Genomic DNA, 57,671 nt, shown 5'->3' with positions numbered 1-57,671 from the left:
TCCTCCGGAGGGCGGCCTCGGCGCGGCGCAGCTCGGCCACGTCGGTGGTGCCGCCGATCCACCGGAAGATGTTCCCCGCGGCGTCGCGCTGCGGCAGCGCGCTGACCACGTGCTCCCGGTACGTCTGATCGCTCGCCCGCTTCAGGCGGAACTCCGTGTCGTACGGCTCGCCGGTCACGAGGCTCCGGGTCCACGTCGCCACCGTCTTCGGGACGTCGTCCGGGTGCAGCACCGCAAGCCAGCCCTCGCCGATCATCTGCTCCTCCGTGCGGTCGAAATACTCGAGCACGGCCCGGTTCACGAAGTTCAGCTGGCCGTCCGGGCGCGCGGTCCACACCTGGAGGGGCATCGCGTTCCCGAAGAACCGGAGCTGCGCGTCCAGGTCGCTGAGCGGCGCGTCCAGCAGCCCAGCCCCGCTCGCCGGGCCGCCGGCGCCGCGCACCCGGCTCGGCGGCGGCGCGTCCCGCCCGTCCGGCTCCTCCGCCTCCTCCGGCGCCGCCCAGGAGGCGTCCCCGAGCGCGCGGATGAGCGGCTCCTCCAGGTCGAGCGTGCGGTCCGCGCGGCCCTCCGCGATCCGCGCGCGCACGAGGCGGAGGAGCTCCCTCCGCACCTCCTCCTCGACCCGGCCGCGCAGGTAGTCCTTCGCGCCGACCCGCGACTCGGCGAACCTCACCGACTCCGCCGACAGCTCCGCGACGTCCAGGAAGATCCCGAGCGGCGCGCAGGGCCTCGGCGTGATGCGCAGCGCGAGGGTCGCGTCGAGCCGGTGCTCCTCCGCGGCTCCAGCCGCGTCGACCCGCACCGTCACGGCGTGCGGGATCGCGACATCGAACGCGCCGCTCATGCTCCGCGTCGCCGCCGGGTCGCCGACCTCGAAGTCCATCGTGAGCCGCGACGGCCTCCCGAGGACGTCGAGCTCCCGCTCCTCGCGGCGCCCGACCGGGAGGAGGGCGAGCGCCTGGCGGCGTATCACGTCCTCGGTCATCGCGAGATCGACGATGCTCCGACCCAACTCCTCGAGCGTCAGCCCTCCGTCCTTCACCGCGTCTCCTTCCCGATTTCCCGATCCCGCACTCCCCCCCCGGTGTCCGTTAGCCCTCCTCGCGCCCGGAGGGCAATCCTGTCACGCTAACGCACCGCGCCGCTCGCCGGAAGCCCTCGCGGCGTTCAGCTCGACGCCGACGTATACCGGCCTATCGCCCGCTTCCACACGCCGCGCGCGACGGCGCCGAAGGCGAGCGCGCCGACCGCCGCGGCGGCGGCCGTGCGCGGGGCGATGGTGCCGAGCATCGCCTCCGCCGGGTACGTGGTCATCAGCCCGAGCGGCACGATCACGGTGAAGACGACGCGCCAGAAGCCGTTGAAGAGCGTGACCGGCCAGCGCGCGAAATCGAAGATGGAGTTGAAGAGGTAGGCCAGGTTGTCGAGGCGCACGACCCAGAACGCCGCGGAGATGACCAGGATGCAGATGGAGTAGAGCACCAGCGTCGCCGTCACGAGCAGGCAGAGCGCGAGCGCGACGTGGGCAGGCGCGGGGGCGCGCCCCATCTGGGCGAAGGCGTACGCGAAGATCGCCACCGCGGCGGCGGCGTCCACGACCTTGCGGATCTCGAACCGGGCCGTGGAGACGAGGAACTGCGCGTCGGCCGGCTTGAGCAGCGTGAAGTCGAGCGTGCCCTTCCGGATCTGGTCGACCACGCTGATGAGCGACGGGTTCACGGCCCCCTCGAGGATGCCCTTGAGCAGCGTGAACCACCCGACGACGACCAGCGCCCGCTCGTACGTCCAGCCCTGCACCGGCGGCCGGTCCACGAGCGCGATGTGCAGCGGGACCAGCCCGACCACCGTCCACACGACGGTCATCACCGCGCCGAGGAGGAAATCCCACCGGTACTGCATCCCGAGCGCGATCGACACGCGCAGCTGCGTCGCGAGCAACCGGAGGTAACGCACGCCGCTCACCCGCCGAACGCCGAGAACCGCCGGATCCCCGCGCGCCACGCGACGAGCGCGGCGGCGGCGGACGCGGCGGCGAAGGCCCACTGCAACGCGAGCTCGGTGAGCGCGCGGCCCGGGGCGAGCAGGCCGGTGATGAGCTCGACAGGGAACGCGAGGCTGTAACGGAACGGCAGGACCTGCGCGAGATCGGCGAGCCACGAGGGGAACAGCTCGATCGGGACGAGGTAGCCGGCGAAGACCATGAAGGCCGCGAGGTACACGTCGAACACAGCGGTCGAGCTGTCGATGACGAACGCCAGCGAGCCGATCAGCGCCATGGTGAAGAAGTTGATCGCCCAGGCGCCGACGAGGGAGACGACCCAGAGCCCGAGCTCGAGCGCCGTCGGCTGGAACCGCTCGCCCGACGTCGCGACGAGCGCGACGACCGCGATGGGCAGGCAGAGCGCCGCCCGGAGCGGCAGCGCGGCGAGGTTCTCGGCGGCGTAGGAGAAGAGCGGGTGGATCGGCCGGAGCAGGCGCTGCGAGAGGGCGCCGCTCTTGATGTCCATGTTCATCTCCCAGACGAGCCACGAGCCGGTCAGCTGCCGGACGATGAGGATGGCCAGGAAGTACGCAGAGAAGTCGCGCGCCCCGAAGCGGCCGACCGGCGCGCTCGCGGCCACCGCCGACCAGAGCGCGAGGCTCACGAGCGGCATCGTCGTCGTGAGCATCCAGATCAGCATCTCGGCCCGGTACGCGAGCGCGGCCGCGATCCCGACGCGGAGCAGCGTCGGGAACGCCCGGGCGGCCCGAGCGAACCCGCTCATGACGCCGCCCCGTCCGTCGAGCCCGCCGCCTCGCCTTCCGGCCCCACCGAGGGCTCCACGCCCGAAAAGAGCTCGCGCATCACCTCCTCCAGGGGAGGATCCTCGACCGTGAGATCCGAGATGTCGGTGTGGCCGAGCAGCCAGGACATGGCGTCGCGCAGCTCCGCCTGCGGGACCTGCAGCACCGCGTGGCCAGGATCGAGCGAGAGGACGGCGCCCACCCGCTCGAGGAGCGCCCGGTCGACCGGGGTCTTGAAGTGCAGCGCGATCCGCTTGTGGGGCCGCATGCTGTGGACGAGCGCCGCGAGGTCGCCGTCGTAGCGCAGCCTGCCCTTGTCGATGACGATGACCCGCGGACAGAGCGCAGCCACGTCGTCCATGTAATGGGACGTGAGCACGATCGTCGCCCGCCGCCGCTCGTTGTAGCGGCGGATGAACTCGCGGACGCCGAGCTGCATCGCCACGTCGAGCCCGATCGTCGGCTCGTCGAGGAACAGGATCTCCGGCCGGTGCAGCAGGGCCGCCGCCAGCTCGCATTTCATGCGCTCGCCGAGCGAGAGCTGCCGCGTCGGCTTCGTCGCGATCTCGGCGATGCCGAGAAGGTCTTCCAGCTCACCGAGGGTCTCCTTGAAATCCGCGTCACCGATCCCATAGATCGCTCGGTTCACCGCGAAGGTCTCGGCGGGCGGGAGGTCCCAGAGCAGCTGCTGCTTTTGCCCCATCACGAGGGTGATCCGCTTGAGGAAATCGGCCTCACGGTGCCGCGGGACGAAGCCAGCGACCTCGACCTTGCCGCCCGACGGATGGAGGAGCCCGGAGAGCACCTTCAGCGTCGTCGTTTTCCCGGCGCCGTTCGGGCCGAGGAAGCCGACGCGCTCGCCGGGCGCGATCGAGAACGAGAGGTCCTCGACGGCGTGGACGACCTTGGTGCGGCGCCGGAAGAGCGAGCGCACGGTGGCCGAGAAGCCGGCGGCGCGCTCGTGGACCTGGTACGTCTTGGAGAGCGACTCCACCACGATGGAGCTCGACGCCTCTGCCATGGGCGGCGGAGACTAGCACCTCCGTGCTGGAGCTCCCGCGACGGTCGGCGCTCGACCGGCCGATCCCGTGGGCTAATCTCGTGACGCGGGGGGCAACGGCCGCCGGAATTCCCCTATGCCGCAGAGCTTCAAGGACGACACGATCCACGACCTTCCGCTCGCGGCGAGCGGCGCGCGGCAAGCGGCCGACCCCGCGGACGCCGTCGCGACCGGCCCGCGGCAGGTCCTCGCAGGCCGGTACGAGCTCCTCGGGCTGGTCGGCATCGGCGGGATGGGCAGCGTGTACCGCGCCCGCGACCTGGAGCTCGAGGAGCTCGTCGCGGTCAAGGTGCTGCGCCGGGAGCTCAGCGTCGCGCCGGAGGTGACCGATCGGTTCCGGCGCGAGGTGCGGCTCTCGCGCAAGGTGACGCACCCGAACGTGGCGCGGGTCTTCGACATCGGCGAGCACGAGGGAGACCGGTTCCTGACGATGGAGTTCGTCGACGGCGAGCCGCTCGCCGCGCTCCTCGCGCGCGAGCGGCGGCTCGGCATGAGCCGCGCGCTGGACGTCGTGGAGGGCGTCTGCGCGGGCCTCCACGCCGCGCACCGGGCCGGCGTCATCCACCGTGACCTCAAGCCGGACAACGTGCTGCTCGGGCGCGACGGGCGCGTCGTCCTGACCGACTTCGGGATCGCGCGCGCGGTCGCGAGCGGCGAGGCGGGCAAGACGCTGGGCGCGGTCATGGGGACGCCGGCGTACATGGCGCCCGAGCAGGTGCAGGGCGCCGATGACGTCGACGCGCGCGCCGACCTCTACGCCCTCGGGGCGATGCTCTACGAGATGCTCACGGGAGAGCGCGCGTGGCAGGGCGACGCGCCGCTCGCCGTCGCCGCGGCGCGGCTCTTCGCCGACCCGCCGGATCCGCGGCTCCGGCGCGCCGACCTGCCCGACGCGCTCGCGCGCGTGGTGCTCCGCTGTATGGCGCGCGAGCGCGGCGACCGGTATGCGTCCGTCGAGAGCGTCGTGCACGACCTCGCCTCGCTCACCCGCCCGGCCACGGTGACGCCGCCGGCGTTCACGCCGCCGCAGGGGCGGACGGCGGTCTCCGGGGTGACCCCGGGGGCGAGCTCCGGGGTGGCCGAGCACGGCGGCAAGAGCGTCGTGGTCCTGCCGTTCGCGAACCAGGGACCTGCGTCGGACGCGTACCTGGCCGAGGAGCTGACGGACGATCTCGTCGACACGCTCTCCATGACGCCGGGCCTCCGGGTGAGGCCGCGCGGGGCGCTCGGGCGGCGCTCGTCCCCCGAGCTCGATCCGCGCGAGATCGGGCGGGAGCTCGGGGTGCAGGTGGTCGTCGGGGGCTCGGTGCGGCGGCGCGACGGGACGGTGCGGATCAGCGCGCGGCTCATCAGCGTCGCCGACGGGTTCCAGCTGTGGGCGAAGCGCTTCGATCGCCCCGAGGCGGAGGTCCTTCAGATCAACGACGAGGTGGCCGAGGCGGTCGCGGAGGCGCTGACGCTCGACGGGTGCGCGCCGAACCGCACGGCGCCGAGCGATCCCGTCGCGCTCGACCTGTTCCTGCGCGGGCGCCACGAGTACCGCAGGTTCTGGCCGGAGCACCAGGAGCGGGCGATCGTGCTGTTCGAGCAGGCGCTCTCGCGCGCGCCCGAGGATCCGATGATCCTGTCGGCCTACGCGCTCGCGCGCTGCCGGTTCTGGTTCTTCACGGATCGCGGCGGGGACCTGGCCATGGAGGCGGCGTCGCGCGCCGTCGCTGCGGCGCCCGGGCTGCCGGACGCGCGGCTCGCGATGGCGTCGGCGCGGTTCCAGCGCCTCGACGTGGTCGGCGCGATGCGTGAGCTCAAGGCGGCGCTCGCGTGCCGCTCGGGGAACGCCGAGGCGGAGGGCCTCATCGGCCACATCCTGCTCGAGTGCGGCGCCTTCGAGGAGGGCGCGCGGCGCGCGCGGTCCGCGCTGGCGCGCGATCCCGAGGTGGTGCTGGCGGCGCAGGCGCTGGCGCGCGCGTACACGCTGCTGGGCAAGTGGTCGGAGGCCGACGACGTGATCCGGGCGCATCCGACGGTGGGGAGCGGATCGGGCTACACCGTCCTGCGGATGCGCCGCGTGCTCTGGCAGCGCGACCCGGAGGTCGTCGAGAAGCTCTCTCAGAAGCGCGTGAGCGAGGCCTTCCCGGACCTCCCCGCGCCGTTCGCGCAGGTGATCGATGACCTCATCGAGGGGCGGCTCTCGGACGTCCGGCCCGTTCAGGTCGAGGGGGAGCGCCCGATCGTCACGGCGCTGCGGCGCACGTCGTTCATCCGGCAGCTCCAGGCGGAGTTCGCGGCCTTCCTCGGCCAGCGAGAGCTCGCGCTGACCGCGCTCGAGCTCTCGCTGGCCGACGGCCTGTTCGACCTGATCTGGCTCGAGCGCTGTCCGGTCCTCGCGCCCCTGCGCGACGAGCCGCGGTATGCGGCGGTCCACGCGGCGGTGCAGCGGCGGGCCTCCGCGGTGGTCGCGGTCTACCGCGAGCGCTGAGGCGCGGCGCTCAGCTCGGCGCGCGGAAAAGCGCTCAGCTTGGCGCGCGGAAAAGCGCTCAGCTCGGCGCGCGGAAGAGCGCGAGCACGCCGGTGTAGAGGGCGAGCCTGGCCTGGCCCCGGGCCCAGGGGGCGATCTCGAAGCTCGAGTGCATGCCGGCGATCGGGAGGTCGGCGAAGCGCTGGCGCAGGATGCGCGCCTCGACGTCGGGCGTCCCGTACAGGCCCTGGCCGCGCCCGGCGCAGGTCAGGTAGAGCGCGAAGCGGGGGGCCGACCCGAGCGCGCTCCGGGACACCTGCCGGGCGATCCCCTCGAGCCCGGCGCGGCCGACGGCGGCGTCGCGCACCGCGAAGGCGAGGCGCGCGCCGGGCCTCGCCTCGTCGCCGAGCAGGAGCCCCCGCCGCGACGGATCGATGCCGCGGACAGGCCGCAGCACGTAATGTACGGAATCCAGCGCCTCCGCCTCCGCCTCGGCGGCGCCGCCGCGCGGCTCGCCGCGGTCGGCGCCCGGCGGATCGGGCAGCGGGTCGGCCAGCGCGGCGAGGATGAGCTGCTGCGCGCTGGGCGGCTCGCCGAGCGTGGCGGTCGCGGCGGAGAGCAGGTCGAGCGCCGGCCGCCCGCCGGCGCGCAGCACGACGCCTCCGCTCGCTTCGTCGATGCGGTGGAAGCCGGAGAGCAGCCTGGCGGCGGGCGAGGCGTCGACGAGCGGCGGGGCGAACCCGGTGATGGCGAGGCCCGTCGCCGGGCCCTCGATGAGCTCGCCCTGCGACGTCACGCCGATGGCGGAGCCGGAGGCCGTCCCGGCGCCGAAGAGGCACGCGTTCGGCGCGGACAAGGCGAGCGCCTCGTGCCGCTCGGGCGCGAACGCCCCGGGCCGGGCGAAGAGGATGGCCGTCGCGGAGCGCTGGTCGACGGTCCGGGCGAGCGCCTCGCGCAGCAGGCGGCCCGGCTCCTCGGCGCGCTCGGGCAGCGCGAAGGGGGTGACCTGCCCGCCGGACCACAGCACGCCGCTCGCGCCGGTGTCCCCCTCGATCTCGCCGCGCTCGCTGAGCACGCCCGCGGCCGGCACGACGCAGGCGGGGACATCGCGCCAGGCGCTACGGACGAGCTCGGCGACGCCCGAGGCGCGCTGGGCGAGCTGTCCGGAGACGAAGACGACCCCGCCCGACGGCGACGGGACTGCGCTGCGCAGGTCGGCCAGGTGCTGGAGAAGGCCATCCGGCCCACAGGTCGCGGAGAAGCTTCGTGCCATGGCTGGCTCGCCCATCCTAACCGAGCCGCCGACCACTCGACAGGCCCCGCTGAAGAAGTTTATCGTGCGACAGTCGCGCCGGCGCCTCGGGGATTTCCTCACGGGACGGCGAGCGAAGGACCGGGCAACCTCGATGAGGATCCAATCATTTGGCCGCACCGATGTCGGGCGCCACCGGCGCGCCAATGAGGATGCGTTCTTCCGGGACGATGAGCTCCGTCTCTACATCGTCGCGGACGGCATGGGCGGGCACGCGGCCGGCGAGGTCGCGAGCGCCGAGGCGGTCGAGACGATCTACGGCATGGTGAAGCGGGGCCTGCCCGCCATCGGCGATCCGAACGAGCCGCTGACGCAGCCCAAGGCGCGCGCCGTGCTGCGCATCCTCGAGGGCGCGATCCAGGCGGCGACGTACATGGTCTTCGCGATCGCCGAGCTCGATCGCGACAAGAGCGGCATGGGCACGACGATCAGCGCGGCGCTCATCGTCGGCGGCGCGCTCGTGACCGGCCAGGTGGGCGACAGCCGCATCTACCAGGTCCGCAACGGGACCGCGGTGCAGATGACCGAGGATCACACGCTGATCGCGTGGCAGATCAAGAACGGCCTCATCTCCGTGGACGAGGCCAAGAGCTCGCCCCACCGCAACGTGATCACGCGCGCGGTCGGCAACCGGGATTACGTCGAGGTCGACACCTCGATCGTCGCTGTGGAGGAGGGCGATCGATACCTGCTCTGCTCCGACGGGCTGCACGGGTATCTCCACGCCGAGGAGGAGGTCGCGAGCATCGCCTCGAAGGGCGGCGACGTGGCGGTCGACCTCTTCATCGACCTCGCGAATCGGCGCGGGGGGCGCGACAACATCACGGCGGTGCTGGTCGAGGTGGGCTGACGCGCTCGCGCGAAAGTCGGCTACGCTGGCCGCATGGCGCTGAAGGACAGACTGGTCACCGAGGGCATGAAGCTCGCCGCGAACCCGAACGTGGCGAAGCTGATGCAGGACGAGCGGTTCATGCGGCTGTTCATGACCGCGATGAGCGTGCCCGGCCGGGTCTCCTCGTTCACCTCGGAGCAGAAGGAGACGTTCGCCAAGGCGATGGGACTGGCGACCGTCGAGGAGGTCCGCGACCTCAAGCGCACGGTGGCCTCGCTGGAGCGCGAGCTCGCGAGGCTCCGGCGCGAAGGCTGAGCCTCGCGAGCGGTTCGTAGGCGTTAGCCAAGCCCCCCGCCGCGTTCTCCTACATCCCAACGTAAACGTGGACGTTTACGTGGACGTGGACGTTTACGTAGTCGTGGTCGTTTACGTGGTCGTGGTCGTGGTCGTTCACGGCCAACCGTTGACGACCACGACCACGACCACGACCACGTCCACGTAAACGTCCACGTTTACGTTGATGACTGATGGGGGCGGCGCGGCGCGCGAGGCGCCGCGCCCAGCAGGTCACTTCGTGTCGCCGCGCGCGTAGATGCTGGCGACGTAGTCGAGCACGTCGCGCGCCGAGACCTCGTTGTACCCGAAGTACTTGATCATCCGGGTCTTGATGATGTCGATCTTCTCCTGCGTCTCCTTGTCGATGACGCTCGACACGAGGGTCTGGAGCTTGATCGCGTCCTTCTGATCCTCGAACAGCTTGAGCTCGAGGGCGCGGCGCAGCCGGTCGTTCGTGTGCCACTCGAACTTCTTGCCGTCGACCGCGAGCGCGCCGATGTAGTTCATGATCTCGCGGCGGAAGTCGTCCTTGCGGTTCTCGGGGATGTCGATCTTCTCCTCGATCGAGCGCATCAGCCGCTCGTCGGGCTCGACGTCCTCGCGGGTGAAGCGGTCCTTCACCTTCTCCTTCAAGGTGTAGGCCTTGATCGAGTCGATGTAGTTCGCGGCGAGCTTCTGGATCGCGTCCTCGTCGGCGCTGATCGCCCGCTGCACCTCGTTCTTGACGATCTCCTCGTACTCGCGCTTCACCATGCCGATGCACTCGGTGAAGCGCTTGCGCTGCTCGTCGTTCGTGATGAGCGAGTGGTGCCGGAGGCCCTTCTCGAGCTCGCTCATGACCATGAAGGGGTTGATCGTCCCCTCGCCGAGGTCGTTGACGAGCGCGTTCGAGATCTTGTCCTGCACGTAGCGGGGGCTGATGCCCTCCATGCCCTCGCGCGACGCCTCCTTGCGGAGCTCCTTCACGGTGTCCTGCGTGTAGCCGGGCAGGACCTTGCCGTCGTAGAGCTTCATCTTCTGGACGAGCGACAGGTTGTGCTTCTTCGGGTCCTCGAGCCGGGTGAGCGCGGCCCACATCGCGGCGACCTCGAGCGTGTGCGGGGCGATGTGCTTGCCGCGGATCTTCTCCTTGTTGAAGTCCTTCTCGTAGATCCGGATCTCCTCCGACACCTTCGTGATGTACGGGATATCGATCTTGATCGTGCGGTCGCGGAGGGCCTCCATGAACTCGTTGCTCAGGAGCTTCTTGTACTCGGCCTCGTTGGTGTGGCCGATGATGACCTCGTCGACGTCCGTCTGGGCGAACTTCTTCGGCTTGATCTTGTGCTCCTGCGACGCGCCGAGCAGGTCGTAGAGGAACGCGACGTCGAGCTTCAGCACCTCGATGAACTCGACGATGCCGCGGTTCGCGATGTTGAACTCGCCGTCGAAGTTGAAGGCGCGCGGGTCCGAGTCCGAGCCGTACTCCGCGATCTTGCGGTAGTTGATGTCGCCCGTGAGCTCGGTCGAGTCCTGGTTCTTCTCGTCCTTCGGCTGGAAGGTGCCGATGCCGACGCGGTCCTTCTCGCTGAGCACGAGGCGGCGCACGCGCACGTGCTGCATCACCTTCGACCAGTCGCCGCCGTACTTGTCCATCAGGCGGTTGAAGATGAAGCGGCACGCGGGGTCGAGGTCGCCCTCGGTGCGGACGTGGTGCTGCGCGCTCGAGAGGCCGAGCTCGCGGAACGCGCGGTCGCGCCACGCCGGCGGGACGAGGCGCAGCGGCTCCTCGTGCATCGGGCACTTGAAGCGGGCGCTCTCCGTCCCGGCCATGCCGACGTCGTCGAGGTTCACCCAGTCGAACGTGTAGAGCGCGCCGTCGGGGGTCGTCGAGTAGTGCTCGATGCCCTTCTTGAGGAGCCGGGCGATCGTCGACTTCGACGAGCCGACCGGGCCGTGCAGCAGGACGACGCGCTTCTCCGGGCCGTACCCCTCCGAGGCGGCACGGAGCACATGGACGAGCCGCATCAGCGGGATGTCGAGCCCGTACACGGCGTCGGCGCCGCCGTGCATCTCGTCCTTGAAGAAGTTGTACCGGATCAGCTTCTTCTTGTTGTCCGTGTACTCCTCGATGCCGTAGCGGATGATCATGTCGTACGCCCGCTGGAACGCGTTGCGCGTCACCTGCGGGTTCTGGCGCACGATCTGGAGGTACTCTTCGAACGTGCCCTCCCACGCGAGATCGCGGTAGAGCGCGAAGTCCTGCATCGCCGCGATCTTCTCAACCATCCCTGTCCGCAACTCGCCCATTTCGCACCCTTTTTCTCCAGGGCGACCGCGGGACGGCCATGGCCGCCGGAGGTGCGGGGGACAGATCTCGGCTCGCCGAGCTCCGCCCCCGTCTCGCGTCGCGCGCCCAGGGGGAAGAAGCCAAGCTTAACACCGATCGCGGGGAGGCAAGTCACCGCGCCCCGAGGCGCGCTCCATCATCATCCGGAACGGGAGCGGGCAGCGGAGCAGCCGGTCGCGCGGGTGGAGGCACGAGGTGCGAGGTGCGAGGTGCGAGGGTGACCGCGGGGAGGCGACGTCAGCGAGGCGTGGCCCCGCCAGAGCGCGCTCCCTGCGCGCCTCCCCAGGAGAGCCCGCCGCTCTCGACGACGCCGGGCCAGGAGTCGACGTATTCCGACGGCTCGCCGGGGGCGGAGATGTCGATCCAGAAGACGCGCCCGGCGCCGGGGCGGCGTACGTCGACATGGACGAACTTGCTGTTCGGGTAGAACCCGCAGCCCACGTCGTCGAGCGTGCGGCAGAACTGAAACAGCGCGGTGTTCGGGACGCCCATCACGAGGATGTCCATGGCGCGCCCCTCGGCGTGCTGGCTGTGGTGCGTGCCGGAGGTCGGCCTGCGCGCGGCCGGCGCGTCGCGCGTCGTCGTCGCGCGCGGCCTGTATCCGCTGAAGATGTGGATCCCGCGGCGCGGGAAGGCGTCGGCGATCTGCTGGAGCAGCCAGAGCAGGCGCGGATGGACGAGGCGGACCTGGGGCACCCACTCGAGCGCCCGCTGCCAGGTGTCGGCGTCGGGCTCGTCGGGGAGCTGATCGCCCGGGTCGGGCGCGTCGGGCGGACGGGCCATGATCGACAGGCGATCCAGCGCGCCGGGCGCGACGGAGCCGTCGCAGCGCACCAGCTCGAAGGCGTCGTGCTGGCCGCCGTACCGGGCGAACTGGACCGGACCCCTGCGGCAACGCCAGTCAAGCGGCTGCTTCTTCGGCGGATCCCAGAGCAGATCGAAGCCGTTCGAGGAGAGGCTCGGCCCCGTGGTCGCGAGCACCGGCGGGCTGAGGATCGGATCGAGCTGGCGGAACCACGCCGGAGCGGCCGGATCGAGGCGGAGGGTGCCGGGCAGCTCGAAGGGCGTGAAGGGGGACCAGGCGCTCGCGAACGCCGTGGAGCCGAGGGCAGGGGAGGCGAGCGCGTGCTCGCCGAGCGCGTCCGCGGCGTCCGGCCGCGCTCCGCCCCAGGCGAGCTGCCACCACGGCTGCTGCCGCCATTTCCCGTAGGCGCTGCTCAGGTAGAGCCGGAACGGTCCGGGGCGCTCGACGGCGGCGTTGTGGAAGGCGCGGAGGAGCGGCAGCTCCGGCGCGACCGTCTCGTTCAGGTTGAAGCTCGCGCGCTTCGGCGGCTCGTCGAGCAGGCTGGCGTCAGCGCGCTGGGGGGCGGCGACGAGCAGCGCAGCGAGGCCGAGGGTGGTCGCGAGGTTGTGGACGGCGGCGCGGGACGTTGCCGGCATGGGATCGACGAGGGGCGCGAGTCGAGCGGGGAAGGTAGCTCACCCAGCGGGCGGGCGACCCTGATTTGCCACAAACCGGCAGTTCGGGGGATGAAAACGCACCCTCGGCAGCGACCCCCAGGCGTCAACCAAGCTTCGCGCCGCGTTCTCCCACATCCGAACGTTTACGTGGACGTTTACGTGGTCGTGGTCGTGGTCGTGGTCGTTCACGGCCTATCGTTGACGACCACGACCACGACCACGACCACGACCACGTAAACGTCCACGACCACGTAAACGTCCACGTAAACGTTGGTGATCGATGGGCGTGCGGCGCTTGCTCAGGGGGCCGCGGAGGCGCGCGTCAGCCTGTCCCGCACGGCGTCCCACGCGGGATCCTCGGGGACGGCGGCGATGACGATCACGTCGCAGCCGGCGTCCTCGAGCCGGTGCAGCGCGGCGTAGAGCGCCGCGGCGTAGCCGGTGGGATCGCCGGGGAGGAGCTCGGCGTGCGGCCCGGTCGCGGTGCGGCTGCCGTGCTCGATGGCGCCGGCGCGCGACCCGGCCTGCACGGCGCGATCGAGCTCGCCGCGGACGGCCTGCGCGGGGACCAGCGCGACCTGCGCGCGAGGGGCGTAGTGGCGCGCGTGGGTCCCCGGGGACGGGGCGCGCTCGGCCGGGGCGGTGATCAGCCCGGCGGCCGCCTGGAGTGGCACGAGCGCGGCGATCGCCTCGGCCGTGACGTGCCCCGGGCGGAGCACCCGGGCCGGCGAGCGCGTGACGTCGACGATGGTGGACTCGATGCCGACGGCGGTCGGCCCGCCGTCGAGGATCGCGTCGATGCGCCCGCCGAGGCTCTTCTCGACGTGCTCGGCCGTGGTCGGCGAGATCTCGGTGGAGCGGTTGGCGCTCGGCGCGGCGATCGGCAGCCCGACCGCGTCGAGCAGGGCGCGCGCGACCGGGTGGATGGGGATGCGGATCGCGACCGTCGGCCCGCCGGCGGCGACCACGTCGGCGACGCGGTCGGGCCGGCGCGCGACGATCAGGGTGAGGGGCCCTGGCCACATGGCCTGCGCGAGCCGCTCCGCGTCCGCCGGCCAGCCGTCCGCGAGGGCGCGTGCCGACGCGATATCGGGGACGTGGACGATCAGGGGGTTGCCTGGCGGTCTCCCCTTCGCCTCGAAGATGCCGCGCGCCGCGCACGCGTCGTCGGCGCGCGCGCCGAGGCCGTATACGGTCTCCGTGGGGAAGGCGACGAGCCCGCCGCGGCGGAGGATCTCGGCGGCCCGTGCGATGGATGCCGCGTCAGCGGCGAGCCGCTCGGTTCGCATGCGCCGCGGTCCATGTTGCCCGGGCGCGCGGGAGGCAAACGAAAAGCGATCCCCTCCGGCCGCTCGTTTGGGTGCCCTCCGCGAGGTCGCGACCTGGCGCAGAGGCTCCCCGTGAGCCGACGGCAAGGTCGCGATCTGGCGCGGAGGTTCCTCGTGACCCGATGGCGAGGTCGCGATCTGGCGCGGAGGCTGCTCGTGAGCCGACGGCGAGGTCGCGATCTGGGGCGGAGGCTGCTCGTGAGCCGACGGCGAGGTCGCGACCTGGCGCGGAGGCTGCTCGTGAGCCGATGGCCTGGTCGCGACCTGGCCACTTGTATGAAAAGATCCATTTCTTGAGATCGGGACCTGCCTCCGGGGCCGAAAAGATCCTCCGCGATAGGTCGTGACCTGTCCGCGGCCTCGCAAACGAGCGCCAGCGCTGGTCGTGACCTTTGGTGCAGGTCGTTTCTCGACGAGCACGCACCAAGGGCGCCGTATCAATCGTACAGATCCATTGGCGCCGTCGGTGCGCTCGCGTCGTCCTGGAGCTCCAGCCAGGAGTCCGGCGATGGATCCGGAGAGAGATTTCAACGCAAAGACGCAAAGTCGCAAAGCCGCAAAAAAGAACAAACTTCATACATCCTTGCGCCTTTGCGCCTTTGCGCCTTTGCGCTCTTGGCGTCTTTGCGTTGAAATCCTCTTTGCTCGCTTCTTTCGCGCGCCAAGCGCGCACCAAGGACGATTCGAAAGCAAAGCTGAACAGCTACACGTAATGCGGCACAGCCGGGCCAGGCGCCGGACAGCTTGCGGCGACGCGTGCTGCCCTCTTCATGCGGGGCTGCGCTGCCGTGCCTGGCGCGCCACGGAGCTCGCCGCGCTCACGGCGCTGCGGCGCGGCCGAGGGAGCGGCCGTCGCCGTCGGCGTCGATCCAGAGCGGCGCCGTCATCGCGAACGGCAGGATCTCGCCCGGATCTCCCGCGAGCACCGGCTCGAGCGGCCGGCGGCCCTGGACGATCGCGACGATGAAGGTGTCCTCGGCGACGGAAATCGCGCCGTGCGCGCTCTGCCCAGGCCTGCGGTCGCCGGGTGCTGCGCCGGCGCGGGCGCCGGGCCGTGGCGGTCGCCGCCCGCCGCCGGCTCCGAGGACGACAGGGATCGCAATCTCGTCGAGGAGCGCGCCTGCCGGCGTGGTGCGCGCGCCTTCCAGCGGGATCGGCGCGCCGATCGCGACGCCACCGACGAGCACGTGGAGCTCGCGCGCGTCGACCCACGGGGCGCGCTCGACGCGGATCGAGAGCGACAGCGGCCCGCCCCGGGACCCGCGACGCGCCTCGGCGACGCCGCCCTGGCGGGTGTCGCCGAGGCGCATCGTCACGAACGGCCCGTTCGTGATCACCACGTCGCGACGGCGTCGCAGGCCCGCGACGAGATCGGCCACGTCGAGCCGGCCCGGATCATCGGCGGCCACGGCGATGTACGTGCGCGGGTAACCCGCCTCCGCGCCGTGCAGCCCGTGGCTGTCGCTGGTCGCCGTCGGCGTCACCGGGTGGGACGCGCGGAGCAGCGCCCAGAGCTCCTCGAGCGCACGGTCCCGCGCGGCCGCGTCGCGCCCGGTCCAGACCTCGACGGCATCGGCGCCGGCGCCGTCCCCGACGAGCTGCGCGAGCAGGCTCGGGCCCTGATCCGGCGCGACCTGCGGCGCCCCGGATCCGTGCAGCGGTGAGCCGCCGCCGTGCTGCCGGCTCACCTGGATGACGCGCTCGCCGGGCAGGGCGCGCACCTCGCGCAGGATCTCGCTCGCGGTCTCATCGACCCACCGCAGCGCGCCCTCGCGGGGCGCGGCCGCCTCGCTGCCGAGCGGAAACACGCTGAGGCTCCCGATCCCGGCGCCGCTCCGGCCGCTCGTGAGCTCCACGCCCGGGAGCATGCGAAGCCGCGAATCGAGCCGCAGGGCGGCGACGTCCCGCTGGAGATCCGAGGCGAGGTTGTGCTCGCTCGCCACCGCGCACTCCACGCCTTCCGCTGCGCTCCACTGGAGCCGCACCGCCGAGGAGACGCCCGCGTCGGCGCTCTGCGCCGTGTGCTGCCGGAGGTCGCAGGCGATGTAGCCCGACGTGTCGACCACCCGCTCCAGCGTGAGATCGAGCCGCGACGTCCCGCCGTCCGCGATGTCGACCGTCGCCTCGGCGAGCGCGTACTCCGGTCCGCGCGAGGCGACGACCCGGACGCGCCCAGGAGGCAGGGAGACATCGAGCTCGCCCAGGAGCGCGAGCCGGGGCGGCGATAGAGCCTTGCCGGTCGCGGCGTCGAAGAGGCTGACCTTCGCCGGCGCGAGCGGGCCGAGGGGATCGGCGGTCGCGGCGGGCGCCGAGGCGCCGCCCTCGTGCACCCCGAGGTAGAGCCGGCCGGCGCCGGAGAGCGTGAGCCGCGCGGGGGCGATCTCGCCGGCGCGGATCCGGATCCGAGCGCTCCCCAGCGCGCGGCGGCCGCTCCCTTCGAAGCCGACGAGGTAGAGGCCGGGCGGCGCCTCGGCGGCGAGCGGCGCGCTATCGCCGGTTCGCAACCACAGATCGAGCGCGGCGGCGGGCGGCGCGGCGCCGTCCTCGGCGATCGGCGTCAGCGTCGCCTTGCCGGCGAGGGGCGGGAGCGGCGCGCCGCGCCCGTCCACGAGCTCGAGCGAGACGCCGCCGGGCGCGCCGCCGCCGAGAAAGAAGAGCTCCGTCTCGACGGCGAGCGAGTCGCCGCGCGGCGCGACCGCGAGGATCCGCTGGTACGCGGCGCGCCCGCCGGGCGGCAGCGCGGCCTGCCGCGCGAACGTCACGTCGCTGAAGCCTTCGCCGCTCCGCGCGCGGACCGCCGCGCCGTCCACCGGGGCGAGCGCATACGCGACGCCGGCCCCGACGCCGGCCAGGTACGGCGCCTCGTGCTCGCCGCGGAGCCCCGGCTCCATGCCGGGCGCGACGTGCTCCGCCGCGCCCCAGTGGACGATGTCGCCGAGGTTGAGCGCCTCGACCGGGCGGTCGCCGTCGTTCTGGAGCGACGTCGCGATCAAGACCGCCCGATCGCGCGGCCGAAGCGTGTAGCGGGTGGTGACGGAGAGCGCGCCGCCGGCGAGATCGCGCCCGCGCACCTCGCCGCGCGCCTCGATCCAGGCGGCGCCGTCCTCGCCGCCGCCCGTCGTGATGTCGCGGTAGATCACCTGCCGCGGCGGCGCGCCGAGCCGCGTGACGAGCTGCCCGAGCTCGTCGCGGCGCGCCCGCGCGTCGGCCGCGTCGATGAGGTTGCCGCCGCTCTCGGCGAGGCCAGTGCCGGGGCCGAGCTGATCGACGACCACGGCGATCTCGTCGTTCTCGAGCACGTAGTCGCCGGGCCGCCCCGCCGCGAGCGGACCGGAGAGCGCGTCTGCGGGCCCCGTGATCCGCCGGACGCGCGCCGGCTGCGCGGCGCCGCCATCCCTCGGGCAGAGATCGCCCTGCTCCGCGCCGCCGCGCCCCCACCGGCAGAGCATGCCGAGGCGCTCGATAGCGCCGGAGGACACGACGACGCTGCCGCCCTGCACGGGAGGCGCGCAGGTCGCTGAGGCGAACGCGAGCGCGAAGAGGCGCGCCGAGCGGAGGGCGTGGCGCGCGGCGCGCCCCGCGCGCGCGGGGCTCCTGGGGGGGCGGGGGCACTCGGGCGAGCGGGTCATCGGTCCTCTTCCGACTCCGATGCGCGGCCGCGGCGCGCCTTGGGTCAGGAGCGCTCGGTGGCGAGGACGAGGAGGGCGGCGAGCCCCAGCCCGACGCCGAGCGCGCGGCGCGCGGTGAACTCCTCACCGAAGAGCAGCGGCGCGAAGAGCGCGGCGATCGCGATGCCGCCGGCGAACACGATCGGCCCTGTCGCAGTCACCGGACCGCCGATGCGGAGCGCCATGAAGGTGAGCGTCGCGACGCCGCTGATGCACAGGCCGGCGGCGCAGGCCCAGAGCACCCCCTGGGCCGACGGAGGCGTCTCCGTGCCAGGGCGGATGAGGAGGAAGACGAGGATCCCGACGGCCGCCGTGCCCTCGACGCACAGCGCGCCAAGGGCGTCTCCGAGCCGGCCTGCCGCCGCGCGCAGCATCAGGTAGTGACCGGCCATGCAGAGCGCGGCGAGGAGGGCAGGGACGTACCAGGCGGACATGTCGTGCGCCGCAGCCTACTCGTCGTCGGCCATCTCCGGGTAGTCGCCGGGCGCGAGGTTGTCGAACCGGGTGCACGAGGAGGTGAACCGCGTGAGCACCTTGCCCGTCGGCCCGTTGCGCTGCTTGGCGACGATGAGCTCGGCGATGCCTTTGTGGTTGGTCGTCTCCGGGTTGTAGTACTCGTCGCGGTAAATGAAGATGATGTTGTCGGCGTCCTGCTCGATCGCGCCCGACTCGCGGAGGTCCGACAGCTGAGGGCGCTTGTCCTTGGTGGTCCGGGTCTCGACAGCGCGGTTCAGCTGGGAGAGCGCGATGACCGCCACCTTGAGCTCCTTCGCGAGCTGCTTGAGCCCACGGGAGATCTCGCTGATCTCCTGCTCGCGGCTGCTCACGCCGTCCCGCCCCTTCATGAGCTGCAGGTAGTCGATGACGATGAGCCCGATGCGCCGCCCCGAGCTGCCGTCGCTGGGCGGCCGGTCGTACTCGGCCTGGATGCGCCGCACCTTGGCGCGCAGCTCGAGGAGGGAGATGGCCGGCGTGTCGTCGATCCAGATGGGCAGGGTGGACAGGAACGAGGCGGCCTCCGTCAGGCGGCGCCAGTCGTCGGGCTGCAGGAAGCCCTGGCGGAGCTTGCCGACATCGACGCGGCCCTCGCTGCAGACCATACGTGTCGCGAGCTGCTCGCGGGGCATCTCGAGCGAGAAGACGGCGGCGCCGAAGCCGGGATCGTGCCGCTCGACGCCGTGCCCGAACTGGTCGGGCCCCGGGGAGCTCACGGTGCGCGGCGACGCCACGTTCACGGCGAGGTTGAGGACGAAGGACGTCTTGCCCATGCCGGGGCGGGCGGCGATGATCGAGAGGTCGCCGTCGTGCAGGCCTGCCGTCTTGGCGTCGAGCTTCTCGTACCCGGTCGAGATGCCGGTGATCCGGTCGCCGCGCTCGGCGGCGGCGGTGATCTGCTCGAACGCGGCCTTGAGCACCTGGGCGATCGGCTGGGTCGCCGTCCCCTGGGGCGTGCGCGCGAGCTGGTAGACCGCCTGCTCGGCGCCGTCGATGTACTCCTGCACCACCCCGACGTCGCCGTACCCCTCGGCCGCGACGCGCTGGCACGTGGCGATGAGCTGCCGCACCCGCCATTTCTCGTAGACGACCCGCGCGTGCGCTGCGACGTGCGCGACCGCGGGCGTCGCGTCCGCGAGCTGGGCGAGGTACGCCGCGCCGCCCACCTGGGCAAGACGCTCCCGGTCGCGCAGCCACGACGCGACCGAGACGATGTCGATGGGCGTGCCGGCGGCCGCGAGCTCCTGCGCGGCCTCGTAGACGCGGCTGTTCGCCTCGCTGTAGAAGTGGTCCGCTTTCAGGATCTCGAGCACCCGATCGAGCGCGTCGCGGTGCAGCAGGATGGCGGAGAGCACCGCCGCTTCGGCGTCGAGGTCGTGCGGCGGCACGCGTCCGGCGACGATGGGAGGCTCGATCCTCTGAGGCCGTTGGCCGCGGCGCTCCATCATTCTCATCATCCGTGCTTCTCCTCCCCACCGATTCCCCCCATCCCGCCCCGAGCTTTTCCACAGGTGCCGAAATGGGCGACGCCCCGGAGAGGAAACGTTCCTCCGGGGCGTCGGGTGCAGGGTTGATTTCCGTCTACCAGAACATGGGCAGCCCTGAGAAGGGTTTCTGTTTGCATTGCAGTGAGCGTTCGTGCGGTGGGCATCCCAATGCAGGTTCCACGTTGAGGGGGCGCTCTTCCATGATCGGAGGCATGGTCGGAGGCAGGCTCAGAAGCTTGCTCGGACGCTTTCGCGGAGGCCTCCTTGGCGACCGCTGCCGAGGGGCCTCGCGGCGAGGCGCCACCGCCGGCGGCGAGGTATGGAAATTGAGCAACCCCGGTCTCATCGCCATTTCTTTTCGCGCTTGACTCAGCTGCGATGACGCTTCGCGCCTCGGCGTGAGCCATCGCGGGGAGCCGCCATTGTGGATCACACTACACGCCATACAAGGATTGAGCCCGCCGAGGTGGTCTGCGTCGGTGAAGCGCTGTGGGATCTCTATGCGCCCGAAGGCATTCCGCTCGAGCAAGCGAAATTGCTGCGCCGTGTGCCGGGGGGCGGGGCGGTGAACACCGCGACGGCGCTCGTCCGGCTCGGCATACGCTCGGGGCTGTGCGCCGCGCTGGGCGATGACGCGATGGGGCGCGGGCTGAGGGACGAGGTCGCGGCGGCCGGCATCGACGTGGGACGGCTCTCGCTGAGCGCGGCGCGCACAGGCCTGATGCTCGTGGCGATCGAGCGCGGCGAGGCGCGCTTCGCCGGGTACAGGCAGGGCGAGAGCGAGGCGCAGGCGCTCGCTGCAGCGCTGCCAGAACGATGGCAGACCCGGGTCGTGCACTTCACCGGGATCGCGCCGGTGCGCGGGGCGAGCGGCGCGCTGGCGCGGGCGGCCGCGAGCGCTCGCCGCGAAGGGTGCGCCGTCTCGGTCGACGTCAACGCACGCCCGCGGATGTGGCCGCGCGCCGAGCGCGCCGCGTCCGTTCCCGGCGCGGAGGCCGGCGCCGTGTCGGTTTCCGACGCCGGCGCAGGCGTGCGCGGCTGCTTCCGGCTGTTCGGGCAGGCGGATCTCGTGAAGTGCAGCGCCGGCGATCTCGACGTGCTGGGGACGACGGCGCGCGCGCTCCGCGAGCGCCTCCGCCCCGAGGCGACGCTGGTCGTCACCGATGGCGCGCGGGAGACGCTCCTGCTCGGTCCCGAGGGCGAGCGCGCCGTCGCGCCGCGCCCGGTGCGCCCGCACGATCCGACGGGCGCAGGCGACGCCTTTTGCGCCGGGATGCTGGCGAGCCTCGTCTGGGAGGGGCGAGCGCGGTGGGGGGACGCGGCGCTCATGCTGCGCGCGGTGGCGCGGGGGCACGACGTCGCGCGGGGGTGGGTGAGGCGGAAGCGCGGCTGAAGCGGCGGTCACCCGCTTCGGATACGGGCCCATCTCGACGTTTTCGGTGCTCAGCGCACTGGAGTGCGCTTCCGCGCCGAAAACGCCGATCTGGACCCGTCTCCTGTGCGGGGGACCGCCGCTCTTAGGGTGCGGCTGGAGAGGGAGCGCGGCTGGAAGGGGGAGCGGGGAAGCGCGGGTTGAGCCGCGCTCCCCGGCGCTGCGCTACTTGGCGGCGACCGTGACCTCGACCGACGCCGTGATGGACGGGGCGAGGCGGATCACGACGGGGTGGGCCCCGAGCGTCTTGATCGTGTCGGTCTCGATGCGGCGGCGGTCGACGCTGAAGCCCTGCGCGGCGAGCGCCTCTTCGATGTCGCGCGCCGTGACCGAGCCGTACAGCTTGTCGCCCTCGCCGACCGGGCGGCTGATGGTGACCTTGACCTGGTTGAGCTTGCCCGCGAGCTGCTCCGCCTCGGAGCGCGTCTTGGCGGCGCGCGACTCGGCGACCCGCTTCTCGTGCTCGATGCGGGACACGTTCTCGGCGGTGGCGCCCACCGCGAGGCCGCGCGGGATGAGGTAGTTGCGCGCGAAGCCGGGGCGAACCTTCACGAGCTCGCCGCTCTTGCCGACGTTGTGGAGGTCCTCCGTGAGGACCACATGGATGTGGGTTGCCATGATCGACCTCCTACGCCGTGACGGTGAACGGCAAGAGCGCGATGTTGCGCGCGCGCTTGATCGAGAGGGTCACCTTGCGCTGGTGGCGCGCGCAGTTGCCGCTGATGCGGCGCGGGACGACCTTGCCGCGCTCCGAGATGAAGTACTTGAGCGCCTGCGGGTCCTTGTAGTCGATGACCAGCGCCTTGTCCGCGCAGTAGCGGCAGACGCGCTTCCGGCCCGTGCGGCGGCGCCCCGGGGCGTCCGCGTTCAGGTCGGGCGTGCGCCCGAAGTCGCGATCGTCGTAGTCAGCGCCGCCGTTGCGGCCCATGTCACTGTTGCGGCCGTTCATAGCTCAGCTCTCCTCCTCGTCGGCGGCGCCTTCCGCCTCGCCCTCTTCGCCCTCGTCGAGATCGCTCGCCGGGGCCTGCTCGGAGCTCCGGTCGATGCGGCGCTCCGGCTCGATCAGGCCGAGCTGGCGCTCGCGCGAATCGTCGCGGTCGTCCTCCAGCGGCGCGAGCTCGAGGCGCTCGAACTTCACGTCGTCGTCGGCGATCGTGACGCCCTCGACCTCGACGTCGTTGCGCACGAGCACCGTCTGGTACTTCAGCACGCCGTCGGAGAGGCGCAGGTTGCGCTCGATCTCGGAGACGACCTTCCCGCCCCCGAGGTACTTCAGGTACACGTAAACGCCGCGGCGGTGCTTCGCGATGTCGTACGCGAGGCGGCGGCGCCCCCACGTCTCGACCTTGGTCAGCCGGCCCGACTCGCGGCCGACGACCTCGGCGAGGCGCGACCCGATCCGCTCGGCGCCGTCGGCGTCGATGTCAGGTCGCAGGATGTAGATCGTTTCGTACTCTCTGGCGCGCCCGGGCGCCGTTACCTGTCGGCTCATTCAGTCTTCCCTCTCGGCCAATGGCCCCGGGGCGGTGCCCCGGAGCGAGGAAAGGAACAGCCTGTCGAGCGACGCACCGGCGAGCTCGGCAGGCTGTCCCGTAGAGGATCAGGGCTTCTGCGTCGGGGGGAGGGGACCCTTCCCGTCCTTCGCGGCAGGGGCTGGATCTGTCGACCCATCCCCTTCACCCTTCTGCCTCTTGCCCGGCTTGGGCCGGGTGTTTCGAACGTTCATCGCGGCGTCGAAGCCGCGGGCGGCGACTTCTAGCACACTTTGGACAGCTTGCTTCAAGCAGTCGGGCAGGCTCGCGCGCTCGACGGCGTCGAACCCCGACAGGACGTAATCCGCGACCTCGCCCCGAAAACCCGCCGGCGGCCGTCCTACCCCGAGGCGGACGCGCCCGAAGTTGCCCGTCCCGCCGTGCGAGATGATCGAGCGCAGCCCGTTGTGCCCCGCGTGCCCGCCGCCGACCTTGAGGCGAACCGTGCCGAACGGCAGGTCGAGCTCGTCGTGGAGCACGATCAGCTCGGAGGGCGCGACCTTGAAGAAGGCCATCGCCGGCTGCACGCTGCGCCCCGAGTCGTTCATGTAGGTCATCGGCTTGAGCAGGATCGCCTGCTGTCCGGCGATCTCTGCCCGCGCGTGGACGCCCGAGAACTTCTCGCGGAACGGATCCGCCCGGACCTCGTCGGCCAGGGCGTCGATGGCCATGAAGCCGACGTTGTGCCGGTGAGCAGCGTATTCCTTGCCGGGGTTCCCCAGGCCGACCACGAGCAGCATGACGAGCTGGTTCTGCTGAGTCCCTGGAATCGAGGCAGGCGAGGCAGGCGGGGAAGCGGGGCAGGGCGGGCCGCGCGCGCCTCGCGGTGCGGAGGCGCGAGGCGGCCCGCTCCCGGATTACTTCTTGTCCTTCTTGTCGGCCGCAGGGGCTGCGCCCTTCGCGGGAGCGGCCGCGCCAGCGGCCGGCGCAGCGGCCGCGCCAGCGGCCGGCGCAGCGCCAGCGGCGGGCTTCGCCTCTTCCTCGGCGCCTGCCTTCTCGGGCGCGTTGACGACGGCGATCGTCTGGTCGTCCGCGAGGAGCGCCTTCACGCCCTCCGGCAGCTTCAGCCCGCTGGCCTTGTACGAGTCGCCCACGTCGAGCTCGGTCACGTCGATCTCGACGAACGACGGGATCTTCTCCGGCAGGCAGCGCACGGGGATCGTGCGGAAGATCTGCTGGAGCACGCCGCCGGTGACCACGCCCTTCGGCTTGCCAACGCAGCGGAAGGGGATCTGCACGTCGACGGGCTGGTCGAGCTTCACCTGGATGAAGTCGGCGTGGACGAGCTCCCGCGAGATGGGGTGGTAGTCGTAGTCGCGCACCATGACGGTGAGCGTCTGGCCGTTCTCGATGGCCAGCTCGACCACGGAGTTCTTGCCGTGGTCGGAGCCGAGCACCTGAAGGAGCGCCTTCGGCGAGATGGCGACCGACTGCGGCGCGAGCTCGCGCCCGTAGGCGATGGCGGGAATCTGTCCGGCGCGGCGCAGGCGGCTCGACGCGCTCTTGCCGCTATCCTCGCGCCTCGTGGCGTTGAGCTTGATGATGTCCATGACGACGGCTCCAGAAGTGATCCGGGGGTCCGCGGTGCGCGGTCCACCCCGGCGTAGGGTGCGGCGCTATAGCAGAACGGAGAAGAGAAAGTCGAGCCTTCGTCGCCGGAGGGCGCGTTTTGTGTCTTTGGTGTGTTCTGGCGAGGGTGCGCGGGCGACCTGCGTCGCCGGTGCGTCCCGCCGCCGAACGCGCGCGGCCGGTCAGACGAAGAGCGAGCTCACCGAGTCCGAGTGATGAATGCGGCGGATCGCCTCGGCGAGCAGCCGCGCCACCGAGACGACCTTGAATTTACCGGAGGCCCTCGCCTCGTCCGAGAGCGGGATCGAGTTCGTCACCACGACCTCGGTGAGGGGCGAGTCCTTGATGCGCTCGACCGCTGGCCCGGACAGGACCGGGTGCGTGGCGCAGGCGGCGACGCTCCTGGCGCCCTGCTTCATCAGGGCGTTGGCGGCGTTCACCAGGGTGCCGGCGGTGTCGATGAGGTCGTCGAGGATGAGGCAGTGCTTGCCGGCCACCTCGCCGATGATGTTCATGACCTCGCTCTCGTTCGCCCGCTCGCGGCGCTTGTCGATGATCGCGAGCGTGCCCTGGAGGCGCTTCGAGTAGGCGCGGGCCCGCTCCACGCCGCCGGCGTCCGGGGAGACGATGACCACGTCCTTGCCGTAGTGCTCGCGGAGGTGGTGCTCCAGCAGCGCCGGCATCGCGAACAGGTGGTCGAACGGGATGTTGAAGAACCCCTGGATCTGCCCGGCGTGCAGGTCGAGCGCGACGATCCGGTTCACCCCGGCGGCGACGATGAGGTCGGCGACGAGCTTCGAGGTGATCGGCGTCCGCGGCGCGACCTTCCGGTCCTGCCTGGCATAGCCGTAGTAGGGGATGACCGCCGTGATGGAGCCGGCCGAGGCGCGGCGGAGCGCGTCGACCATGATCAGGAGCTCCATCACGCTGTCGTTGACCGGCGAGCAGGTGGGCTGCACGACGTAGGTGTCGACGCCGCGGACGTTCTCCTGGATGACGCAGAACGTCTCGCCGTCCGAGAAGCGCGACACACGCGACTTCCCCATCGGCTGCTCCAGGACCTGACAGATTTCCTGGGTAAGCGGGAAATTGGCGTTGCCGGAGAAGATACTGACTCTCTTGAACACGGCGCGCCTCCAGCCCGTTTCGGGGAGCGCGGCTCTATCAGTCGGACATGGGCACGTCAAGCGACTCTGTACAGCGATCGCTTGGCTGTACGTGCGTATCGTGACGGGCGGCGCTGCTCTCAGGTGCGTCCACCCGCATTTCGTTCGGCGCTGCTTCGGGCTAGGTAGCGGCCGTGGAGTATTTCGCCGCCGCCGCTTCCGGGCAGGGCGGGCGCGCCGCGGCCGGGCCGCGGGGCAGCCTGGTGATCATCGGCAATTTCGACGGCGTTCATCTGGGGCACCAGGCGCTGCTCGCCGACGCGGCGCTGGACGCGGAGCGGCGGGGGCTCGAGCCGGTGGCGCTCACGTTCGCCCCGCACCCTGCGAGCGTCCTCGGCCGGACCCCGCCGGCGACGCTGACGGCGCTGCCGCGCAAGATCGAGCTCATCCAGCGCGTGCAGCCGACGATCCGGGTCGACGCGGTGACGTTCGACCGCGCGTTCGCGGCCCAGACGCCGGAGGAGTTCGTGCGGCGCGTGCTGCTCGATCGGCTCGCGGCGCGCGTCGTCCTGGTCGGCGCGAACTTTCGGTTCGGCCGCGGGCGCGCCGGCGACTTCACGACCCTCGGGCGCCTCGGCGAGGATCTCGGCTTCGAGACGCGATCGCACCCGCTCGTCGGCGACGCCGAGGGGGCCTGGTCGAGCACCCGCGTCCGGGCGGCCCTCGTGCGCGGGGATCTCGAGTCGGCCGAGCGGATGCTGTCGCGCCCGCACATGCTGTCCGGCGTCGTCGCGCAGGGGGCAAAGCGGGGCCGGACGATCGGCTTCCCCACCTGCAACATCGACGAGATCGACGAGGCGCTCCCGCCGTTCGGCGTGTACGCGACGCTCGTCGATCGGGTGACCTCGTCGGGCCGCGCGGTCGCGCTCGCGCGCGGCGTGGCCAACCTCGGCGTCCGCCCGACGGTCGAGGCGTCGAGGCAGGCGCGCCCGAACCTCGAGGTGCACCTCTTCGACGTCGACGAGGATCTCTACGGCGCGGCGCTGCGCGTGCACCTGATCGCCCGGCTGCGCGAGGAGCGGCGGTTCTCCGGGCTGCCGGAGCTCAAGGCGCAGATCGCGCGAGACGCCGAGGCGGCGCGCGCGCGGCTCGCGTCGATCAGCGCGGATCCGGCGGCGGAGGGGGCGTTTCGCTGAGCGGTCCGGCGAGGGTGAGCGAGCGTCGGATGTGGTAGCGTCGGCGGCGATGGAGCGCCGGGAGCTCGACGGGCTGACGCGGGAGGAGCTGATAGCGCGCGCCGAGGGGCTCGGGGTGCCGCGGCCGCGCCTGCTCACGAAGGTCGAGCTCATCGACGAGATCGTGGCGCGCACCGCGCAGAGCGAGCCGGAGCGGGCCCGCCTCCGCGGCTTCCTCGGGCGGGCGCGCGATCTGCTCTCGCGCGTGGTCGAGCGGGGCCTGCACATGCCGGAGACCGCGCGCGCGCTGCGCGGCGAGGTGCCGCCGGAGCAGTGGCCGCCGCCCCCGCCCCCGCCCCCGCCGCGGTCCACCACGACGCTCGCCGAGATCTATGCGTCCCAGGGGCACACGGACCGCGCCATCGCGATGCTCGACGAGATCCTCGCGCGAGCGCCGGAGGACGAGGACGCGCGGCGGCTCCGGGAGAGGCTGATCGAGAGCGCGGCACGCGGGCAGGGGGCAGGCGTGGAAGCGCGGGGCGCGGCCGCGGAGGATGCGGACGCGGAGGATGCGGACGCGGAGGATGCGGACGCGGAGGATGCGGCCGCGGAGGAGGCGGACGCGGAGGAGGCGGAGAGCGCCGCCGCGGAGGCTTCCCCTGCTCCGTTCGCGCGGGACGATGGCGCGACCGAGCCACGCGGGGCCGCCATCGCGAGCGAGCACCAAGGGCAGCCCGGGCCCGTCGCCGGAGTGCCTGGCGGCGTTCCGGTGCAGCCTCCGGGAGATCCTTCGCCTGCAGGTGCCGAAGCGACGGCGTCGCCCGTCGCCGCGGGGGTGGCGCTGGGTCTGACGGCGGCCTTGCGCGACGAGCGGGCGGAGCTCCCGGCGCGGTATGACGTCGACGAGATCGTCGGTATCGCGGTCGATCACGAGACGATCTACCTCTACTGGGAAGTGCGTCCCAGGACGCTCGCGCGAGCGCGGGCGCGTCGCCCGGAAGGGCAGCTCGCGATCCGCCTCGTCGCGGTGCTCCCGAGCTGGGAGCGGCCCGTGGTTGAGCAGCGCGATCTCGCCATCGACGCGCTCTTCGGGGACATGTTCGTGCGCGACATCCCGTCCGGCGCGAACCTTCGTATGTGCACGGGCTGGCTCGCCGGCGAGCTGTTCGAGCCTTTCGCGGTTGGCCTCGAGGTCGCTGTGCCACGCGCGTTGCCGGCTTCGCCGAGGCCGTCCTCGGAGGAACCACCGGCCTCTGCGCCAGCGCTGACGGGCGAGGCCTCGGAGGAGCTACCGGCTTCTGCTCCAGCGCTGGCAGGCGAGACCTCGGGGGAGCGTCCGGCCTCTGCGCCGGAACTGACGAGCGAGATCCCGCCGGGCAACCCCACTGCGGCGATGAACGTCGCGGAGCGGCGCCTCGAGGGTGACGTCGGCGATGCGGCATCCCCGGCGCTTGACGCGAGCGCCGCGGGGACGGCATCGCTGTCGATCCCCGGTGCCAGCGGAGAACACGGCGAGCCTGTGGCCGTGGTCGGCGCGAGCGGAGGCTCGGTGACCACGGCCCTGCTGGCGTCGAGCGCGCCGGTCGCCAGCGGTGACGCAGACGTCGAGGCGGCTGCGGCGGCGGTCGTCACGAGCAGCGGCGTGGAGCCTGCTGCGCCGGCCACGATCAGCGACGTGGCCGCCGAGGCCGTCCGAGCGGCCGCGCCTCACGACCTCGAGTCGGTCGCGGCTGGGCGCAGCGCGACGCTCGTCGCAGAGCCGACGCTCGCGTTGCCCGACCAGGCGCCGGCGCGCTTCTCCTCGGGAACGGCGCCGACGCCGGAGGAGATCGCGCAGGCGGTCGCGGCGACCCGCGGCGCGGCGAGCCAGGGACCAGCCCGTTTCCCGTCAGGAACGGCGCCGACGCCGGAGGAGATCGCGCAGGCGGTCGCGGCGACCCGTGGCGGTTCGAGCGAGCTGCTCCGACGCAGCGGTCCGCCTCACGCCAGCGAGGCGCTCCGGCGCACCAGCGCGGAGCGGGGCCGCTCCCCGGGCGCCGGGCCGGGCCTTGGCGCTGAGCGGGGCCGATCCCTGGGCGGCGGAGCGGAGCTCTGGCGGAGCTTCGCCACACGGGCGCGCACGCCTTCGCGGGGCCGCTGAGCGAGCCGGCCGACCCGTCGCACGCAACTCGCGACGCGCGGCGGTCGACCCACCTCGCGTGCACCCGAACCACCGATCCATCGCAAGCTCCGCTCTCTTCCTCCTCGGCGCGCTCGCCTGCGCCCTGTTCACGTGGCAGGCGCGCGCCGAGCTCCCCCTCGACGACGAGCCCACGGCGCTCGACCCGCGCGTGGACCGCCTGGACACCCAGCCCCACGAGCTCTGGGCTGCGTCCCCTGGCAGCGCGCAGCCGTTCTGGCTCGCGGTGGAGCTCGGGATCGCTCGGCTCGAAGGCGGCGAGCGCTCCCTCACCGGCATGCTGCTCGCGAGCATCCCCCTCGAGCGGCTATCCGCCCGCCCTGGCGCGCTGTCTCCACCGTCCGCCGTCGCCGAACCTGCGGCGCCTCGGCTGAAGCCTGCCCCCGCGACCCCGAGCCCGCCACGCGCGGCGCCGGAGATCGAGCTCCAGGAACCACCTCCGCCCGCGCAGCCAGCCGAAGCCGAGCCGCCGCTCCCGCTGCCGGTCCGGGTCACGCCGGCGATGGCCCGCGCGATCGTCGAGGCGGCGCTGCGGCGATCCCGCCTCCTCGATCCCGAGGCGCGCATCGACGCGATCGCGTCGCGCGCGCGGACGTCGTCGCTCTTCCCGGAGCTCCGGCTCCGCGTCTCGCGCCTCGTCGATGAAGCGGAGAACCTGGCCCCAACGGAGTACGATCCGGCGCGAAGGACGGCGTCCGGCGGCACGAGCCTGTGGCTCGAGGCGCGCGCGACGTGGCGGCTCGACCGGATCGTCTTCGCTGACGAGGAGATCGCGCTGGAGCGCCTCCGCCGCGAGCGCGCCGAGCTGCAAACGAAGCTCACGGCGCGCGTGCTCGAGCTGCTCTTCGCGTGGCAGCGCGCCGTCGCGCTCGCGGCCGATCCGGGCCAGAGCCCCGAGGAGCACCGCGCCGCGACGCTCGCGGCGCTCGAAGCGGAGGCGTCCCTCGACCTGCTCACCGGCGGCTGGATGACGCGGTGGCGTGCTGCGCGCGAGTGAGCCCGCGTGCCTCCGCCCGCGCAGGGCGCCCGCGCGCTAGAGGATGGTCTGCGAGAGCGTGACCGTGCGCCTGCCTGTACCGGCGTCTCCGTCGGGATCGGTCACCGTCACCTCGACCTCCACGACCTTCCCGAGCAGCTCCTCGATCTTCCGCTCGCCATCCAGCCGGAACCGCAGCCCGGCGAGCTTGCAGAAGCCGCCTTCGTCGGGATCCAGGGTGAAGATGACCTCGAGCGGCTCGATCGCATAGCCGAGCTCGGGCACGAGGCCGCTCACCACGGTAAGCGAGCCGGATCGGCGCAGGTTCTTGAGCCGGATGGCGACGAAGATGTGGTAGCCGCCTTGAGGCCCAGCCTCCACTTGGACCTCGTCGAGGTCATCGAGCGGGAAGTAGTCGGCCTGCCCCTCCCCGACGATGACGACCGGTTCCCCCCCGGCGGCTGGCTTGCAGAGGTCCGGCTCCGCGCCCGCGTTCCACGAGGTGCTGAAGGGCTCGAGCTGCCGGGGATCCACGTCGGGGGCGCTGCAGCCGCCGGCCACGCAGGTCTGCGGCGCCGGGCACGTGGCCGCCCCGGGCGCGACGACACACTCCTGCTCGAGGCGCACCCGGAGCAGCAGCGTGCGGCCGCCGATCACCCGGGTCGACGCGGTGCGGGTGAGCAGCGGCCTCTCGGCGTCTTCCGCTCCGAACGCCTCCAGGGAGATCTCCACGGCCGTGCCATCCTCGAGATCGCTGAAGAAGAACTCCCGCGGGAAGAACAGTTGCCCGTTCTTCTGCGCCAGCGCGTCCTCGTGGACGACGTCTCCGTCGGCCCGCAGGACGACGCGCAGCAGGTCGATGTCGGCGCCTGCGCGGAGCTCGCTCGTCACCCCGAACACCACGGTCCCGGTGGTGGGCCCCGGAGCGCCGCAGCCTGCGACGAGCAGGGCGCAGAGCGCGAGGGCGGCGAGCAGGAAGGGGCGGAGGTTCGTGGCGGCCTGGCCCCAAGGGGCGCGGCGCCCTTCGCTCCCTCCTCGCGGTGTTCGGTCCTCGTGGGCCATGCCGACGGCGTGTGCGGCGCGCTGCTGCCAGGCGCAGCGCGCTACTGGATGCCTTCGATCGCGGCCAGGAACACGTCCGGGCCGACGAAGTCGTTGAAGCGCTTCCGCTCGGCCCCGGTGGAGTCGTACAGCACCACCGTGGGCAGGCCGACGACCTTGTACTTGCCCTTCACCGCGTCGATCTGCGGATCCTCGTCGTCCGTCGCGTCGACCTTCACCGCGACGAAGTGCGCCGCCTTGGCCATGACACGGGGATCCGAGAAGGTCTCCTTCGCGAGCTGCTTGCAGGCGCCGCACCACTCCGCGGTGAAGTCCACGAGCAGCGGGCGTCCTTCCGCCTTCGCCTTGGAGACGGCCACAGGCTCCTCGTGCAGCCACGTGAGCTGCGGCGACACGGCCTCGCCGGCCACCGCCGACGGGACGGGCGAGGCGAGCTTCGGCAGATCCAGGCTCGCGACGAACAGGAAGCTGCTGGCCACCGTGAGCGCGATCCCGACTCCCTTGCGGGCCTTCACGCCGGCGCCGCCGTCGTCCCAGGAGAGGTGCACCGCGCCGAGCGCGAGGCCGACCGCGATGAGGCCCGCCATGACGGCCATGAACTGCGGCGTGGGCTGCGCGAGCGACGACAGCGCCGGGAAGGTCGTCTTCAGGAAATAGAGCGCGACGACCATCATCACGATCCCGAAGAACGACTTCACCCCCAGCATCCACTTGCCGCCCTTCGGCAGCGCGAACGCGAACGCGCCGACGAGCCAGAACGGCAGGCCGAGCCCGAGGGAGAAGGTGGCGCCGACCAGCGCGCCGAGGCCGACATTCTGGGTCTTCCCGATCCAGAGAATGATGCCGGTGAGGACGGGCCCGGTGCACGGCGCAGCGACGAGGCCGCTCACCAGACCGAGCAGGAAGGCGCCGCCGTAGCCGATGCCCCCGACCTGCGAGAGCCGCTGCATCAGGGTGTCCGGCAGCGTCATCTCGAACGCGCCGAACATGGACAGCGAGAGCGCGATGAACACCCCCGCGATGCCGACGATGACCCACCTGTTCGAGAGCACGCCGCCGAACAGGCTGCCGGTGAGCGCCGCGGCCACGAGCATCGTCGTGAAGAGCACGACGATCCCGAGCACGAAGCTCGTCGAGAGCAGCATCGCCTCGCGCCGGGACTTCGCCTCTCGCGCCCCGAAGATGCTCACCGTGATGGCGATCATCGGGTACACGCAGGGGGTCAGGCACGTGAGCAGCCCGCCCGCGAGCGCGGCGAGCGCGGCGAAGAGCGGGCCGGCCTCCAGACCGCGGGTGAAGAGGTCGCGCGGATCGTCGGCCAGCGCGATCGCCGGGGACGCGAGCGTGGCGAGCGCGACCAGCGCCGAGAGCGCGGGTCCGAGCGCGCCGCGTGCGCCGCGTGGGAGACCCGCCGGCGCGGCGCCGGCGCTTGCCTTGAAACGAGTCGAAGCGGTCATCACGAAGGTTCTATAGCAAAGCGATCGGGGTCGTGCGGCGGGCCGCCGTCCGTTCAGGCCGGCATCAGCGTTCCGCGAGGGACGCGAGCGTCCGGCGCGCCGCCTCGATCTCCGCGCCGAGCGCGATCGCGACCGCGGCCCTCCCCGAGGTGCTCCGCTGGACGAAGGCTTCCAGGTATTTCTTGGCCTCGTCCCAGCGATGGTCGAAGTAGGCCATCTGCCCGAGCACGAACCGGCCGTAACCCTGGCCTGCCGGCACCTCCGAGAGCCGATCGATCAGCGCGCCGAGCCCCTCCACCGCCTTGCCGCTCTCGCACTGCACGACGGCGAGGTGCCCCTGGTAGAGCGGCTTGTCCCGCGTGCCCCAGCGCGCCGCGCGCGTGAGCGCGCCGATCGCCTCGTCGTACCGGCGCGCCAGGTGATACACGCTGCCCAGCGTCCACCAGTGGAACGCCCTCCGGCTCGCCGGCCCCGTGCGCGCCGCCAGCCGGAGGTGCCCGACGGCCCCCTCGATGTCCCCGAGGGCCTGCTTCGCGCGCGCCGCGTCCTGGTGGGCGACGTCGCTCAGCACGCCGAGCGCCAGGATCTGCTCCGCGACCTCGGCTGCCCGCTCGAAGCGGCGTGTCTCGAAATACGCGAGGTAGAGCTGCCGCAGCAGCATGGCCTGCGTCGTCCTGTCGAGCGGCCCCCGGAGCGACAGGCCCCGCCGCGCCCAGATCGCGCGCGACCGCGGGGTCGCCGCGCCTAGCGCGCGCCGTAACATCTCCTCCGCGGTCAGCGCCGCCGCGGCCGCGCGCCGTCGCGGCGCATTGCTCGGCCGTTTCTCTCGTGGAGCGTCGGGGCCAGCGTCATTCCCGCTGCCTGCAACGGACTGCGCCGTCGCTTTCGTGCGTCGCCGCGTACCCCCGGAGCCCGTACGGACGGATCGAGCGCCGCCCACGCTGTCACCGTGCTCGCTCGCCTTGCGCACAGAAAGCAATTCTAACAGACCTGCACACGCGTTCCAGCAATACGCGACGTTTCCATCTTGACTCGGGCCAGATGGCTGGCAGGCGGCTGGTTGTGGACGACGGCGGGGGTGCCGGCTGGGGTTGGTCGTGCGCCGCTCCGGGCTGTCGGCTTCGGCTGGACCTTGTTGCGCCCCATCGAGCGTGGCGCCATCGTCGCGGCCATGCGTCGCCGTCCTGGCTCAACTTCCCTTCAAAGGAGGCGGTATTCCGTCTCCACGGTTTCCAGCAACCTGGGTCGGGTGCTCAACCTGGGTCGGGTGCTCAACCTGGGTCGGGTCTTCAACCTGGGTCGGGTGCTCAACCTGGGTCGGGTGCTCAACCTGGGTCGGGTGCTCAACCTGGGTCGGGTCCTCCGGGTCCTCCTCTCCTCTTGGCCCGCGCCATGCTTGGCCTTGCTCGCCGGCCTGCCGCTCCTGGCCGGGTGCGGGCACCCGGCGAGCCGCGACGAGTGCGAGGCCATCTTCCGGAGGAGCGCCGAGATCGAGCTCCGGGCGCAGAACGTCGTCGACCCCAAGATCGTCGAGGAGCGCACGGCGGCGGTGCGGGACGCCCGCGGCAAAGAGCTCATCGACAGGTGCGTCGGGCGCCGCATCACCGAGGCTGCGATGGGGTGCGTCCGGCAGGCAACGACCCCGGAGCAGGTCGATAAGTGTCTGGAGTGACGCGCCCCGCGGCCCGCGCCGACGTCCTGGCAACCCTGGCGATCGTCCTGCTGGTGCTCGGTATCCTTGTGGGGCGCGCCGCGCTCCGCCGCGCCGCTCCACGCCCGTCCGCCGAGGCGTGCGCCGCGCTCCTCGATCGGTACGTCGAGCTCGTCCTGCGCGCGGCCAACCCCGAGCCCGCTGCGTCCCAGGTGGCCGAGAGGACTGCGATGGCGCACGCGGCCGCCGGGGAGCGCGGCTTCGTCCGTTGCGAGGCCGACCTCACCCAGGCGGAGGTGGCGTGCGCCCTCCAGGCGGGAACTGCGGACGACCTGGAGCGCTGTCTGCCCTGACGCGACCAGCGCGCGGTCCGCGGAGGACCAGCCCCGACATGCTCCCCCACCGCGGAGGCGGTGAAGGAGCGGCGGAGGAGCGGCGGGGGAGCGTGAAGGGACGCCGGCGCGCTGCGAATCGTTCCGGGCGCGCCGCGCTGTGATAGTCTCGGCCGTGGCGAGCGCTCCCCGCTGGCGCGATCTCCTCACCTCCCCACCCTCGGATTGCCTGTCGTGAAAGCCCCGTCGCCCTTGCTCGGCTTCAACAACAACGTCCGGCATAAGGGGCGGTTGTTCCACATACAGACTGAGGACTCGGGCATTCGCCATCCTCACATCATCACGCACCTCTTCGCCGACGGCGGGCGCATCCTCAAGACCACGAAGACCTCGTACGCGGAGCACGTCGGTCAGGCCTCGCTCGCGGAGACGGTTCGCGGCCTCATGAAGGAGCAGCACAAGGCGATGTTCATCGCCCTGCGCGACGGTCACTTCGACTACCTCTTCGACGACACCGCCGCCCCGCCCGTGTCCGCAGGCGCCGTGTCCGCAGGCGCCGCCCTCGCCCCGTCGCATCCGGAGGCGAGCAAGGCCGCGCGGACGTCGTCGCCGTCGTCGCCCGAGGTGACGGGCGCGCCGAAGCCGCCCCCGCCGTCCCGGCCCCTCACGCCGCCCGTCATGCCCGAGGCGTCGCCCCGCCCGAAGCCGGCAGCCGCGCCGACGCCGGCGCCGAGGCCCGCCGTGCCGCCCGCAAGGCCAGCCGCCGCGCCCCTCGCCGCAGCGCCGCGCGCCCCGGCGGCCGAGCCGGCGCCCGCTTCGGCCAGCGGGCGCCCCCGGCTCGAGCTCGATCCCGTCGCGCTCCAGGCGCTCAGCAGCGGGCGCGCGGCCAGCCCGCTCGCCGGCAGGGCCGTACGCCCGGCGTCGCCCGCGGAGATCAAGCCCGAACAACCGTCCATCGATCTCGATCTCGACGCGCTGGAGCGCGCCGCCGCCGAGGCACAGACGCCGTTCTTTCAGCAGATCCAGGACCTCCCGCCGCCGCCTGCGTCGGTGATCGGGCGGCGGGCGGAGTCCGCGGCCTCCGGCGCCGGGGTCTACAGCAATGTCCACCCCGAGCAGCCCGTCGCGCCACCCGCGCCCCAGGTCGCGGTCGAGCATTTCTCGGGTGGCCCTGGCTCCGGCCGCTACGCGGCCTCGCGCCCGGCCAGCATCTTCGCGACGAACCGGCCGGCGGAGGGCGCCTCGATCTTCGGTGAGGACCTGATCAGCGAGAAATCGCTCGACGAGGTGATCCTCAGCTACCTCGCGGAAGATCTCGACAGCCCCCCGGAGAAGAAATAGCCGGGCTGCCGCCTGGCGTGGCGGACGCGTGGAGCAGGTGCGTGGGGGGCAGCGTGGAGCGGCAGAGCAGGCGGGTCGACCAGCTGGTCGACCCAGCGGCGGTCACCTGATGAGACCCGATCGGACCGCAGACGACGCCGAACGACAGCGTCGCAGGGGCGCGACCATGGTCCGCATCTGGCTGCGGCCGATGTCGTATCTCCTGGGCGTCAGCGTTGCGACCCTCGCCGTGGTCCACCTGCTCGACGTCGCGCGACACCAGAACGCGCACCTCTCGCTCTGGGAGGTGTTCGCGCGCATGTCGCCGGGCGACGCCGAGCACATCATGAGCGGCATCGGCGAGGTCATCGCCGCCATCCTCGGCATCGTCATCACGGTCGCGTCCATCATCGTGCAGCTCGCCGCGAACCGTTACACGCCGCGGATCACCGAGATGTTCTTCCGCGACCGGACGAACATGGTCGTGATGGGCTTCTTCGTCGTCAGCGCGGTGTTCTCGCTGTGGGTCAACTTCTCGATCCGCGTCGGCGAGGGCGGCCCGACCGAGGACGTCTTCGTCCCCGCCTACGGCGTCCTCGTCACGATGGGGCTGCTCACCGCGAGCCTGCTCATGATGGCGCCGTACTTCGGGTACGTGTTCGACTTCGTCGAGCCCGACAACGTGGTCCGGCGGATCAAGACGAGCGGCGTCGAGCAGGCGCTCCGGCCCGCCGGCGGGGAGAGCGACGGCGAGGTCGACGAGCGTCGGGTGACGGCGCTCTCGTCGCTGGAGCAGCTCGCCGACGTGGCGCTCAACGCGATCGACCAGAAGGACAAGGGGATCGCGTCGAAGACGATCGACTCGCTGTCGGAGCTCGTCGTCGCGTACCTGCCCCACAAGGCGACGCTCGATCCGCGCTGGTTCCAGATCCGCGATCGCCTCGCGAAGGACACGGACTTCGTGAGCATGAACGCCGAGGCGCTCGGCAAGCTGTCGACCGCGCGGACCTGGCTCGAGTACAAGGCGCTCCGCCAGTTCTTGATGGTGTATCGCGAGGCGCTCACGGCGATGCCCGACCTCATCACGCGCATCGCCATCGACACGCGCTACATCGGGCAGACCGCCATCGCCGCTGGAGACCGGGCGGCCGTCGCGGTCGTCGTGAAGTTCTTCAACACCTACATGCGCAGGTCGCTCAACGCGAAGGACATCGCCGCGGCCTACAACAACCTGAACCAGTACCGCTACCTCGCGGAGGAGCTGCTCAAGGCGGGCTGGGGGGATCAGGTCCTCGAGATCGCGCGTCATTTCAAGTACTACGCGCAGACGGCGCACGCGATGGGGCTCGCGTTCCTCACCGAGACCGTCGCGTTCGATCTCTGCGTGGTCAACGAGCGCGCGTACGACCTGCACGCACCTGCCCGGGACGAGCTGCTCCAGCTCTTCCTCGAGGTGGACAAGGAAGCGGAGCTCGATCAGCAGGAGCCGTCGCTCCGCGGCGTCCGCAAGGCGCAGGTCAAGCTCGCCACGTACTACCTGCAGAAGGGTGAGGAGGGGCTCGCGCGGAAGATCTACCGCGACATGCGCGACGAGCGGCCCGACAGGCTGCGCTCCATCCGCGCGGAGCTCCTGGCCGTGACGAGCAACGAGTTCTGGGAGATCAACGACCGGGGCGCCGTGTTCGAGTACATCGAGCCCGAGCGGCGCCAGCTCATCCACCGCTTCTTCGAGTGGTTCCCGGCGACGACCATGCGGGAGCCGATCCGCGAGGAGCACACGCAGGAGTGAGCGAGGCGTGAGCGGCGCCCCCTCGGTGAGGCGGAGCCCAGTCCACACAGGCTGGATCTGCGTCGGGCATCGACGCGGTGATTCCTGCGGCGCGCGGGCGGCGGTAGGATCGGGCATGCCTTGCTTGCACCCTGTCCACCCCGAGCAGGAGGGCTAGCCTCGACGGAGTCGAGATCGAGCGCTGCACACCACGAGATGCCCGCCTCCCGCCCGCGTCGCAAGAACGCCGAGTCCGATCCGCCGCCGGCGCTGTTCGCCGGCAAGTACCGGCTCATCCGGATGCTGGGCAAGGGCGGGATGGGGGAGGTGTGGCTCGCCGAGGAGGGGCCTCCCGACGCCCGGCGCCACGTCGCGCTGAAGCGGCTGGTCGCGAGGCCAGGGCTCGGCGAGAGCGCGAGGGAGTCGTTCTTCGCCGAGGCCCTGGTGATCGCGCGGCTCGATCACCCGAACGTCGTCCGGCTGGTCGAGTTCGGGGAATTCGAGGGCTCGGTGTACCTCGCGCTCGATTACATCGACGGCCCTGCCCTCGATCGCGTGCTCAAGAAGGTGGGCGCGTTCTCGCCGCGCGCCGTGGCCTACCTCGGCCGGGAGATGGCGAGGGCGCTCGAGGCGGTGCACAGCCTGTGCGAGGACGAAGGGCAGAGCTACGCGGTCGTCCACCGCGACGTCTCGCCGTCCAACATCCTGATCGGGCGGGATGGCCGCGTTTGCCTGACCGACTTCGGGGTCGCGCGGATACCGGGCCTCGCGGACGAGCAGTCCGAAAGCAGCGTGTTCAAGGGGAAGCTCCCGTACATGCCTCCGGAGCAGGCGCGCGGGGAGCCGTTCGACGGGCGCGCGGACGTGTTCTCCCTGGGAATCACGCTCCTGGAGGCGCTGCTCGGCAGCCGGGTGCGCAAGGCCGAGACGCAGAGGCAGCTGATCATGGGCGTCGCGTCGATGCCGATCCCGCGCGCGCGCGAGCTCCTGCCCGACCTGAGCGCGCGGCTCTCGGATGCGCTCGACGCGGCGACCGAGTTCTCCATCGAGAAGCGGACCGCCAGCGCGGGCAAGCTGGCCGGCGATCTGGAGCAGGTGCTTCGCGAGATGGGCCAGGGCGCCGAGCAAGAGGCCCGGAGCGAGCTGAAGGAGCACGTCGAGGCCTGCATCGCGAGGACGGGCTCGCTGAGCGGCGCCGGTTACCGCGCGTCACCGTCGCTCCCTCCGGAGAGCGCGCCGAGGCAGAGCTCGCCGGGCGTCGGGCGAAAGGCGCCGGCGGTCGGGACCACGTCTGCTGACCGCAGGTCGGTCCGCCCCTCATCGCCCGATGGACGGCACAGCGTTCCTGCGGCGGGCCGGAGCGACGCTCCGCTCCCTCTCGGCGCCGCGATGGGCTCGCTCTCGGTGCAGTACCTCGATTTCGACGGCCCGGACGATGTTCCGCAGCGCCCGCGCCCGCACGCGATGCCGACCACGCCGGAGGGGGAGCTCCAGCGAGGGCTGGCCACGGCCGATGCTGCAGAGGGTGTTGCTCCCACGGCGAGCAGGCCGCCTGGAGCGAGCACGCCGCCTGTCGCGAGCAGGCCGTCTGGAGCGAGTACGCCGCCTGTCGCGAGCAGGCCGTCCGGAGCGAGTACGCCGCCCGTCGCGAGCAGGCCATCCGGAGCGAGCAGGCCGCCCGTCGCGAGCAGGCCATCCGGAGCGAGCAGGCCGCCGGCAGGCAGCGAGCCGATCGCGGTGCCAGCAGTGCACACCGGCGGGGACGTGGCGCCTGGTGAGGGGCCCGCGTCGTCTACGGGGCTCAGCGCCGAGCAGCTGCGGCGTAAACGGACGATCTTCTATGCAGGGCTGTTCGTGCTCGGGACGCTGGCGACGATCCGCCTGATCTTCGTTTCCTACTGCTAGCGCAGCTCGGGCGGCACCTGCGCGCCGCGAGGTTGAGCTGGCTCATGAGCTCCTTCGAGACCGCCTGCGTGCGCTGGCTGGCGACGACGAGGAGGACGCCGCGCTTGCGGCCCTGCTTGGCGAACCGGTGCAGGAGTTCGGAGGTGAGCGACGCGCCCGATTGCGGCGCGAAGATGTGCACCTCCTCGATCACGACGGCCGCCGGGGCGCGGCGCTCCGATAGGAGAACCCAGAGCCGCTCGAGGAACGGGAGCGCGGCCTCTTGTTGCGAGCGGTTCGTCGGTTGATCCGACAGATCGACGATGAGGCCGAGCCCTTCGTCGAGCACCCGCGCGAGCGCGATCTCCGCCGCGCGCTCACCGGAGGGCAGCGGCAGGTCCGCGTGGGCGCCGCCGAGGACGAGGGCGCGGAACCGCTCGCGCAGCGTGTAGAGCTCCCCCTCGGGATCGATCGCGACGACGGGGATGCCGGCCGCGAGCAGCTCCTCGCAGAGGACCCCGACGCCGAAGCTCTTGCCCCGGCCGGAGGAGGCCCAGATGCCGACGCGCAGCCCGGTGCGCGCGTAGTCGGAGAGGTCGAGCTGGTAGAGCCGTCGCAGAGGGAGAGGATGGGGCTCACTGGGTCGCTTCGGGCCGGGGGTCGGATCGGCGCGCTCGTGGTGCACTGTAGGTGAGCGTGCGAGCGCATGGGAGGCGAGGGCAGCGTCGCGGCGGAGTCAAAGGCCACAGGGCATGTCGAGCCTCTCTGCGATCGGGTGCGACGCGCGCTACGGGCTCATCGGCATCGTTCGGCCCGCTGCGGCGTACTCTCCTGCGCCTCATTCGCCTGCCCCCGGCCGAGCCCGTATCACACGACCCTGCACCCCCCTTCACGGAGGAACAGAAACCGTCGGATAGGCGACGTAATCGACGCCGACATCGTCCACGGTAGTCGTCTCGAAGGTCCAGGTCCCGCCAGGCGGAATGTCGGCAGCCGCGCTGCTCGTCGCCATGCCCAGCGGCCGTCCGACGCGATTCACCGGGAAGACCGTTATCTTGGGGTCACTCACAGCCACATCGAGTCGGTTCTCGAGCGTGCCCGTGTAGGCGCTCCCGGCGCCCCTGCTGGCGGTCTTCACCTCGCTGACGGTGACGGCATCGACAGGGACCACGTCCACGGCGAAGGCCGGAAACCTGTGCTTCAGATACCCGAGCTCCTCGATCACGAGTTCAACGGGGAGATCCGCTGAGCCAGTCATCGCGATCTCGCCCGGGGCGATGCAGGGAATCATCACGCCAGAGCCGTCGTCCAGCCGATAGAGCCGACCGCTGAGCAAGCTGCCGCCCCAGGTGGTCACGAGCTGATCGGCCTTGTCGATGAAGTAAACCATCAGGCCGGCGTCGCAGGACGGGGTCTCCCCGTCATTTCTGACAGCGGCGTAGAGCTCGGGGCCCGTCGCCCCCTGCACCAGGGTGAAGGCAACCAGCTTGAGCCCAGCCCCTTCCTCGTCCATGTCGCTGCTGGACAAGCCTTCCGGCTCGAAATGCAGGCCCTCGCCGGGGTCCCCGTCCATGCCGCCCCCGCCCGTCTCCGAGCCGCTCGAGCCAGCTCCCGCCTCGCCGCCGCCCACGCCCCCGCTGCTCGCGGTCCCGCCGGCTGGCAGGAGGACTCCACCGCTCCCCGACGAGCCGCCACTGGCAGGTTCCCCGCCGCTGCCGGGCCGGCTCCCGCCAGCGCCCACCGCATCATCGACGGGGCTCCCCGAGCATGCGAGAGGGAGGGCGAGAGCGACGGCCCCGATGACGGCCAAGGACTTCGATTGCATCGTTGTGGAGGCGAGGGGCGGGGAGGCGGGTTTCCCGAAGGCTCACGCTAGCGTCACACCGTCATCCAGGCAAGCGCCGACCCTCTGGAGCTTGGAGAGCGAGTGTTCAAGTCCACAAGCCCACGACGCCACGACGACGACACCGAGTCTTCATCCGCGGTAACCCCGCGTTCTCAGCGGCCGCCGGCCGAATCCCCTCGACGAGCGACCCGATGCGCCCGGCCGATACCCGCACATCATTGACCCCAACGCTCGGTCGAGCGGGGCCGCGCGCCCGCGCGCCCGCTCTCGCGAAGGCCCCGCAGGAACGGGAGGCCGCGCCCTTCCCCTGAACCGCGTCGACGACGTCGCGAGCCAACCCGGCTTTCCGAGCCAGAAATGACCGCCCTGACCGCAGATGACCCGATTGACGTGGTGGCCCTCACGTTGGGTGATGCGGCGCGTTGTCCACGAATGACACGAGGCTTGGAATGCCATGGTTGCACATTTGGGGACCTACTGGATTCGTGAGGCCCGTGCGCTCGCGCAAGAAGCGCCGGCCGCTCGCGGCCGAGCGAGCTCTCGTCGAGCACTCCTTAAAGGTGGCAACCGGCTGCTCGACACCGGCGACTGATGCTCCGTTCCCATTGGCGCTATCCAGCAGGGTTGCACGTTGCGGGCGCGCTTTTTTTGTTTGAGATATCGCGCGGATGGAGCTCTATCTAGAGGAAGGTTAAATCGCCCGCGCGGCTGGCGCGCGCAGGGCTCAACGTCAACGTCAACGTCCACGGCGAGCTGCGGCGTCATCCATGGGCACGGCGAGACACATACCGCGACCGTCGACGGCACCTCGTGCGATGTCGTGGTCCACGCGTTCTCTCCACTCCGCGGCGCTTGCGCTCGACGAGGCGGCCGAGGAGAGCGTGCTTATGGCTCTGACCGCCGCGCCGCGCCGCGTCGCAATGACGCGCTTGGCGGCCCCTGCAGTGGTCCGCGGGCGTCGCTGTTCCGCAGCGAACTCTGCGTCCGCGCGCCAATCGGGCAGCTTCTCGAGGTCGAAGAGGGCACCAGGGCGCCGCTCGTACGCCGGCGTTTCACTATCACGTCTCCAAAGGAAGCGGTCGGCCAGACGCGCGTGATCTCGCGGATGGCGACCCTCGGGCTGATTCATAACTTTTGATCCGCTCCCATGATCACTTCGGCGCGGACCGGGAATAGTGAGGTCATGCGAACGTTACGGCAACTATCGTACATTGGTACGACAACATTTTTCACCTCATTGGCCTTCCTCGCTGCTTGCAGTGGCGAGATTGGGTCCGGCGATGATGGGATCACCGGCGGCGGGGAGACCACCGGCGGCAACACCTCCGGCAGCGGCAGCACCGGATCGGGGGGCACGGACGAACCCGACAACGGTCCCCCCGAGAAGTGCATCCCCGGCATCCCGGTCACGAGCCAGATCCCGCGGCTGCTGAACCGGCAGTACGACAACACGGTGCGGGACCTCCTCGGCGTCACCAGCGTCGACGGCGAGCTGCCGTCCGACAAGCTCGGCGACGACTTCGACGGCCCGATGACCTCTGACGCATGGCGCCTCTATCAAGAGGTTGCCGAGAAGATCGCCAAGGCAGTGATGGCAGGGCCGAACAAGTCCAAGTTCATCAGCTGCGACCCGTCGGCGGCCGGTTGCCTGGAGCAGACCATCAAGACCTTCGGCCGCAAGGCGTTCCGTCGCCCGCTGACCGATCTGGAGGTGGCGCGATTCCAGAAGCTGGGCCAGATTACGCCGGCAGGAACGCCCGCCGAGGTCGCCGAGGCAACGCTGATCGGCTTCCTCGTCTCGCCCTCGTTCCTCATGCTCCCCGAGCTGGCGACCGACCCGGATGGGTCGACTGAGGCCCTCAAGCTCTCCAGCTACGAAGTGGCGACGAAGCTTTCGTACCTGCTCTGGGGCTCCGCTCCGGATGACGTGCTGAGCGCGGCGGCCGACAACAACGAGCTCCAGAGCAAGGAGCAGATTCTGGCCCAGGCGCAGCGAATGATCGCTGTGCGCGAAAAGACCGGGCCGCTCGTGACAGCGTTCCACCGCAACTGGGCGCAGATGAACAACGGAAACGCCCACTGGTGGACGATGGATCACGACCTCGAGACGTATCCGTTGTACTCCGCGGCCGCCAAGCCCAGCTGGCAGGCTGAGCTCGACGCCTTCTTCGAAGACGTGGCGTTCGAGGGCGGTTCGTTCAAGGACCTCCTCCTCAGCAACGTCGCCTTCGTCAACAAGGACAACGCGGCGATCTACGGCCTCGATCCTGCGAGTTACGGCACCGAGCTGACCAGGGTGGAGCTCGACGCTACCCAGCGGCCGGGCTTCCTGACGCGCGTCGGGTTCTTGAGCTCCTACGCGGGCTACGACGCCACGAGCCCGATCCTTCGAGGCGCGTTCATCTCGGTGTACCTGCTCGGTGTCAATCCGGGTCCGCCCATCCCTGGCGCGACCATGCAGACCGTTCAGGGCGAGTTCGCGACGCAACGCGCGAAGATCGAGAAGCTGACGGAGCCTGCGAGCTGCAAGGGCTGCCACACGGTCATCAATCCGCCGGGCTTCGTGATGGAGAACTTCGACGGCATCGGAAAGTGGCAGACGACCGATCCTCTTGGTGGTGCGATCGACGCGAGCGTCACGACCAACACCATCGACTTCGGCGACGGCAACGTGAAGGAGATCACCTCTCCGCTGGCGCTCATGCAGGAAATCGCTGAGCTTCAGAAGGCCAAGCAGCTTTACGCTGAGTCGTGGGTCTCCTATGCCTTTGGGCGGGATCCGAACGGGAAAGACAAATGCGTCGTCGATCAGATCGACACCAAGCTGGCTGAGGGCGGCTACAGCATTCTCAATCTTCTGGCCGATCTCACTCAAGCGGATTCGTTCCGCGTGCGCGTCCGCGAAACGCCGTGAAAGCTGAGGAAACTTGACCATGAGCAAGCAACTGAACCGCAGAATCTTCCTTCGTGGCCTGGGCGGAGCCGCCCTGGCCGCGCCGTTCCTCAGCTCCGTGTGGGAGCGCGACGCAAAGGCCCAGAGCGCTTCGGGTGGAAAAACCTTCATCGTGATGTTCACCCATTATGGGTGCGTCACGAACAAGTGGTTCCCCACGAAGACCCAGGGGGAGCTCACGGCTGCTGACCTCGAGGCGACGAGCCTCGCGTCCCTCGCTCCGTATGCGAAGAAGCTCCTCATGCCGCGCGGCATCCGCTCGATGAACGAGTGGACCGCCAACCTGAAGCGTGGACAGGGGAACGACTCCCACACGCAGATCGTGGGGTCGTTCTTCACCTGCCAGCCGGTCACGCCGAACAGCAACGACCCGTTCAGCTTCAACCAGGCGACGAAGTTCAACGCGAAGCCTGTCGGTCCTTCGCTGGATCACGTCATGGCCCAGCAGCTCAGCCCGAATGGCACTCCCCTGCTCATCGCCACGGCTGGCCAGAATGACAACGCTCAGTCGGCGATCTCCTACTCCGCCGCCGAGACCATCCACAAGGGCCTCAACGCGTCGCAGGCCTTCAGCAGCCTCACGGGCCTCTTCCAGGCGGGGCAGCCGATGTCCCCGGACACCTACGCGGCGCTTCGCGGCAAGAGCATCCTCGACCTCGTGAAGGATGATCTGCAAACGCTCGAGCGGTTCGACATGAGCCAGGCCGACAAGCGCAAGCTCGCAGCCTGGAAGGAGCTCCTCAACCAGACGGGGACCGTGGTGGCTTCCGCGCAGTGCAGCGAGGAGCTCGGTGTGACGCTCGGCGCGACGTCCGCGAACGCCCAGAAGGCGTCTTCGGGCGGCCTGGGCGTCGACGTCCTCACGAACAAGGTCTCCGGCGACCTGGATGGAGCGGACATCAGCTCGGCGATCGCGGCGCTCGCTGCCGCCTGCAATGCCAACCCCGTCATTTTCCTGAAGTACCCGGGAAATTACGGTTTCAAGGGGCTCGGCATCACCATGGAGTCGCACTCCCTCTCGCACCGCCTCGACAATGCAGGCATGCAGGGCAGCTGCCTGCCCAACGCGCTCGAGTGGCTCGTCAAGGTGGACACCTACTACGCGCAGAAGTTCGCGAAGCTCGTCGGAATGCTCGACAGCATCCCCCAGGGGAACGGGCAGACGGTCCTCGACACCAGCGTCGCTATCTGGTTCAACGAGATGTCGGACGGCAACGCGCACAACCTCAACAACGCTCCGATCATTCAGGCCGGCAGCGGCGGCGGTTACTTCAAGACCGGTCAGATCATCAACGTCGACCCCGCGTCGACCCCGACGGTCGGCAACAGCATGTCGCAGTGCGCCAACGGTACCGGCCAGGTCGACGGTACGAGGCAAGGCACCGGGACCGATCCGAAGGTTGGCAACGCGCCGATCAACAAGTACTTCTGCAACATCATGAACGCGCTGGGCGTGAAGGCTGGTGCGGATGGCTTCCCTGCGAAGAGTGGCTCGGGGGAAGTGACCCACTTCGGCTATTCCGACAAGACGGAAGAGTTCATCGGTGGCAAGGGCGCAGTCGCCGGCGCCAAGATCAGCAATCCGGGCGGGTTCACGGAGCTCAAGGCCTGAGCGCTCTCGGAGCGAGGTCCTGAGCACCCGACGAGTTCGGGTCCAAAGACCCCTTCTTACCGAAGGGGTCTTTGCGTTTGTGCGCCGCCGATGACCGCGGGCGCCGCTAAACTGCCGTTCTTGTGATGCGCCTCACTTCGCGACTTTGTGCTGCCCGGCGATGGCGGACAGCGATACGCTGGACATCTCTTCTCATGTTCATGCTGGCGAAGCGTTTCCTCATCCCTGCTGCTGTGCTCCTCCCGCTGGCCTGCTCGAGCGAGGCGATCGACGGCGGCGGGGTGGGCGGGGACACTGGCGACGACGCGCTCATCGTCCCCGAAGACCTCACCATCATGGCGCTCCCCGGCGGGAACGGCGTGCTCAACGTGATCGCGCTGACTCTCCGCAAAGGACCGACCAACACCGAGCTCTACGCCGCCTTGAGGAACGACGGGGATACCCCGGCCTGCAGCGCTGCCCTCTCCATCGAGCTCTACAACAAGGCTCAGCAGTCCGTGGCATCCGGGATCAACGGATTGCTGACTCAGCATTTCTATCGAGTCACGGATGGCTCGGACGCGGTCGCTGCGTGCGTGGGTCCAGGTGACGTGACCATGACGGCGGTGACGGATCTACCCTCGGATATCGTGATCGAAGATGTGGGATACGTCGTCTACCGGTGCCCTTACTTTGCTCTCGACGTTGTTCCCACCGATGGCCTCACCGTCAGCGAACTGAAGGCCGTGACCGGTGGCGCCGGCACGGTGTACACGGGCACGCTCTTCAACGGACTCGACGTGGCGGTGAGCGATCCATCCGCCACGGTCTTCTCGGTCAATCGCGTCGGGCGTCCGCTCGGCGTAGCGATCGCCATCGGCACAGTCCAGATTCCACCGGGTGGCAGCTGGGCCTTCGAGACGAACACCGTGGACACGCCCGGAGCTGATCAAGCCGCATATCCGGCAGGCGCGATGTCAAAGCAGTAGACCATCCCATACGTCGCGCGGCTATCCCCTGACACCAAGGCGTCTCGGCAAACAGGTGGCGTTTGCGCGCGTGCGACCCAGGGCGCACGTGCGCGGAGACGCGTCACGCGCGCACATACGTCGGGTTGAACGATACCGGACGGGGCGCTGCAAAACGGCACGGGAGGGCAGCGAGGCCCGGTCCGGCGCGGGGATGCGCTTTGCTGTCTGATAAGGGGAGTTTGTTGAAACAGCGGGACCTGCGGGCGCGGTCAGCTACGGTAGCCTACCCGGCCTACGCGGGTGAAGGAAGCTGCCGTCGAAGGTGGCTTCGTTCACCCTGCGCCTGTCGGGCGCCGCAAGCCGTCGGCGGCTACTCGCCAAGCCCTGCTACTCCTGGGCGCCGTCGGCGATCCATTGCGTGAGCGCTTGGATGTAGTCGGGGGGTATGCACGCGGCATCCCCATCGCTGACGCATTCAAGGGGCATTCGCGGAGTTCCGCCGCACGGACCCTTCAGGATCTTGATGAGCCCGCTCTCTTCCGGGTTATCGGTATTGAGGAGATCGCCACAATGCTTGGTTACGTGGGAGCTCACCCGCGTGTGGAGCTCTCCGTCGACCCTCAAGTTCAGGGGGTTCATCTCGTCGTTATGGCAACCCGCCCCCCAACAAGCGTTTTGTACAACGTACGTGAACGTCTCGAATGTCGGTTCCCGCCCGCTGCCACTGCCGGTCGAGCCGCCGTCGCCACCGGTGCTCGCGCTGGTCGAGCCAGCCCCGCCCGCACCGCCGGACCCGACCGCGCTCGATGTAGACACACTGGCGCTCGTGCTTCCGGCATCCGTGCCGCCGGCGCCTCCAGCGCCGGTATCGTCAGGGCTGTCGGAGCAGCCTGCAAGCGGTGACAGGACGGCGACGATTGCTGCCGCGATGAAGCTTGAGAGTCGAAGTTTCATGGTTCCCGACGAGGATGGTGAGAGAGAAGGTTGAGCTCTCGTTCCCGTTGGATCAAAGCAAAAGGCTTCGAGCTTCGGATTGCAGAGGCGACGTGCGATCTCTGACCACATCGCCCATAGGCAAGAGCTGTGCGAGGCGAGGAACGTCCTCTTGTGCGGGTAGGATGAGCAAACGCGATCCGAAAATCAAGCGGTTCGTGGAGGCCATCCCCGCGTACAGCTGTGCTGTACAGGTCGATTGACACTCGGGCCTTGTGCGCTCCAGCCGGTCTCACGTGCCCAAGAGCGCCTCTCAAAACCACCCGTCGCCAGGCAGCCGAGGTCGGGCACATCGCGTCGTTGCTCCTCGTTGCACGGTCTCAGCAGGGCTCCTCGCCCCGTCTGGCGCTACACCCGCGCTCGGCTGCTTGGCTCGGTCCGGCACGGTCAGCGTCGGGAGGGGCTGCGAATTCAAGAACGATCCGAAAGTCAAGCCCCTCGTACGGACCGTCCCATCGTACAGTCACGCTGAACGCGTCGGTTGGCACAGGAACCGGCTTGCGCTCAGCGCCCGGGCGCAGCCATCCTGCTCAGCGACAATCCGCACTCCTCCTACAAGGAACTCCCCGTGACCGCCGCTTCGCTCTTCGAATTGGCAGTGCAGTTTCATCGGGCCGGGCAGGTCGATCGAGCAGAGCTCCTCTATCGCGGCGTGCTCGAGCAAGCGCCCGGGCATGGCGACGCGCTGCTCCTTCTCAGCGTGATCGCCGTCCAATCCGGTCGGCTCGCGGAGGCCGCCGCGCTTCTCGAGCGAGCCGTCCGCGTCGCCCCGAACAACGCCCTCTACCTGTCGCATCTCGGCGACGTGTATCGCTGCCTCGGCCGGAGACCGCAGGCGGTCGCCGTGCTGCTCATGGCCGTCGCTCGGAAGCCAGACTTCGCCGAAGCGGTGTTCAACCTTGCTCTCACGTTCGAGGAGCAGGGGGACCTGGATGCGGCGGCGGCGTGCTACGAGCGCGCTCGCGAGCTCGAACCTGGGTTATCGCAGGCTGGCGATCGCCTCGCGAGCCTGAGGGACAAGCGGGGCGCATCTGCCGCCGGGGTCGGTCCGGCGCCGACGCGCAGCCCCGAATCGAGCTTGAGCGCATCCGATGGACTGGCGGCCCTCGGCGAGACGCTGCGCCTCGGCGGCCGCTCGGACGACGCCGCGGCTTGGTACCGCGTGGCGCTGAAGCTCAATCCGCGGATGGCCAATGCGTACACTGCGCTCGGCGCGATTCACGCGGAATCCGGCCGTTTCGACGAAGCGATCGACGATCTGCGTCGAGCGCTCGAGATCGACCGAAACGTCCATGTCGCTCGGGACTATCTTGCCACCGCGCTCGGCGAGTCGGGGCTCCTCGACGAGTCCCAGGCCATGCACCGCGAAGCGGTCGCCCTGTGTCCCGACGACCCCGCTGCGCACAGCGCTCTTCTCTTCAACATGCCGTTTTGGCCGAACGTCACCGAGAGCGACATTCTCGCCGAGGCGCGCGCGTGGAATGCCCGGCATGCCCGCCCCCTCACCGCGCAGGCTCTCCCACACAAAACTGATCGCTCGCCCGACCGGCGGCTCCGCATCGGTTACGTGTCACCCGACTTCCGAACCCACGTCCAGTCTCTCTTCACGATCCCACTGTTCCAGAACCATGACCACCGGCAGTTCGAGATCTTTTGCTACTCGAGCACGGACAAGCCGGATACCCTGACGGATCGCATTCGCGGCTATGCCGATGTTTTTCGCGAGGTCGCGGCGCTGGACGACGCTGCCCTGTCGGACGTCATTCGACGGGATCAGATCGACATCCTGGTCGATCTCACCATGCATATGACTGACCGTCGCGTTCTGGTCTTCGCCCGCCGGCCCGCTCCCCTTCAGGTGTGCTGGCTGGCGTACCCCGGGACGACGGGCCTCGAATCGATGGACTATCGCCTGTCCGACCCGTTCCTCGATCCCCCGGACGCAAACACGGACGTCTACACGGAGGAAACCCTTCGGCTCCCCGACTCCTTCTGGTGCTACGACCCGCTCACCGACGTGCCCGACGTGAGCGCCCTCCCCGCGCTCGCCGAGGGGAGAGTCACCTTCGGCTGCCTGAACCACTTCAGGAAGGTGAATGAAGGGGTGCTTCGTGTCTGGACGAAGGTGCTGGCCGCGGTGCCCAGGTCGCGGCTCACGCTCATGGCGCCTCGGGGAAGGGCGCGGGACCGGGTGCGCTCGATCTTCGAGGAAGGGGGCGTCCAGCTCGATCGGATCGAGTTCGTCGATCGGTGCGGGCGGCTCGACTATCTGCGAAGGTACCGCGAGATCGACATCTGCCTCGATACGTTCCCTTCCAACGGCCACACGACGAGCCTCGACGCGCTGTGGATGGGCGTACCGGTGGTGACCCTCGCAGGTGAAACCGTGGTCGGCCGCGCCGGCGGCTGCCAGGCGATGAACCTGGGTCTGCCGGAGCTCATCGCGACGACGCTGGAAAAGTACGTTCAGGTCGCGAGCTCGCTCGCCGAGGACCTCGAGCACCTGGGGGAGCTTCGCCGAACGCTGCGCGATCGCATGAAGCAATCGCCGCTCATGGACGGCCCGCGCTTCGCCCGCAATCTCGAGTCGATTTACCGCGACGTCTGGCGCCGCTTCTGCGCTCAGGCCTGAGGCGAAGGCCGCTCGCCAAACGCGACCGGCCGGGCGAATTACAAATACGTTCCCGGGCCCGCGGGGATTGTAGGGGTGATGGAGAGGTGGCACGCGCGGGCATCCGGAGGGCGTTCCGGGTGGCAGCCGGGCGGTGGCCTTCTATTGAGGCAGGAAAAGTACGATCATGGTAAAGCGCGTGAACCGAAGAATTTTCCTCCGGGGGCTGGGCGGAGCCTGCGTCGCGGCGCCGTTCCTCGGCTCGATCTTCGACCGCACCGTGATGGCGCAGCCGGTCACGCCACCGAAGCGGCTGATCGTGATGTACACACACTATGGCTGCATCACGACGCGGTGGTTCCCGAAGAAGTCGCATGGCCCGCTCACCGCCGCGGACCTCCAGTCGACGACGCTCAAGCACCTGGCGCCTCACGTCGACAAACTCCTCATGCCCCGAGGCATCCGCGCGATGAACGAGTGGACGGTGAGGATGGATCGGGGGCAGGGGAACGATCGCCACTTGCAGGTGAACGGGTCGTACTTCACTTGCCACCCGGTCACTCCCAACAGCAACGACCCGTTCAGCTTCGACTCCGCGACGAAGTTCAACGCCAAACCGACCGGTCCCTCGCTGGACCACGTCATCGCACGACAGCTCAGCCCGCAAGGCACTCCGTTGCTCTTGAACACCGCTGGTCAGAATGACAGCCCTTTCTCGGCGATCTCCTACTCCGCCGCCGAGACCTCCTTCAAGGGCCTCAACGCGTCGCAGGCCTTCAGCAGCCTCACGGGCCTCTTCGAGGCGGGGAAGCCGACGTCTCCGGACACCTACGCGGCGATGCGCGGCAAGAGCGTCCTCGACATCGTGAAGGATGATCTGCAGAGGCTCGAGCGGGTCGACATGAGCCGCGCCGACAAGCAGAAGCTCGCAGCCTGGAAGGAGCTCCTCAACGCGACAGGAAACGTGGTGGCTTCTTCGCAGTGCGACACGTCCCTCGCCATGGCGCTCGGCGCGACGCAGGAGAACGTCGACCTGGCGAACACGACCCCGAGCGTCGACGACCGGCTGACGCGGCGAATCTCGGATGGTCTGGACGGAGCGGACCTCCATTCGAACCTCGCCGTGCTCGCGGCGGCGTGCAACGCGAACCCCGTCATCTTCCTGAAGTACCCCGGGACCTTCCTGTTCAAGGGGCTCGGCCTGAGCTACGAGAGCGCCAGTATCTCGGGTCGCCTGGACAGCGCGAACATCACGGGGACCTGCGTCCCGGGGGTGCTCGACATGCTCCTCAAGATCGACGACTACTATGCGAGGAAGTTCGCCCACCTCGTCGGGCAGCTGAACAGTATCGACGAGGGCGACGGGACGCTCCTCGACAACTGCGCGGCCGTCTGGTTCCAGGACGCGTCGGACGGCTGCGCCCGCAACCTCAACAACCTGCCGATCATCCAGGCCGGGAGCGCCGGTGGCTATTTCAAGACCGGCTGGGCCGTGAACGTCGACGACGGCTCGCCCGATCTCACGACCGGCAACAGCGAGATCACGTGTGCCCCTGGCACGTCGGACCAGGTCGACGGGGTCTCCCAGGAAACGGGGACCGATCCGTCGCTCGCCAACGCGCCGATCAACAAGTACTTCTGCAACTTGATGAACGCCCTCGGCGTCAAGGCAGGCACGGATGGCTTCCCGGCACGGGGCGGTTCGGAGCCGGTGACCCACTTCGGTATGTACGACCGGACGGAAGACTACATCGGTGGCGGGACAAATCCTCCCACCATCCACGATCCAGGCGAGTTCGCCGCGCTCAGGGCGAACGCCTGAGCGGTCTCGTTCCCGAGCCTTTCGCGCCCTCGAGTGATGAATGCGCCGCGTGGGCCCGGTGCTCCGGCGCTTCGCGCTCGTGACACGTTCTCGTAAAGCCATACGCGAAGATTCCCACGCACGGGCGGCTTCTACAGAGCTTGCGGGCGCCAGTTCCCGAGTCGGGGGCTCGCCGGTTGGGCCCGCGTTGGAATCATGCGCAAGGGGATCAGCTCGGCGCAGGTCGGGGATAGGCACATTATGCGAACGCTGCGGCAACTAGCGTACATCGGTACGACAACATTTTTGGCGTCATTAACTTTTCTCGCTGGTTGCACTGGCGAGATAGCGAACGGTGACTCGGGGGGCTCCTCCAGTGGCGGGGAGACCTCTGGCAGCGCCGGTACGGGGGGGGGACCAGAGGAGCCGGACCCCGGCGACCCGGAGGTCTGCACCCCTGGCATCTGGGCGACGTCCCAGGTCCCGCGGCTCTTGAACCGCGAGTACGACGCGGTGGTGAGGGATCTGCTCGGCGTGACAAATCTGCCGAACGCCCCCACGGGCAACCCGTCCTCGCTCCTCGTGGCCGACTTCGAGGGCAGCATGACGGATATCGCCTGGAACTCCTACCTCGTCGCTGCCGAGAGCATCGCCGCCGAGGTGATGGCCGGGGCGAACAAGTCCAAGTTCATTGCCTGCGATCCGGCCGCGGCCGGGTGCCTCGAGTCGACGATCCGCGCTTTCGGCCGCAAGGCTTTCCGCCGCCCTCTGACGGACGAAGAGGTGCAGCGCTACCTGCGGTTCAACGCGCTGGAGCCCAAGGGCACGCCCGCAGAGGTCGCCGAGGCCATCCTCTTCGCCATGCTCGCTTCGCCCTCGTTCATCACGGTCCCCGAGCTGACGGACGACGCGGAGAGCGGCGCCATCAAGCTCTCCAGCCACGAAGTGGCGACGAGGCTCGCGTTCCTGCTCTGGAGCTCCATTCCGGATGACGCCTTGAACACCGCCGCAGACGCGGGTCAGCTCACCACCAAGGAGCAGATCCTCGCGCAGGCGGAGCGGATGGTTCAGGACCGCGCCAAGACGGCGCCGATCGTGGCCCTGTTCCATCGTGCTTATGCGGACATCCGTCAGGGGTCGCACTGGGGACAGGTCGAGCATGACACGACCCGGTTCCCCGACTACTCCCCGGACATCGTTGCTCCGATGTTGGCCGAGATCGACGCCTTCTTCGAGGAGGTGGCGTTCGAGGGGGGGTCGTTCAAGGACATCTTCCTGAGCAACGTCGCTTACGTCAACCAGGACACCGCTCCGATCTACGGGCTCAACGCCGCGGACTACGGCGCGGAGCTGACGCGGGTGGAGCTCGACCCGACCGAGCGGCCGGGGTTCTTGACCCGCGTTGGGTTCCTGAGCTCCTACTCGTCCTTCGGCGCCACGAGCCCGATCCTCCGGGGCGCGTTCGTCGCCAACAGGCTGCTCGGGCTCACCCTGAAGCCGACGCCCGGCGCGGACCAGACGCCGCGGCCTCCGGGCCCGTTCTCCACGGAGCGTGAGGCCATCGAGGCGCTGACCTCCCCTACGGGGTGCGTCGAATGCCACAGCAAGTTCGTCAACCCGCCGGGCTTCGTGCTCGAGAGGTTCGACTCCGTCGGCAAGGTGCAGACGAAGGATCCGCTCGGTGGCGACATCAACGCGACGGGCGACGTCTACTTCAGCGAAGCCAACACCAAGACGATCACGACACCCCTCGATATGATGACCGAGCTCGGTGCTGGTGAGATCGCCAAGCGTCACTATGCCGAGCAGTGGGTCTCCTGGGCCCGCCGGAGGGTGCCGAACACGAACGACGCCTGCACCGTCAACGAGCTCAGCGACAAGCTGTCCAACGACGGCTATACCATCATCAATCTGCTCACGGATCTTACCCAGGCCGATTCGTTCCGCCTGCGCACCATCGTCGGGAACTGAGAAGGAATACGACCATGATGAAGAACCTTAACCGAAGAGTATTCCTCCGAGGCCTGGGTGGAGCCGTCGTCGCTGCGCCTTTCTTGGGCTCTGTCGCTGAGCGTGACGCCGAGGCGCAGTCGGCCGGCGGCGGCGCTCCGAAGCGGCTGATCGTGCTCTTCACGCACTATGGCTGCCTGACGAACCGGTGGTTCCCGAAGAAGTCCCATGGCGAGTTGACCGCCGCCGATTACGAGGCGACGACGCTCAAGCACCTCGCTCCCTTTGCAAAGAAGCTCCTGATGCCGCGTGGCATCCGGGCGATGAACGAGTGGAGCTTCGGGAAGACCCACGGCCAGAACAACGACCCCCACGGTCAGGTCATGGGGTCGTATTTCACCTGCTACCCGGTGACGCCCGAGAGCGACAAGTTCAACGCGAAGTCGACCGGGCGTTCGCTCGATCACATCGCCGCGGAGCAGGTCAACCCCAACGGCGCCGCTCCCCTCGTGATGCAGATCGGCGGGGTGCGGCAGGACTCGTTCTCCAATTTCTCGTACGACAAGCCCAAGCAGATCTTCCCTGGCATCGGGTCTCCGACGACGATCTACAACAACCTCACGGGCCTCTTCGGTCAGGGCCCCGTGTCGCAGGATACGTACAAGGTGGCCCGCGGCAAGAGCGTGATCGACGTCGTGCGGGAGGACCTCGACAGCCTCGCGAGGGTCAGGATGAGCCAGGCGGACAAGCAGCGGCTCTCGGACTGGAAGGACCTCCTCCACCAGACCACGAACACGGTCAGGGCCCAGTGCAGCGCCGCCCAGGCAGAGGCGCTCGGTTTGACAGCCCAGTCCGTGCAGGCGGCCTCGCAAGGTGGTGGCCTCAGCGTCGACCTGTCGAAGTCGACGAACGTCATGATGGACCTCGCGGTGCTTTCGGCCATCTGTGACCAGAACCGCGTCATCTTCATGAAGTTCCCCGGGGGCGTCACGTTCAAGTGGGACGGCATCAATCATTCGAAGGACTCCCATGGCATCTCCCACCGCGTCGGCGACGCCAACATGGGTGGTGATTGCGTTCCTGGTGTCATCGAGATGATTCAGCAGATCGACGACTGGTACGCGAAGAAGTTCGCCTACCTCGTCGGTCGGCTCGACAGCATCGAAGAGGGCGACGGGAAGCTCCTCGACAACACCGCGACCGTCTGGTTCCAGGAAGACTCCGACGGCAATAGCCACAACCTCAACAACCTGCCGATCCTCCAGGCAGGGAGCTGCGGCGGCTACTTCAAGGTGGGTCAGGCCGTGAACGTCGAAGGTGGCAAGGCTGACCTGGCCGTCGGTAGCAGCGAGGCTGCTTGCGGGCCGGGCCAGACGAAGCTCGACTTCGCCGCGATCGATGGCACGGGGACTCCGCCGGATATCGCCACGCAGCCGATCAACAAGTACTTCTGCAACCTGCTGAACGCCATCGGGGTGAAGGCCGGCGCGGACGGCTTCCCGGCGATCGGCGGCTCGGCAGAGGTGACCCACTTCGGCAAGCACGACGACACCAAGCTCTTCGTCAGCGAGAACAATCCAGTGTCCATCAAGGACCCTGGTGAGTTCAAGACGCTTCGCGCGAACGGCTGATCGTCGCTCGTGCCGGGTCTGCCGGCTTGAGCGAAATGTAAAGAAAGGCCCCTCCCCTCAGGAGGGGCCTTTTGCTTGGTGCGCCTGGCACGGGACGACCTCGTGTCATCAGCACAACGCCGCGGAGCTCCGGGGCGGAGCCCGCGTCGTTGTCATCGGCCGCTCACTCCTCCGGCGCGCCGCTGGCGACCCACTGCTCGATCGCGTCGATGTATTCCGGGAGCAAGCAAGTGTATTCCGGGCCGGGATCGCTGACGCATCCATTGGGCATGCGGGCGATATTCCCGCAGGGGCCCTTGAGGATCTTGACGAGGGCGCTCTGCTCCGGATTGCCGGGGGTGACGAGCGGAATGTCTCCGCACGCCTCGGAGATGTGCGTCGTCAGGGTCGTGTAAAGGGTGTTGTCGTCCACCAGCGTCGGTCTCGCCTCGCCGTTGTGGCAGCTCGCCGTGGAGCAGCCAGCTTGTGCGACGACCGCCCGGACCGTTTCGAAGGTTGGGTCGACCGCTGAGCCGCTACCACCGGTCCCAGCCGAGCTCGAGCTCGAGGACGTGGCCCCTCCGCCGCCATCCCCGCCCGAGCCCTGGCCGCCGGACCCGGATGCGCTTGAGGTAGACCCTCCACTGGTCGTGCCGGCTTCCGAGCTGCCGGTGCTTCCATCATCGGAGCAGCCTGAAAGAGGTGACAGGAGGGAGACGATCGCTGCGGCGGCGAAGTTTGAGAGTCGAAGTTTCATGGATCGTGATTAAAGTGGTTGGAGAGAAAAGTATAGCTCTCTTGCCGGTTCGGACCAAGGGAAAGGCTTCGATCCGCCGGATGTTCAAGGCGAGGCGTCATCGATGAATGGATCTTGTGAAGCCGAACTTTTGTGAGCACGTCGCCCGTGGCCCTGGCGGCTCGTTCGGTGAAGCGCTGAGCGAGGCCAGGGGGTGTCCTCCGGGGTGGGCAGGTGCTGCGGGGTGGGTAGGACGAGCCAATGCGTTTGAAAATCAAGCGGTTTGTGGCGGCTATCCTCGCAACCAGGGGTGCTGTACGCGCCGATTGACATTCATGCCTGATGCCCTCAAGCCCGATCTCGACTGTCAAAAGTGCTTGCAAATGGCGTCGCTCTGGGGCGCTCCGTCGAGCGCTGGAGTCGCGCGCGGCCGCACTGCGCCGTCGGGCACAGCCGAGCACGTTGAGCATGGCGACGACGCGATGTGGCCCGGCGCGAGCACGGTGGGTACCCTTCGCCCATGCCCGATCCGCTCCTCGCGCCCCCCGGTCCGCTCGTCGATGTCGCATGGCTCGCAGAACACGCGGGCGATCCCCGCGTCCGCGTCGTCGATTGCCGCTGGTACCTCGGCGGTCGCCGCGGCGCCGACGAGTACGCCCGCGGGCACATCCCGGGCGCCGTTCACCTCGACGTCGATGCCGATCTCTCCAGCCCGGCGCACGGCGGACCAGGCCGCCACCCGCTGCCCGACGCAGCGGCGTTCGCGCGCGTCCTTGCCCGCATCGGGGTCATCCCAGGGTCGGTGGTCGTCGGCTACGACGACGCCGGGGGCGCCATCGCAGCCCGTCTCTGGTGGCTGCTGCGCTACTTCGGTCATCCAGGCGGGCGCGTGCTCGACGGGGGACTCCAGGCGTGGACCTCCGCGGGACACCCCCTCTCGACCGAGGCACCCTCGATCGCGCAAGCGCCCACCATGGATCTCGCCGCCGGCGGCGCCCCGGTCGCGGACAAGGCCGCTGTCGACAGGCTGCGCCGCGACGCCGCGGCGGTGATCCTCGATGCGCGCGCCCGCGAGCGCTACGAGGGGCAGACGGAGCCCGTCGACGCCCGCCCGGGCCACATCCCCGGCGCCCGGTCCGCGCCGTTCGTCGAGAACCTCAGCGCCCCCGGGGGCGCCTTCCGCGAGCGCGCCGAGCTCGAGCGGCGCTACCGCGACCTCGGCGCGCTCGATGCCGCCACGGTGGTCTGCTACTGCGGCTCCGGCGTCACCGCCTGCCACGACCTGCTCGCCCTGACGGCGCTCGGCCGCGAGGACGCGATCCTCTACGAGGGGTCCTGGAGCGATTGGGCTCGCGACGCCGCCCTGCCCGCAGCCACAGGCCCCGAGCCCTGAGCGGCGTCAGGTGAGGGGGCGGCCGACCGTGGCCTCGATCGTCTCGCGCAGGTAGCGCACCGCCAGCGCGACCGTGCGCGCCGCGCTCTCCGGCGTCGGCTGGAGCGCCGGCGCGACCTCCATGACGTCGCCGCCGATCAGGCCGACCTCGCGCCCGAGCCGGCGGATGAGCGCCACGACGAACTCGGGCGACAGGCCGTCCGGCTCCGGCGTCCCCGTGGCGTCG

Annotated in this window: 44 protein-coding genes and 1 pseudogene (2 of these 45 only partly in view); 20 read left to right on the top strand and 25 right to left on the bottom strand. The window is 70.0% G+C overall.

Annotated features, from left to right (window positions below):
* From WME79_RS37965 to WME79_RS37950, 4 genes and pseudogenes are all read right to left on the bottom strand, one after another.
* Nucleotides 1-1,042 carry the 5' portion of a PAS domain-containing protein gene (locus tag WME79_RS37965; protein ID WP_437525219.1) on the bottom strand. It extends 866 nt beyond the left edge of the window, so 1,042 of the gene's 1,908 nt are visible here — the first part of the coding sequence; it begins with the start codon at nt 1,040-1,042; the stop codon falls past the left edge of the window.
* Nucleotides 1,043-1,167: 125 nt separating this feature from the next.
* The gene (locus WME79_RS37960) at nt 1,168-1,953 is read right to left on the bottom strand and encodes an ABC transporter permease (RefSeq protein WP_437540021.1); all 786 of its coding nucleotides are present in this window, start codon (nt 1,951-1,953) and stop codon (nt 1,168-1,170) included.
* A gap of 5 nt (nt 1,954-1,958) precedes the next feature.
* Nucleotides 1,959-2,765: an ABC transporter permease gene (locus WME79_RS37955; RefSeq protein WP_437525217.1), complete on the bottom strand. Its 807-nt coding sequence runs from the start codon at nt 2,763-2,765 to the stop codon at nt 1,959-1,961.
* A pseudogene (locus WME79_RS37950) lies at nt 2,762-3,664 on the bottom strand (ABC transporter ATP-binding protein); the annotation flags it as partial. The pseudogene WME79_RS37950 and the gene WME79_RS37955, both read right to left, overlap by 4 nt.
* Nucleotides 3,665-3,920: 256 nt before the next feature.
* On the opposite strand from WME79_RS37950, the gene WME79_RS37945 reads away from it, so the two are divergent.
* Nucleotides 3,921-6,320, top strand: a complete 2,400-nt coding sequence (locus WME79_RS37945) for a protein kinase domain-containing protein (RefSeq protein ID WP_437525215.1) — start codon at nt 3,921-3,923, stop codon at nt 6,318-6,320.
* Between the two features lie 58 nt (nt 6,321-6,378).
* Here WME79_RS37945 and WME79_RS37940 read toward each other — a convergent pair whose 3' ends face one another.
* Complete coding sequence (locus tag WME79_RS37940) at nt 6,379-7,572, bottom strand: FIST signal transduction protein (protein WP_437525213.1); 1,194 nt, start codon at nt 7,570-7,572, stop codon at nt 6,379-6,381.
* A 133-nt stretch (nt 7,573-7,705) separates the two neighbouring features.
* Here WME79_RS37940 and WME79_RS37935 point away from each other — a divergent pair, with 133 nt between their 5' ends.
* Both WME79_RS37935 and WME79_RS37930 read left to right on the top strand, forming a co-directional pair.
* Entirely contained in the window at nt 7,706-8,461 is a 756-nt protein-coding gene (locus WME79_RS37935) for a PP2C family protein-serine/threonine phosphatase (protein ID WP_272104357.1), read from the top strand.
* Between the two features lie 33 nt (nt 8,462-8,494).
* On the top strand, nt 8,495-8,758 hold the full coding sequence (locus WME79_RS37930) for a hypothetical protein (protein WP_437525211.1): 264 nt from the start codon (nt 8,495-8,497) through the stop codon (nt 8,756-8,758).
* 252 nt (nt 8,759-9,010) lie between these two features.
* Here the strand turns inward: WME79_RS37930 and WME79_RS37925 are convergent, their stop codons facing one another.
* The 6 genes from WME79_RS37925 to dnaB all read right to left on the bottom strand — a co-directional run bounded on the left by WME79_RS37925 (nt 9,011) and on the right by dnaB (nt 19,517).
* Complete coding sequence (locus tag WME79_RS37925) at nt 9,011-11,068, bottom strand: PrkA family serine protein kinase (RefSeq protein ID WP_437525209.1); 2,058 nt, start codon at nt 11,066-11,068, stop codon at nt 9,011-9,013.
* Nucleotides 11,069-11,345: 277 nt separating this feature from the next.
* On the bottom strand, nt 11,346-12,548 hold the full coding sequence (locus WME79_RS37920; protein ID WP_437525207.1) for a YcbK family protein: 1,203 nt from the start codon (nt 12,546-12,548) through the stop codon (nt 11,346-11,348).
* Between the two features lie 320 nt (nt 12,549-12,868).
* Nucleotides 12,869-13,858: an L-threonylcarbamoyladenylate synthase gene (locus WME79_RS37915; RefSeq protein WP_437525205.1), complete on the bottom strand. Its 990-nt coding sequence runs from the start codon at nt 13,856-13,858 to the stop codon at nt 12,869-12,871.
* Nucleotides 13,859-14,715: 857 nt separating this feature from the next.
* The gene (locus tag WME79_RS37910; protein ID WP_437525203.1) at nt 14,716-17,526 is read right to left on the bottom strand and encodes a CehA/McbA family metallohydrolase; all 2,811 of its coding nucleotides are present in this window, start codon (nt 17,524-17,526) and stop codon (nt 14,716-14,718) included.
* A 44-nt stretch (nt 17,527-17,570) separates the two neighbouring features.
* Nucleotides 17,571-17,999: a hypothetical protein gene (locus WME79_RS37905; protein ID WP_437525201.1), complete on the bottom strand. Its 429-nt coding sequence runs from the start codon at nt 17,997-17,999 to the stop codon at nt 17,571-17,573.
* Between the two features lie 15 nt (nt 18,000-18,014).
* Nucleotides 18,015-19,517, bottom strand: coding sequence for a replicative DNA helicase (gene dnaB / locus WME79_RS37900; RefSeq protein WP_437525199.1), 1,503 nt, complete (start codon nt 19,515-19,517; stop codon nt 18,015-18,017).
* A gap of 496 nt (nt 19,518-20,013) precedes the next feature.
* Between dnaB and WME79_RS37895 the strand changes: the two genes are divergently transcribed.
* On the top strand, nt 20,014-20,940 hold the full coding sequence (locus WME79_RS37895; RefSeq protein ID WP_437525197.1) for a PfkB family carbohydrate kinase: 927 nt from the start codon (nt 20,014-20,016) through the stop codon (nt 20,938-20,940).
* Between the two features lie 204 nt (nt 20,941-21,144).
* On the opposite strand, the gene rplI is transcribed toward WME79_RS37895, so the two are convergent.
* The 6 genes from rplI to WME79_RS37865 form a co-directional block, all read right to left on the bottom strand.
* Nucleotides 21,145-21,597, bottom strand: coding sequence for a 50S ribosomal protein L9 (rplI, locus tag WME79_RS37890; RefSeq protein ID WP_437525195.1), 453 nt, complete (start codon nt 21,595-21,597; stop codon nt 21,145-21,147).
* A gap of 10 nt (nt 21,598-21,607) precedes the next feature.
* Nucleotides 21,608-21,928, bottom strand: coding sequence for a 30S ribosomal protein S18 (gene rpsR / locus WME79_RS37885; RefSeq protein ID WP_272104372.1), 321 nt, complete (start codon nt 21,926-21,928; stop codon nt 21,608-21,610).
* A 3-nt stretch (nt 21,929-21,931) separates the two neighbouring features.
* On the bottom strand, nt 21,932-22,471 hold the full coding sequence (gene rpsF, locus WME79_RS37880; RefSeq protein WP_437525193.1) for a 30S ribosomal protein S6: 540 nt from the start codon (nt 22,469-22,471) through the stop codon (nt 21,932-21,934).
* Between the two features lie 108 nt (nt 22,472-22,579).
* Entirely contained in the window at nt 22,580-23,251 is a 672-nt protein-coding gene (gene pth, locus WME79_RS37875; protein ID WP_437525191.1) for an aminoacyl-tRNA hydrolase, read from the bottom strand.
* 117 nt (nt 23,252-23,368) lie between these two features.
* A complete protein-coding gene (locus tag WME79_RS37870) occupies nt 23,369-24,061 on the bottom strand; it encodes a 50S ribosomal protein L25/general stress protein Ctc (protein WP_437525189.1) in 693 nt (230 codons plus the stop codon).
* 201 nt (nt 24,062-24,262) lie between these two features.
* A complete protein-coding gene (locus tag WME79_RS37865) occupies nt 24,263-25,207 on the bottom strand; it encodes a ribose-phosphate pyrophosphokinase (RefSeq protein WP_272104378.1) in 945 nt (314 codons plus the stop codon).
* A gap of 173 nt (nt 25,208-25,380) precedes the next feature.
* Between WME79_RS37865 and ribF the strand changes: the two genes are divergently transcribed.
* Genes ribF through WME79_RS37850 form a run of 3 tightly spaced genes read left to right on the top strand, consistent with a single transcriptional unit; the run spans nt 25,381 to nt 29,537 of the window.
* Nucleotides 25,381-26,382: a riboflavin biosynthesis protein RibF gene (ribF, locus tag WME79_RS37860; RefSeq protein ID WP_437525187.1), complete on the top strand. Its 1,002-nt coding sequence runs from the start codon at nt 25,381-25,383 to the stop codon at nt 26,380-26,382.
* Between the two features lie 31 nt (nt 26,383-26,413).
* Nucleotides 26,414-28,501 carry a hypothetical protein gene (locus WME79_RS37855; RefSeq protein ID WP_437525185.1) on the top strand — a complete coding sequence of 696 codons (2,088 nt, stop codon included), beginning with the start codon at nt 26,414-26,416 and terminating at the stop codon, nt 28,499-28,501.
* Nucleotides 28,502-28,559: 58 nt separating this feature from the next.
* Nucleotides 28,560-29,537, top strand: coding sequence for a hypothetical protein (locus tag WME79_RS37850; protein ID WP_437525183.1), 978 nt, complete (start codon nt 28,560-28,562; stop codon nt 29,535-29,537).
* A gap of 36 nt (nt 29,538-29,573) precedes the next feature.
* On the opposite strand, the gene WME79_RS37845 is transcribed toward WME79_RS37850, so the two are convergent.
* From WME79_RS37845 to WME79_RS37835, 3 genes are all read right to left on the bottom strand, one after another.
* Nucleotides 29,574-30,578 carry a hypothetical protein gene (locus WME79_RS37845; RefSeq protein ID WP_437525181.1) on the bottom strand — a complete coding sequence of 335 codons (1,005 nt, stop codon included), beginning with the start codon at nt 30,576-30,578 and terminating at the stop codon, nt 29,574-29,576.
* Between the two features lie 41 nt (nt 30,579-30,619).
* Entirely contained in the window at nt 30,620-32,035 is a 1,416-nt protein-coding gene (locus WME79_RS37840; protein ID WP_437525179.1) for a protein-disulfide reductase DsbD family protein, read from the bottom strand.
* A 64-nt stretch (nt 32,036-32,099) separates the two neighbouring features.
* The gene (locus WME79_RS37835; protein ID WP_437525177.1) at nt 32,100-32,798 is read right to left on the bottom strand and encodes a tetratricopeptide repeat protein; all 699 of its coding nucleotides are present in this window, start codon (nt 32,796-32,798) and stop codon (nt 32,100-32,102) included.
* Nucleotides 32,799-33,284: 486 nt separating this feature from the next.
* On the opposite strand from WME79_RS37835, the gene WME79_RS37830 reads away from it, so the two are divergent.
* The 5 genes from WME79_RS37830 to WME79_RS37810 all read left to right on the top strand — a co-directional run bounded on the left by WME79_RS37830 (nt 33,285) and on the right by WME79_RS37810 (nt 39,011).
* On the top strand, nt 33,285-33,707 hold the full coding sequence (locus WME79_RS37830; protein WP_437525175.1) for a hypothetical protein: 423 nt from the start codon (nt 33,285-33,287) through the stop codon (nt 33,705-33,707).
* Nucleotides 33,704-34,039, top strand: coding sequence for a hypothetical protein (locus WME79_RS37825; protein WP_437525173.1), 336 nt, complete (start codon nt 33,704-33,706; stop codon nt 34,037-34,039). The genes WME79_RS37830 and WME79_RS37825 overlap by 4 nt, the downstream gene beginning before the upstream one ends.
* A 213-nt stretch (nt 34,040-34,252) precedes the next feature.
* A complete protein-coding gene (locus WME79_RS37820; RefSeq protein ID WP_437525171.1) occupies nt 34,253-35,359 on the top strand; it encodes a hypothetical protein in 1,107 nt (368 codons plus the stop codon).
* Between the two features lie 166 nt (nt 35,360-35,525).
* Nucleotides 35,526-37,127 (top strand): DUF2254 family protein, encoded by a 1,602-nt coding sequence (locus tag WME79_RS37815; protein WP_437525170.1) that lies wholly within the window; start codon nt 35,526-35,528, stop codon nt 37,125-37,127.
* Between the two features lie 195 nt (nt 37,128-37,322).
* Complete coding sequence (locus WME79_RS37810; RefSeq protein ID WP_437525168.1) at nt 37,323-39,011, top strand: serine/threonine protein kinase; 1,689 nt, start codon at nt 37,323-37,325, stop codon at nt 39,009-39,011.
* Here the strand turns inward: WME79_RS37810 and WME79_RS37805 are convergent.
* Entirely contained in the window at nt 38,908-39,675 is a 768-nt protein-coding gene (locus WME79_RS37805) for a helicase HerA domain-containing protein (protein ID WP_437525166.1), read from the bottom strand. The genes WME79_RS37810 and WME79_RS37805 overlap by 104 nt on opposite strands.
* Before the next feature lie 204 nt (nt 39,676-39,879).
* Nucleotides 39,880-40,620 carry an FxLYD domain-containing protein gene (locus WME79_RS37800; protein WP_437525164.1) on the bottom strand — a complete coding sequence of 247 codons (741 nt, stop codon included), beginning with the start codon at nt 40,618-40,620 and terminating at the stop codon, nt 39,880-39,882.
* Between the two features lie 1,399 nt (nt 40,621-42,019).
* Between WME79_RS37800 and WME79_RS37795 the strand changes: the two genes are divergently transcribed.
* From WME79_RS37795 to WME79_RS37785, 3 genes are all read left to right on the top strand, one after another.
* The gene (locus WME79_RS37795) at nt 42,020-43,750 is read left to right on the top strand and encodes a DUF1592 domain-containing protein (RefSeq protein ID WP_437525162.1); all 1,731 of its coding nucleotides are present in this window, start codon (nt 42,020-42,022) and stop codon (nt 43,748-43,750) included.
* A gap of 19 nt (nt 43,751-43,769) precedes the next feature.
* The gene (locus WME79_RS37790; protein WP_437525160.1) at nt 43,770-45,401 is read left to right on the top strand and encodes a DUF1552 domain-containing protein; all 1,632 of its coding nucleotides are present in this window, start codon (nt 43,770-43,772) and stop codon (nt 45,399-45,401) included.
* Between the two features lie 194 nt (nt 45,402-45,595).
* Nucleotides 45,596-46,369, top strand: coding sequence for a hypothetical protein (locus WME79_RS37785; RefSeq protein WP_437525158.1), 774 nt, complete (start codon nt 45,596-45,598; stop codon nt 46,367-46,369).
* 369 nt (nt 46,370-46,738) lie between these two features.
* Here the strand turns inward: WME79_RS37785 and WME79_RS37780 are convergent, their stop codons facing one another.
* Nucleotides 46,739-47,305 carry a hypothetical protein gene (locus WME79_RS37780; RefSeq protein ID WP_437525156.1) on the bottom strand — a complete coding sequence of 189 codons (567 nt, stop codon included), beginning with the start codon at nt 47,303-47,305 and terminating at the stop codon, nt 46,739-46,741.
* 607 nt (nt 47,306-47,912) lie between these two features.
* On the opposite strand from WME79_RS37780, the gene WME79_RS37775 reads away from it, so the two are divergent.
* From WME79_RS37775 to WME79_RS37760, 4 genes are all read left to right on the top strand, one after another.
* Nucleotides 47,913-49,976, top strand: coding sequence for an O-linked N-acetylglucosamine transferase family protein (locus WME79_RS37775; protein WP_437525154.1), 2,064 nt, complete (start codon nt 47,913-47,915; stop codon nt 49,974-49,976).
* A 178-nt stretch (nt 49,977-50,154) separates the two neighbouring features.
* Nucleotides 50,155-51,777 (top strand): DUF1552 domain-containing protein, encoded by a 1,623-nt coding sequence (locus tag WME79_RS37770; protein WP_437525152.1) that lies wholly within the window; start codon nt 50,155-50,157, stop codon nt 51,775-51,777.
* A gap of 471 nt (nt 51,778-52,248) precedes the next feature.
* Nucleotides 52,249-53,727 (top strand): DUF1592 domain-containing protein, encoded by a 1,479-nt coding sequence (locus tag WME79_RS37765; protein WP_437525150.1) that lies wholly within the window; start codon nt 52,249-52,251, stop codon nt 53,725-53,727.
* Between the two features lie 83 nt (nt 53,728-53,810).
* Nucleotides 53,811-55,337, top strand: coding sequence for a DUF1552 domain-containing protein (locus tag WME79_RS37760; protein ID WP_437525148.1), 1,527 nt, complete (start codon nt 53,811-53,813; stop codon nt 55,335-55,337).
* A 163-nt stretch (nt 55,338-55,500) separates the two neighbouring features.
* On the opposite strand, the gene WME79_RS37755 is transcribed toward WME79_RS37760, so the two are convergent.
* Nucleotides 55,501-55,749 carry a hypothetical protein gene (locus WME79_RS37755; protein WP_437525146.1) on the bottom strand — a complete coding sequence of 83 codons (249 nt, stop codon included), beginning with the start codon at nt 55,747-55,749 and terminating at the stop codon, nt 55,501-55,503.
* An 823-nt stretch (nt 55,750-56,572) separates the two neighbouring features.
* Here WME79_RS37755 and WME79_RS37750 point away from each other — a divergent pair.
* Nucleotides 56,573-57,445 (top strand): sulfurtransferase, encoded by an 873-nt coding sequence (locus WME79_RS37750; RefSeq protein ID WP_437525144.1) that lies wholly within the window; start codon nt 56,573-56,575, stop codon nt 57,443-57,445.
* A gap of 6 nt (nt 57,446-57,451) precedes the next feature.
* Here WME79_RS37750 and WME79_RS37745 read toward each other — a convergent pair whose 3' ends face one another.
* On the bottom strand, nt 57,452-57,671 hold the final stretch of the coding sequence (locus WME79_RS37745) for an arginase family protein (protein ID WP_437525142.1). Its footprint extends 899 nt past the window's final position; only the last 220 of its 1,119 coding nucleotides appear in the window; its start codon lies beyond the right edge, outside the window — the gene reads right to left on this strand; its stop codon occupies nt 57,452-57,454.

Origin of the sequence: Sorangium sp. So ce726, from assembly GCF_051521405.1 — a bacterium.
GTDB lineage: Bacteria > Myxococcota_A > Polyangia > Polyangiales > Polyangiaceae > Sorangium.
The sequence above is the reverse complement of the archived record's forward strand: the minus strand, read 5'-3'. Positions and strand labels throughout refer to the sequence as shown.

Excerpts from the sequence above, each read along its gene's own strand:
- WME79_RS37870 (WP_437525189.1), bottom strand. The coding sequence starts at position 24,061 with ATGGACATCATCAAGCTCAACGCCACGAGGCGCGAGGATAGCGGCAAG.
- WME79_RS37925 (WP_437525209.1), bottom strand. The coding sequence starts at position 11,068 with ATGGGCGAGTTGCGGACAGGGATGGTTGAGAAGATCGCGGCGATGCAG.
- rpsF (WP_437525193.1), bottom strand. The coding sequence starts at position 22,471 with ATGAGCCGACAGGTAACGGCGCCCGGGCGCGCCAGAGAGTACGAAACG.
- WME79_RS37785 (WP_437525158.1), top strand. The coding sequence starts at position 45,596 with ATGTTCATGCTGGCGAAGCGTTTCCTCATCCCTGCTGCTGTGCTCCTC.
- WME79_RS37930 (WP_437525211.1), top strand. The coding sequence starts at position 8,495 with ATGGCGCTGAAGGACAGACTGGTCACCGAGGGCATGAAGCTCGCCGCG.
- WME79_RS37795 (WP_437525162.1), top strand. The coding sequence starts at position 42,020 with ATGCGAACGTTACGGCAACTATCGTACATTGGTACGACAACATTTTTC.
- WME79_RS37910 (WP_437525203.1), bottom strand. The coding sequence starts at position 17,526 with ATGACCCGCTCGCCCGAGTGCCCCCGCCCCCCCAGGAGCCCCGCGCGC.
- WME79_RS37955 (WP_437525217.1), bottom strand. The coding sequence starts at position 2,765 with ATGAGCGGGTTCGCTCGGGCCGCCCGGGCGTTCCCGACGCTGCTCCGC.
- WME79_RS37845 (WP_437525181.1), bottom strand. The coding sequence starts at position 30,578 with ATGGCCCACGAGGACCGAACACCGCGAGGAGGGAGCGAAGGGCGCCGC.
- WME79_RS37780 (WP_437525156.1), bottom strand. The coding sequence starts at position 47,305 with ATGAAACTTCGACTCTCAAGCTTCATCGCGGCAGCAATCGTCGCCGTC.
- WME79_RS37750 (WP_437525144.1), top strand. The coding sequence starts at position 56,573 with ATGCCCGATCCGCTCCTCGCGCCCCCCGGTCCGCTCGTCGATGTCGCA.
- WME79_RS37840 (WP_437525179.1), bottom strand. The coding sequence starts at position 32,035 with ATGACCGCTTCGACTCGTTTCAAGGCAAGCGCCGGCGCCGCGCCGGCG.
- WME79_RS37790 (WP_437525160.1), top strand. The coding sequence starts at position 43,770 with ATGAGCAAGCAACTGAACCGCAGAATCTTCCTTCGTGGCCTGGGCGGA.
- WME79_RS37920 (WP_437525207.1), bottom strand. The coding sequence starts at position 12,548 with ATGCCGGCAACGTCCCGCGCCGCCGTCCACAACCTCGCGACCACCCTC.
- WME79_RS37835 (WP_437525177.1), bottom strand. The coding sequence starts at position 32,798 with ATGTTACGGCGCGCGCTAGGCGCGGCGACCCCGCGGTCGCGCGCGATC.
- WME79_RS37935 (WP_272104357.1), top strand. The coding sequence starts at position 7,706 with ATGAGGATCCAATCATTTGGCCGCACCGATGTCGGGCGCCACCGGCGC.
- pth (WP_437525191.1), bottom strand. The coding sequence starts at position 23,251 with ATGCTGCTCGTGGTCGGCCTGGGGAACCCCGGCAAGGAATACGCTGCT.
- rpsR (WP_272104372.1), bottom strand. The coding sequence starts at position 21,928 with ATGAACGGCCGCAACAGTGACATGGGCCGCAACGGCGGCGCTGACTAC.
- WME79_RS37905 (WP_437525201.1), bottom strand. The coding sequence starts at position 17,999 with ATGTCCGCCTGGTACGTCCCTGCCCTCCTCGCCGCGCTCTGCATGGCC.
- WME79_RS37945 (WP_437525215.1), top strand. The coding sequence starts at position 3,921 with ATGCCGCAGAGCTTCAAGGACGACACGATCCACGACCTTCCGCTCGCG.
- rplI (WP_437525195.1), bottom strand. The coding sequence starts at position 21,597 with ATGGCAACCCACATCCATGTGGTCCTCACGGAGGACCTCCACAACGTC.
- WME79_RS37815 (WP_437525170.1), top strand. The coding sequence starts at position 35,526 with ATGGTCCGCATCTGGCTGCGGCCGATGTCGTATCTCCTGGGCGTCAGC.
- WME79_RS37810 (WP_437525168.1), top strand. The coding sequence starts at position 37,323 with ATGCCCGCCTCCCGCCCGCGTCGCAAGAACGCCGAGTCCGATCCGCCG.
- WME79_RS37940 (WP_437525213.1), bottom strand. The coding sequence starts at position 7,572 with ATGGCACGAAGCTTCTCCGCGACCTGTGGGCCGGATGGCCTTCTCCAG.
- dnaB (WP_437525199.1), bottom strand. The coding sequence starts at position 19,517 with ATGATGAGAATGATGGAGCGCCGCGGCCAACGGCCTCAGAGGATCGAG.
- WME79_RS37915 (WP_437525205.1), bottom strand. The coding sequence starts at position 13,858 with ATGCGAACCGAGCGGCTCGCCGCTGACGCGGCATCCATCGCACGGGCC.